This window comes from Geothrix terrae (assembly GCF_022808775.1).
In the GTDB taxonomy this organism is placed as follows: Bacteria; Acidobacteriota; Holophagae; order Holophagales; family Holophagaceae; genus Geothrix; species Geothrix terrae.
This window is the reverse complement of record NZ_JAKZLA010000006.1, coordinates 111,169-165,534: the sequence shown is the minus strand read 5'-3', so window position 1 is coordinate 165,534 and position 54,366 is coordinate 111,169. Positions and strand designations below refer to the sequence as shown.

59 protein-coding genes (2 of these 59 cut by a window edge) are annotated in these 54,366 nt (G+C 67.9%); 23 read left to right on the top strand and 36 right to left on the bottom strand.

Going from position 1 to position 54,366, the window contains the following annotated elements:
- The 4 genes in view from MLE42_RS12490 to recR are tightly spaced (at most 4 nt apart) and all read left to right on the top strand, a layout consistent with a single transcriptional unit that may run on beyond the window.
- On the top strand, positions 1-576 hold the 3' portion of the coding sequence (locus MLE42_RS12490) for a thiamine-phosphate kinase (RefSeq protein ID WP_243288220.1). 342 nt of this gene lie to the left of the window's left edge; only the last 576 of its 918 coding nucleotides appear in the window; its start codon lies beyond the left edge, outside the window; its stop codon occupies positions 574-576.
- A complete protein-coding gene (locus tag MLE42_RS12485) occupies positions 573-1,091 on the top strand; it encodes a DUF2062 domain-containing protein (RefSeq protein WP_243288219.1) in 519 nt (172 codons plus the stop codon). Before MLE42_RS12490 ends, MLE42_RS12485 begins: the two co-directional genes overlap by 4 nt.
- A 1-nt stretch (position 1,092) precedes the next feature.
- Positions 1,093-1,395, top strand: coding sequence for a YbaB/EbfC family nucleoid-associated protein (locus MLE42_RS12480; RefSeq protein ID WP_243288218.1), 303 nt, complete (start codon positions 1,093-1,095; stop codon positions 1,393-1,395).
- Positions 1,396-1,399: 4 nt separating this feature from the next.
- Complete coding sequence (recR, locus tag MLE42_RS12475; RefSeq protein WP_243288217.1) at positions 1,400-1,999, top strand: recombination mediator RecR; 600 nt, start codon at positions 1,400-1,402, stop codon at positions 1,997-1,999.
- A 326-nt stretch (positions 2,000-2,325) separates the two neighbouring features.
- On the opposite strand, the gene MLE42_RS12470 is transcribed toward recR, so the two are convergent.
- From MLE42_RS12470 to MLE42_RS12450, 5 genes are all read right to left on the bottom strand, one after another.
- Positions 2,326-2,607, bottom strand: coding sequence for a 2Fe-2S iron-sulfur cluster-binding protein (locus MLE42_RS12470; RefSeq protein ID WP_243288216.1), 282 nt, complete (start codon positions 2,605-2,607; stop codon positions 2,326-2,328).
- A gap of 59 nt (positions 2,608-2,666) precedes the next feature.
- A complete protein-coding gene (locus tag MLE42_RS12465) occupies positions 2,667-4,076 on the bottom strand; it encodes a cryptochrome/photolyase family protein (protein ID WP_243288215.1) in 1,410 nt (469 codons plus the stop codon).
- Positions 4,077-4,105: 29 nt separating this feature from the next.
- On the bottom strand, positions 4,106-4,447 hold the full coding sequence (locus MLE42_RS12460) for a P-II family nitrogen regulator (RefSeq protein ID WP_243288214.1): 342 nt from the start codon (positions 4,445-4,447) through the stop codon (positions 4,106-4,108).
- Positions 4,448-4,466: 19 nt separating this feature from the next.
- A complete protein-coding gene (locus MLE42_RS12455; protein WP_420843097.1) occupies positions 4,467-5,780 on the bottom strand; it encodes an ammonium transporter in 1,314 nt (437 codons plus the stop codon).
- 175 nt (positions 5,781-5,955) lie between these two features.
- The gene (locus MLE42_RS12450; protein ID WP_243288212.1) at positions 5,956-6,468 is read right to left on the bottom strand and encodes a YqgE/AlgH family protein; all 513 of its coding nucleotides are present in this window, start codon (positions 6,466-6,468) and stop codon (positions 5,956-5,958) included.
- 48 nt (positions 6,469-6,516) lie between these two features.
- On the opposite strand from MLE42_RS12450, the gene MLE42_RS12445 reads away from it, so the two are divergent.
- Positions 6,517-7,257, top strand: coding sequence for a hypothetical protein (locus MLE42_RS12445; RefSeq protein WP_243288211.1), 741 nt, complete (start codon positions 6,517-6,519; stop codon positions 7,255-7,257).
- Here the strand turns inward: MLE42_RS12445 and MLE42_RS12440 are convergent, their stop codons facing one another.
- The 8 genes from MLE42_RS12440 to MLE42_RS12405 all read right to left on the bottom strand — a co-directional run bounded on the left by MLE42_RS12440 (position 7,258) and on the right by MLE42_RS12405 (position 12,795).
- Entirely contained in the window at positions 7,258-7,473 is a 216-nt protein-coding gene (locus MLE42_RS12440; protein WP_243288210.1) for a hypothetical protein, read from the bottom strand.
- Positions 7,470-7,955, bottom strand: coding sequence for a MogA/MoaB family molybdenum cofactor biosynthesis protein (locus MLE42_RS12435; RefSeq protein WP_243288209.1), 486 nt, complete (start codon positions 7,953-7,955; stop codon positions 7,470-7,472). Before MLE42_RS12435 ends, MLE42_RS12440 begins: the two co-directional genes overlap by 4 nt.
- 1 nt (position 7,956) lies before the next feature.
- Positions 7,957-8,454 carry a 5-(carboxyamino)imidazole ribonucleotide mutase gene (gene purE, locus MLE42_RS12430; protein WP_243288208.1) on the bottom strand — a complete coding sequence of 166 codons (498 nt, stop codon included), beginning with the start codon at positions 8,452-8,454 and terminating at the stop codon, positions 7,957-7,959.
- Between the two features lie 75 nt (positions 8,455-8,529).
- On the bottom strand, positions 8,530-8,955 hold the full coding sequence (locus tag MLE42_RS12425) for a hypothetical protein (RefSeq protein WP_243288207.1): 426 nt from the start codon (positions 8,953-8,955) through the stop codon (positions 8,530-8,532).
- 83 nt (positions 8,956-9,038) lie between these two features.
- Positions 9,039-10,730: an N-acetylmuramoyl-L-alanine amidase family protein gene (locus MLE42_RS12420; RefSeq protein ID WP_243288206.1), complete on the bottom strand. Its 1,692-nt coding sequence runs from the start codon at positions 10,728-10,730 to the stop codon at positions 9,039-9,041.
- Entirely contained in the window at positions 10,718-11,266 is a 549-nt protein-coding gene (locus tag MLE42_RS12415) for a hypothetical protein (RefSeq protein WP_243288205.1), read from the bottom strand. Before MLE42_RS12415 ends, MLE42_RS12420 begins: the two co-directional genes overlap by 13 nt.
- Positions 11,267-11,878 carry a recombination-associated protein RdgC gene (gene rdgC, locus MLE42_RS12410; RefSeq protein WP_243288204.1) on the bottom strand — a complete coding sequence of 204 codons (612 nt, stop codon included), beginning with the start codon at positions 11,876-11,878 and terminating at the stop codon, positions 11,267-11,269. It abuts the gene before it with no gap.
- A complete protein-coding gene (locus MLE42_RS12405; protein ID WP_243288203.1) occupies positions 11,875-12,795 on the bottom strand; it encodes a PP2C family protein-serine/threonine phosphatase in 921 nt (306 codons plus the stop codon). Before MLE42_RS12405 ends, rdgC begins: the two co-directional genes overlap by 4 nt.
- An 87-nt stretch (positions 12,796-12,882) precedes the next feature.
- On the opposite strand from MLE42_RS12405, the gene MLE42_RS12400 reads away from it, so the two are divergent.
- Genes MLE42_RS12400 through MLE42_RS12385 form a run of 4 tightly spaced genes read left to right on the top strand, consistent with a single transcriptional unit; the run spans position 12,883 to position 15,147 of the window.
- Positions 12,883-13,905, top strand: a complete 1,023-nt coding sequence (locus MLE42_RS12400) for an NAD(P)-binding domain-containing protein (protein WP_243288202.1) — start codon at positions 12,883-12,885, stop codon at positions 13,903-13,905.
- Positions 13,902-14,771: a 3-hydroxyacyl-CoA dehydrogenase family protein gene (locus MLE42_RS12395; RefSeq protein ID WP_243288201.1), complete on the top strand. Its 870-nt coding sequence runs from the start codon at positions 13,902-13,904 to the stop codon at positions 14,769-14,771. Before MLE42_RS12400 ends, MLE42_RS12395 begins: the two co-directional genes overlap by 4 nt.
- Positions 14,768-14,920: a hypothetical protein gene (locus MLE42_RS12390; protein WP_243288200.1), complete on the top strand. Its 153-nt coding sequence runs from the start codon at positions 14,768-14,770 to the stop codon at positions 14,918-14,920. Before MLE42_RS12395 ends, MLE42_RS12390 begins: the two co-directional genes overlap by 4 nt.
- A gap of 26 nt (positions 14,921-14,946) precedes the next feature.
- Entirely contained in the window at positions 14,947-15,147 is a 201-nt protein-coding gene (locus tag MLE42_RS12385) for a hypothetical protein (RefSeq protein ID WP_243288199.1), read from the top strand.
- A gap of 62 nt (positions 15,148-15,209) precedes the next feature.
- Here the strand turns inward: MLE42_RS12385 and MLE42_RS12380 are convergent, their stop codons facing one another.
- The 7 genes from MLE42_RS12380 to MLE42_RS12350 form a co-directional block, all read right to left on the bottom strand.
- On the bottom strand, positions 15,210-17,252 hold the full coding sequence (locus MLE42_RS12380; RefSeq protein WP_243288198.1) for a type IV pilus secretin family protein: 2,043 nt from the start codon (positions 17,250-17,252) through the stop codon (positions 15,210-15,212).
- Positions 17,249-17,710: a pilus assembly protein PilP gene (locus MLE42_RS12375; protein ID WP_243288197.1), complete on the bottom strand. Its 462-nt coding sequence runs from the start codon at positions 17,708-17,710 to the stop codon at positions 17,249-17,251. The genes MLE42_RS12380 and MLE42_RS12375 overlap by 4 nt, the downstream gene beginning before the upstream one ends.
- 10 nt (positions 17,711-17,720) lie before the next feature.
- A complete protein-coding gene (locus MLE42_RS12370) occupies positions 17,721-18,335 on the bottom strand; it encodes a type IV pilus inner membrane component PilO (RefSeq protein ID WP_243288196.1) in 615 nt (204 codons plus the stop codon).
- An 8-nt stretch (positions 18,336-18,343) separates the two neighbouring features.
- Positions 18,344-18,943: a PilN domain-containing protein gene (locus MLE42_RS12365; RefSeq protein WP_243288195.1), complete on the bottom strand. Its 600-nt coding sequence runs from the start codon at positions 18,941-18,943 to the stop codon at positions 18,344-18,346.
- Positions 18,940-20,022, bottom strand: coding sequence for a type IV pilus assembly protein PilM (gene pilM / locus MLE42_RS12360; RefSeq protein ID WP_338029972.1), 1,083 nt, complete (start codon positions 20,020-20,022; stop codon positions 18,940-18,942). Before pilM ends, MLE42_RS12365 begins: the two co-directional genes overlap by 4 nt.
- Positions 20,023-20,101: 79 nt before the next feature.
- Positions 20,102-20,869 (bottom strand): Stp1/IreP family PP2C-type Ser/Thr phosphatase, encoded by a 768-nt coding sequence (locus MLE42_RS12355; RefSeq protein WP_243288193.1) that lies wholly within the window; start codon positions 20,867-20,869, stop codon positions 20,102-20,104.
- Between the two features lie 2 nt (positions 20,870-20,871).
- Positions 20,872-21,609, bottom strand: coding sequence for a J domain-containing protein (locus MLE42_RS12350; protein WP_243288192.1), 738 nt, complete (start codon positions 21,607-21,609; stop codon positions 20,872-20,874).
- A 212-nt stretch (positions 21,610-21,821) separates the two neighbouring features.
- On the opposite strand from MLE42_RS12350, the gene gatA reads away from it, so the two are divergent.
- Entirely contained in the window at positions 21,822-23,282 is a 1,461-nt protein-coding gene (gene gatA, locus MLE42_RS12345) for an Asp-tRNA(Asn)/Glu-tRNA(Gln) amidotransferase subunit GatA (RefSeq protein ID WP_243288191.1), read from the top strand.
- Positions 23,283-23,291: 9 nt separating this feature from the next.
- Positions 23,292-24,629, top strand: a complete 1,338-nt coding sequence (locus MLE42_RS12340; RefSeq protein ID WP_243288190.1) for a dihydrolipoamide acetyltransferase family protein — start codon at positions 23,292-23,294, stop codon at positions 24,627-24,629.
- Between the two features lie 44 nt (positions 24,630-24,673).
- Here the strand turns inward: MLE42_RS12340 and MLE42_RS12335 are convergent, their stop codons facing one another.
- Positions 24,674-26,047 (bottom strand): replicative DNA helicase, encoded by a 1,374-nt coding sequence (locus MLE42_RS12335; RefSeq protein WP_243288189.1) that lies wholly within the window; start codon positions 26,045-26,047, stop codon positions 24,674-24,676.
- Between the two features lie 17 nt (positions 26,048-26,064).
- Positions 26,065-29,220, bottom strand: coding sequence for a CehA/McbA family metallohydrolase domain-containing protein (locus tag MLE42_RS12330; RefSeq protein ID WP_243288188.1), 3,156 nt, complete (start codon positions 29,218-29,220; stop codon positions 26,065-26,067).
- Positions 29,221-29,407: 187 nt separating this feature from the next.
- Here MLE42_RS12330 and MLE42_RS12325 point away from each other — a divergent pair, with 187 nt between their 5' ends.
- Positions 29,408-29,977, top strand: coding sequence for a SanA/YdcF family protein (locus MLE42_RS12325; protein ID WP_243288187.1), 570 nt, complete (start codon positions 29,408-29,410; stop codon positions 29,975-29,977).
- Positions 29,974-31,116 (top strand): thiolase family protein, encoded by a 1,143-nt coding sequence (locus MLE42_RS12320; RefSeq protein ID WP_243288186.1) that lies wholly within the window; start codon positions 29,974-29,976, stop codon positions 31,114-31,116. Before MLE42_RS12325 ends, MLE42_RS12320 begins: the two co-directional genes overlap by 4 nt.
- Here MLE42_RS12320 and MLE42_RS12315 read toward each other — a convergent pair.
- Positions 31,113-33,743, bottom strand: coding sequence for an AMP-binding protein (locus tag MLE42_RS12315; RefSeq protein ID WP_243288185.1), 2,631 nt, complete (start codon positions 33,741-33,743; stop codon positions 31,113-31,115). The two genes, MLE42_RS12320 and MLE42_RS12315, sit on opposite strands and share 4 nt — an antisense overlap.
- A 163-nt stretch (positions 33,744-33,906) precedes the next feature.
- Between MLE42_RS12315 and MLE42_RS12310 the strand changes: the two genes are divergently transcribed.
- Both MLE42_RS12310 and MLE42_RS12305 read left to right on the top strand, forming a co-directional pair.
- Complete coding sequence (locus MLE42_RS12310) at positions 33,907-34,638, top strand: ABC transporter ATP-binding protein (protein WP_243288184.1); 732 nt, start codon at positions 33,907-33,909, stop codon at positions 34,636-34,638.
- 23 nt (positions 34,639-34,661) lie between these two features.
- Positions 34,662-35,330, top strand: a complete 669-nt coding sequence (locus MLE42_RS12305; RefSeq protein WP_243288183.1) for a carbonic anhydrase — start codon at positions 34,662-34,664, stop codon at positions 35,328-35,330.
- A gap of 16 nt (positions 35,331-35,346) precedes the next feature.
- On the opposite strand, the gene era is transcribed toward MLE42_RS12305, so the two are convergent.
- From era to MLE42_RS12285, 4 genes are read right to left on the bottom strand one after another with little or no spacing between them, the layout of a single operon-like run.
- Positions 35,347-36,279, bottom strand: a complete 933-nt coding sequence (gene era, locus MLE42_RS12300) for a GTPase Era (protein WP_243288182.1) — start codon at positions 36,277-36,279, stop codon at positions 35,347-35,349.
- Positions 36,272-37,057 (bottom strand): acyl-ACP--UDP-N-acetylglucosamine O-acyltransferase, encoded by a 786-nt coding sequence (gene lpxA / locus MLE42_RS12295; protein ID WP_243288181.1) that lies wholly within the window; start codon positions 37,055-37,057, stop codon positions 36,272-36,274. Before lpxA ends, era begins: the two co-directional genes overlap by 8 nt.
- Entirely contained in the window at positions 37,054-37,524 is a 471-nt protein-coding gene (fabZ, locus tag MLE42_RS12290) for a 3-hydroxyacyl-ACP dehydratase FabZ (protein WP_243288180.1), read from the bottom strand. Before fabZ ends, lpxA begins: the two co-directional genes overlap by 4 nt.
- Before the next feature lie 49 nt (positions 37,525-37,573).
- On the bottom strand, positions 37,574-39,277 hold the full coding sequence (locus tag MLE42_RS12285; RefSeq protein WP_243288179.1) for an HD family phosphohydrolase: 1,704 nt from the start codon (positions 39,275-39,277) through the stop codon (positions 37,574-37,576).
- 88 nt (positions 39,278-39,365) lie between these two features.
- Here MLE42_RS12285 and MLE42_RS12280 point away from each other — a divergent pair, with 88 nt between their 5' ends.
- Together MLE42_RS12280 and speD are read left to right on the top strand one after the other, a co-directional pair.
- Entirely contained in the window at positions 39,366-40,538 is a 1,173-nt protein-coding gene (locus MLE42_RS12280) for a class I SAM-dependent RNA methyltransferase (protein ID WP_243288178.1), read from the top strand.
- Complete coding sequence (gene speD / locus MLE42_RS12275; protein ID WP_243288177.1) at positions 40,535-40,906, top strand: adenosylmethionine decarboxylase; 372 nt, start codon at positions 40,535-40,537, stop codon at positions 40,904-40,906. The genes MLE42_RS12280 and speD overlap by 4 nt, the downstream gene beginning before the upstream one ends.
- Here the strand turns inward: speD and MLE42_RS12270 are convergent.
- From MLE42_RS12270 to MLE42_RS12255, 4 genes are all read right to left on the bottom strand, one after another.
- Complete coding sequence (locus MLE42_RS12270; RefSeq protein WP_243288176.1) at positions 40,842-41,399, bottom strand: methylated-DNA--[protein]-cysteine S-methyltransferase; 558 nt, start codon at positions 41,397-41,399, stop codon at positions 40,842-40,844. The two genes, speD and MLE42_RS12270, sit on opposite strands and share 65 nt — an antisense overlap.
- Positions 41,396-42,808: a DNA-3-methyladenine glycosylase 2 gene (locus tag MLE42_RS12265; protein ID WP_243288175.1), complete on the bottom strand. Its 1,413-nt coding sequence runs from the start codon at positions 42,806-42,808 to the stop codon at positions 41,396-41,398. The genes MLE42_RS12270 and MLE42_RS12265 overlap by 4 nt, the downstream gene beginning before the upstream one ends.
- 65 nt (positions 42,809-42,873) lie before the next feature.
- Positions 42,874-43,398, bottom strand: coding sequence for a methylated-DNA--[protein]-cysteine S-methyltransferase (locus tag MLE42_RS12260; RefSeq protein WP_243288174.1), 525 nt, complete (start codon positions 43,396-43,398; stop codon positions 42,874-42,876).
- Between the two features lie 30 nt (positions 43,399-43,428).
- Positions 43,429-43,893 carry a methylated-DNA--[protein]-cysteine S-methyltransferase gene (locus MLE42_RS12255; RefSeq protein ID WP_243288173.1) on the bottom strand — a complete coding sequence of 155 codons (465 nt, stop codon included), beginning with the start codon at positions 43,891-43,893 and terminating at the stop codon, positions 43,429-43,431.
- 34 nt (positions 43,894-43,927) lie between these two features.
- Between MLE42_RS12255 and MLE42_RS12250 the strand changes: the two genes are divergently transcribed.
- From MLE42_RS12250 to MLE42_RS12225, 6 genes are all read left to right on the top strand, one after another.
- Entirely contained in the window at positions 43,928-44,737 is an 810-nt protein-coding gene (locus MLE42_RS12250; protein WP_243288172.1) for a menaquinone biosynthetic enzyme MqnA/MqnD family protein, read from the top strand.
- 36 nt (positions 44,738-44,773) lie between these two features.
- Positions 44,774-46,087: a Xaa-Pro dipeptidase gene (pepQ, locus tag MLE42_RS12245; RefSeq protein WP_243288171.1), complete on the top strand. Its 1,314-nt coding sequence runs from the start codon at positions 44,774-44,776 to the stop codon at positions 46,085-46,087.
- Between the two features lie 320 nt (positions 46,088-46,407).
- Positions 46,408-46,740, top strand: coding sequence for a hypothetical protein (locus MLE42_RS12240; RefSeq protein WP_243288170.1), 333 nt, complete (start codon positions 46,408-46,410; stop codon positions 46,738-46,740).
- A 13-nt stretch (positions 46,741-46,753) separates the two neighbouring features.
- Positions 46,754-47,428, top strand: coding sequence for a hypothetical protein (locus tag MLE42_RS12235; RefSeq protein ID WP_243288169.1), 675 nt, complete (start codon positions 46,754-46,756; stop codon positions 47,426-47,428).
- Complete coding sequence (locus MLE42_RS12230; protein ID WP_243288168.1) at positions 47,404-48,243, top strand: sensor histidine kinase; 840 nt, start codon at positions 47,404-47,406, stop codon at positions 48,241-48,243. The genes MLE42_RS12235 and MLE42_RS12230 overlap by 25 nt, the downstream gene beginning before the upstream one ends.
- Positions 48,244-48,289: 46 nt before the next feature.
- Positions 48,290-50,452: a S9 family peptidase gene (locus MLE42_RS12225; RefSeq protein WP_243288167.1), complete on the top strand. Its 2,163-nt coding sequence runs from the start codon at positions 48,290-48,292 to the stop codon at positions 50,450-50,452.
- Between the two features lie 273 nt (positions 50,453-50,725).
- Here the strand turns inward: MLE42_RS12225 and MLE42_RS12220 are convergent, their stop codons facing one another.
- From MLE42_RS12220 to MLE42_RS12200, 5 genes are all read right to left on the bottom strand, one after another.
- On the bottom strand, positions 50,726-51,991 hold the full coding sequence (locus tag MLE42_RS12220) for an MFS transporter (RefSeq protein WP_243288166.1): 1,266 nt from the start codon (positions 51,989-51,991) through the stop codon (positions 50,726-50,728).
- Between the two features lie 150 nt (positions 51,992-52,141).
- Positions 52,142-52,564, bottom strand: a complete 423-nt coding sequence (locus tag MLE42_RS12215) for a CBS domain-containing protein (protein WP_243288165.1) — start codon at positions 52,562-52,564, stop codon at positions 52,142-52,144.
- A gap of 11 nt (positions 52,565-52,575) precedes the next feature.
- Complete coding sequence (locus tag MLE42_RS12210) at positions 52,576-53,280, bottom strand: ABC transporter ATP-binding protein (protein WP_243288164.1); 705 nt, start codon at positions 53,278-53,280, stop codon at positions 52,576-52,578.
- Positions 53,273-53,992, bottom strand: a complete 720-nt coding sequence (locus MLE42_RS12205) for an ABC transporter ATP-binding protein (protein WP_243288163.1) — start codon at positions 53,990-53,992, stop codon at positions 53,273-53,275. Before MLE42_RS12205 ends, MLE42_RS12210 begins: the two co-directional genes overlap by 8 nt.
- Positions 53,992-54,366, bottom strand: the end of a protein-coding gene (locus MLE42_RS12200; protein WP_243288162.1) for a branched-chain amino acid ABC transporter permease. Its footprint extends 675 nt past the window's final position; the window shows 375 of its 1,050 coding nt (coding positions 676-1,050); its start codon lies beyond the right edge, outside the window; the stop codon is at positions 53,992-53,994. Before MLE42_RS12200 ends, MLE42_RS12205 begins: the two co-directional genes overlap by 1 nt.

Below are 54,366 nucleotides of genomic sequence, written 5' to 3'. Positions count from 1 at the left end.
CAAGTCCTGGGCGGCGACACCGTGGGTCGGCCCGCCGGTCTGGGCCTGGGTCTCACGGCCTTCGGCTTCGCCACCCGCTGGCTGCGCCGGGACGGCCTGCGGCCCGGCGACCGGATCTTCGTCGACCAGTCTCCCGGCGGCAGCTTGCGGGGGCTCCGCAAGCTTCAGGCGGGTCAGCGCTGGAACCCGGCGAAGCCCGACGCGGATCTGGAGGCTCACCTGGCGCCCCGCCCGGGCCTGGGCCTGGGCCTGCGTCTGGCGGAGATCCCCGAGGTCCACGCCTGCCTGGACCTGTCGGACGGCCTGAGCCGGGATCTCCGCAACCTGGCGGAAGCCTCCGGACTCAGCATCGCCGTGGCTCCAGATCTGGAGGAGGACATGCTGCGCGGCGGAGAGGACTATGCGCGCTGCTTCGGCGCCGCCCTGCCTCAGGCAGCGTTGGAGAAGCGTCTCGGCCTGCCTCTGATTCCCGTGGGCGAGGTCCTGCCCCGCGGGGAATCCCCCCTGCTGGCCTATGATGGAGGTTCGCTCCGTCCCCTGCCCGACCTCAGCTTCGACCACTTCGGACCTTCATGACGCACCATGACAAGACGCACATCTGGGCCCGAACCAAGCGGTTCCTGGCAGATCCCGACCTGGAGCCGCACCACCTGGCCTGGAGTTTCGCCCTGGGGTTCGCCATCGCCTGGAATCCGCTGCTGGGCACGCACACCGGGCTGGTCGTCCTGTTTTGCGCCCTGGTGAAGAAACTGCACCGGCCCCTCGCCTTCCTGGGCGCCTTCACGAACAACCCCTGGACCATGGTGCCCATGGCCACCGGCTCCGCCCTGTTCGGCAACGTGCTGCTGGGGCGCGGCCTGCACCTCGACCTCACGGGCGTGGACTGGAAGAGCTTCGGCTGGCAGAGCTTCACCACCCGCGAGGGTTTCGAGGCGGCGGCCGCCATGCTGAAGCCCATCTTCCTGCCCTATCTGCTGGGTGGTTTCGTGTTGAGCGCGCTGGCCATCCCCGTGGGATATTTTCTGATGCTGCGGCTGGCGCACCGCCTGCGCCGCCCAAAACCGGCCCCCACCTCTCTTTCCGGAGACTGACATGGACATGCGGTTCCTGATGAAACAGGCCCAGCAGATGCAGGCGAAGCTCGCCGAGGCCCAGGCCAACCTGCGCATCGAGGGCACCGCCGGCGGCGAGCTGGTAAAGGTGACTTTGAATGGTTCCAAGGAGCTGGTGGGCCTCTCCATCGCCAAGGACGCCATGGATCCCGAGGATCCCTCCATGCTCGAAGACCTGCTCATGGCCGCCTTCCGCGACGCCACCGCCAAGGTGGACGAGGCCATGAAGAAGCAGATGGGCGGCATGGGCGCGGGCCTGGGCATCCCCGGCCTCGGGCTCTGATCCCATGAAGCTGCCGCCGCCCCTCGAGGCCGTGGTGGAAAGCCTCCAGAAGCTGCCGGGCGTGGGAGCGAAGTCCGCCCAGCGCATGGCCCTGCACCTGCTGAAGGAGGGCCCGGAGGCCATGGCCCATCTGGCCCACCAGCTCCAGCAGGCCGCCGAGAAGGTGGGATTCTGTCAGGTCTGCGGCGCCTTCACGGACCAGCCCACCTGTCCCATCTGCCTGGATCCGCGGCGGGACCCCTCCAGCCTCGTCGTCGTGGCGGAGGCCTCCAACGTGCTGAGCTTCGAGCGCAGCGGCCACTTCCGGGGCCGCTACCACGTGCTGGGCGGCCTCATCTCGCCCCTGCGCGGCGTGGGACCCGACCAGCTGCGCGTGCGCGAGCTGCTCAAGCGCCTGGAGGATGGCGCCATCCAGGAGATCATCCTGGCCACCAATCCCACCGTGGACGGCGAGGCCACCGCCAGCTGGCTGGCCCGCATCCTCGAGCCCATCGGCGTCCGCACCACCCGCATCGGGCTGGGCCTCCCCATCGGCAGTGACCTCGAATACGCCGACGAACTCACCCTGGATCGGGCCATGGAGGGACGCCGGCCCGTCGGGTAGCCTTCCCTTCCTGGCAGACGGATAGAACCTTCAAAGGAAGAACGCGAAGAGCGCCAAGTGGCGCTTCGCTCCTGGCGAAGAGCGCGGAGGTTACCCATCGCTCCAGCGCAGGACATCCAGGCCTTCGGCCTCAGGCCGCGTGCAGCGCGACCTGCTTCAAGGGCGGCGGATCGAGGCGGCCCTCGAAGCCGCCCACATCCGTCGCCCTCGAAGGGATGTCCGGGATGGGGCGAAGCCCCATTTGCGATCTCCGCGCGCCCGGAGGGCGTCTTGGTGTTCTTCGCGTTCCGCTTTTCAGACCCGGACCAAGTGAAGTGGCCGCTGGATCAGTACTTCACCGACACGTCGCCCCGGGCCCAGGCCTGGCAGGCGAGGCGCTGGTCGGGGCCGGCCTTGAGCACTTCGAGCACGCGGGTCTCCGCGTTGCCCTTCTCGCTCAGGTGCTCCGCGCCCTCGACGACGGTGACAACGCAGGTGCCGCAGCGGGCGTGGCCACCGCAGCGGTGGTTCAGGGGCACACCGGCCCGGGTGCTGGCCGCCAGTAGGGCCGTCTCCTGCTCGCACTCCGCGCTGCCGGGTTTCTTGCCATCGAATCGGATCGTGTGCATGCAATACCCATAAGTCAATAAAGCAGAAGGGATAGCGGCGAGCCGCTTCCTCCACTCTATCAGGGCGCCCCGGGCCCCAGATGGCCTTTCGCGGTGGTCAGGAAGCGCTCCCGCGCGAAGGCGTGATCCACGATGGGCCCGGGGTAGTCGAGGCGCAGGCGGACCGCCTGCGGCGCCTTCCAGGGCTCGTGGATGAAGGCGGTCGGGCAGTTGCCCAGCTCGGGCACCCAGCGCCTGACGTAGGCGCCCTCCGGGTCGAACTTCAGTCCCTGGGAGGTGGGGTTGAAGATGCGGAACCAGGGCTGGGCGTCGCAGCCGCAGCCGGCGCACCACTGCCAGCCGGCGTTGTTCGCGGCCCAGTCGCCGTCCGTGAGCCAGCGCAGGTAGTGGGCCTCGCCGCGCCGGTAGTCGATGAGCAGGTGCTTCGTGAGGAAGCTCGCGGCCACCATGCGGGCCCGATTGTGGACGAAGCCCTCGGCCCGCAGCTGCCGGGCGGCGGCATCCACCACGGGGTAGCCCGTGCGGCCTTCCGTCCAGGCCTCCCAGGCGGCTTCGTCCTCGCGCCAGGGGAAGCCCTCGAACGTCGGCCGGAAGGGCCGCTCCAGCAGCTCCGGCCACTCCCACAGCAGGTGGTGGCTGAACTCACGCCAGAGGAGCTCATTCAGGTAGCGGTGCCCAGACTCGCCGGCCTCAGCCGCCACCACGGCCTGCCAGAGGGCACGCACGGACAGGGTGCCGAACGTCAGGTCCGCGCTGAGGCGTGACGTGCCGGGCAGGTCCATGCGGTCCCGCTGCACCCCGTAGTCCGCCAAGGCCTCTTCCAGAAAGACCTTCAGGCGCTGGCGGGCCGCCCGCTCTCCGCCGGTCTGGATACGGGGATTGGGTGCGAGTCCCAGGTCCGACAGCGAAGGGACTGGCACCGTTTCGGCCCGGAGGTCCCCGGGAACCGGCGGGAGCGACCGCGGGGCGGGCAGCGCCGGTCCCAGGTCCAGCTTCGCCCCGCAGGCCCGGGCGAAGGGCGTGAACACCCGGAACATGCCGCCCTGCCCGTTCCGCACCGAGCCGGGCGGCAGCAGCGTCTCGCCCTCGAACAGGCGGAAGGCGATGCCTGCGCGGGTCAGGGTCTCCTCCACCCGGCGGTCGCGCTCCCGCGCGAAGGGCTCCACCCAGCGGTGGGCCAGCACCTGGTCCGCTTTCCACTGGGCGGCCAGGCGGGGCACCACCTCCACGCTGCGCCCAGGTACCACCAGCAAGCGCGACCCCAGGCGGGCCAGGTTGGCCTCCAGGGACACCAGTGACGCCAACAGGAACTGCATGCGATGGGGCAGGTCCCGGGCCCGCTCCGGCGCGAAGAAGAAGGGATCCAGCACGAAGAGCGGAATCACCTCGCCCGCGGCGGCGGCCTCCGTGAGCGGCCCGTGGTCCGCCACGCGGAGGTCCTTGCCCCGGAACCAGACGATGCTGCGCATGCAGAAAGCCTAGCCCGGAAGCCAAGGATTCAGATGGCCTGGCCGCCCCGCTCGCCGGTGCGGATGCGGATGCACTCCTTCAGATCCTGGACGAAGATCTTGCCGTCGCCCACCGCGCCAGCCCCGTGGCGGGCCGTGCGGATGATGGTGTCCACGGTGATGTCCTCGAACTCGTCGTTGCAGGCGATGGTGATCTGGACCTTGGGGATCAGGTTGGGCACGATCTTCTTGCCACGCTGGACCATGATCTCCTGCTGCCGGCCGTGGCCGCTGACCCGGGAGACGGTGATGCGTTCGATCTCGGCTTCGATGAGGGCCTCGCGGACCTCGTCGAGCTTCTCCTCGGGGATGATGGCGGTGATGAGCTTCATCAAAGCCTCCTGGTTCAGCCTAGTTGAGGTTGTTCAAGCCGTAGGCGCGCTCGCCGTGGATCTCATGGTCGAGGCCGGTCTTCTCCACGCCCTCGGCCACGCGGAAACCGACCACCTTCTCCACCAGCCAGGCGATGAGCAGCGTCATGGCCACGGAGAAGACGATGGTGGTTGCCACCGCGAAGGCCTGGACCTTGAGCTGCGAGATGAGGCCCCAGCCGGGGTGCTTGGCCGCGGCCTCGGCCCACCAGGAGCCGCGGATAAAGAAGGTGAGGCCCAGGGCCCCGACGATGCCGCCGGTGCCGTGGATGCCGAAGGCGTCCAGGGAGTCGTCGTAACCCAGGCGGTTCTTCAGCATGATCATGCCGTAGCAGGTGCAGGAGGCGATGGCGCCCATGGCGATGGCCCCGCCCACCTGGACCACCCCCGCGGCCGGCGTGATGACCACCAGGCCCGCCAGGATGCCCGAGGCCATGCCCAGGCTGGTGGGCTTGTCCTCGCGGATGATCTCGATGAGCACCCAGGTAAGGGCGCCCGCGGCCGCAGCCACCTGGGTAACGGTGAGGGCCCGGGCGGTCTCCAGGTTCGAGGCGATGGACGAGCCCGCGTTGAAGCCGAACCAGCCCACCCAGAGCAGCCCCGCGCCGATGAGCGTGAAGGTCAGGTTGTTCGGGGCCATGGCGGTCTTGGGGTAGCCGTGGCGCGCCCCCAGGAAGAGGGCCAGGGCCAGTCCGGCCACGCCCGAGGAGATGTGCACCACGGTGCCGCCCGCGAAGTCGATGGCCCCCTTGGCGCCGAGGTTGTAGAAGTAGCCGTCCGAAGCCCAGACCCAGTGGCAGAGCGGGCAGTAGACGAGGAGCACCCAGAGCGTGATGAAAGCCACCCAGCCCCGGAAGGAGATGCGCTCGGCCACGGCCCCGGCGATCAGGGCCGGCGTGATGATGGCGAACTTGCCCTGGAACATGGCGAAGGCGTACTCGGGCACGCCGGCCGGCAGGATGGTGTGGTCGATGCCGCGCAGGAGCATCAGATCCCGGCTCCAGCCCACCAGGCCGCCGAGGGCGTTGGGGCCGAAGCTCAGCGCGTAGCCCACCACCGTCCAGAGCACGCCCACCACGGCCATGGCCGAGAAGGAGTGCATCATCGTTCCCAGCACGTTCTTGGTGCGGACCAACCCGCCGTAGAACATGGCCAGACCCGGCACCATCAGCAGCACCAGGGTGGTGGAGGTCAGCATCCAGGCCGTGGTCCCCGTGTCGTTCACCGGGGCGGCCCCGGCGGCGGCCAGGGGGAGCCCCGCGCCCAGGATGGCGGCGAAACGAAGGGATCGCATCCAGGTCATCGGTTCCTCCGGGGAAGCGGGGTGGGCCTGCCGGTGAAATTGAAGATGGAAAGTCTACCTTTGAATCAATCAATTTAATGAATAGACCGCTATGTATTAAAATTATTGATGCACGTATAACCACCCCCGGGAGCCACGACCGGAAGCGCCCCTGTTCAGCCCCTGTTCAGCCGTTGGCGCCGCTGGCCAACGCCACCTGCCAGAGCCCCGTGGGATCCGGATGCATGAGCCATTCGGAGACCACGGGACGTCGCGTCCACGCGCCCACCTCCAGTTCGTGATCGAGCTGCCCCGGGCTCCATCCGGCGTAGCCCAGGAAGAGGCGGTAGTGGGCCGATGGATCTGCCAGCAGGGATTCCAGCAGGTCCTTGCGGTGGCTCACGAAATGGGTGAGATCCACCACCGTGTCCTCCTCCGCCGGCAGACCGCCCTGCACCAGGAGGATGCCCCGCTGCGGATCCACGGGCCCGCCCCGCCAGGCGGTGGCCTCGTCGGAGCCTTCATAGTCCAGACCCCCCTCCTCGCCAACCTGGGCCAGCGCGAGGGGCAGGGGCCGGTTGAGGATGATCCCCAGCGCGCCCTCCTCGTCGTGTTCCACCACCAGCACCACCGTGTGCAGGAAGTTGGGGTCCAGGAGGGAGGGGCTGGCCACCAGGAGGCAGGGGGCTTCAGGCGTCATGATGCCGAGAATGATAGCCCACGGGGCGCGCCCGGATAGCCTGGAGGGATGCGCACGCCTGCACCATCCCACCTCGGAGCCCTGGGCGAGGGCCTCGCCCTGCTCCGCCGCCACCCCCTGCTCTGCCTGGGGCTGGCGCTGCTGGCCATGGGCCTCTCCCAGTTGGGGCCGGCCCTGGAACTGGCGGCCGGTGCCGGTCCCAGCCTGCCGGTCCAGGCCCTCTTCGGCCTCGCGGGCCTGCTGCCGCTGGAGATGTATTTCATCCCCAGGCTGGTCGCGCAACTGGATGCGGAACGCTGCGACCATCCGGCCAATTCCAGCGCCGCCTGGCACGACGCCTTCGAAGGGCGCTGGCTGCGCACCTTCCTGCTCCGCCTCGGTCTGAGCGTGGCCATCGGTCTGGGCCTGCTGTGCTTCCTGCTGCCCGGCATCCTCATCCTCACCCTCTTCGGCTGGGCGCCCCTGCGGATGCTGCTGCGCGGGGATTCCGTGCCGGCCGCCCTGCGCTGGAGCCAGGCCGCCATGACGAGGCATTGGCCCCGGGTCGTCCAGACGGTGCTCGCCCTGCTGCTCGTGGCCCTGCTCTACCAGATCGTCGCGGGCTGGGCCCTGGATCGCCTGCTGCCACCCACGGACCCCGATCTGGGGCCCGGGGCCCTGCTCCGCCTGAAGCACCCGGCCTTCTGGATCTTCAACCTGCTGGGCGGCGCCATGAATCTCTGGCTCAGCTGCTCCCTGCTGGCGCTGTACCATCGGCTGGAAGCAACGGTGGCCACGCCTGCGCCCTGATCAATCCTCGTCGTCGAAGAAACCCGGATCCTCGATCTCGACCAGATCCCCGGCCTCCAGGGCCCGCCGTTGCGAGGAGGTGAGGGAGGCTTCCGCCCAGCGCGGGTCCGTCTTGCCGTGAAGGAAGTGGGCCGAGGGCTCGGCCTCCTCGAACGCCTCGCGGGTACGCCAGAGGTGCACCCAGCCCACGTGGTTGATGCGGGCCCAGACCTTCACGTGCAGGGCCCTCCAGCGGATCCTTCCTTCCGCAGCACGGAGACGGCATGCAGGAGGAGGGGCCAGGCCAGCTGGATCTGCTCCAGGGCCGCCGCGGGGCGGCCGGACAGGTTGAGGATCACGGTCCGCCCCGCGATGCCGCAGACGGCGCGGCTGGCGAAGGCCAGGGGATGGCCACCCTTGGCGCGGATCAGCTCGCAGATGCCGGGGGCCTCGCGCTCCATCACCCGGCGCGTGGCCTCGGGCGTGGTGTCCCGGGGGCCGAAGCCCGTGCCGCCGCAGGTGAGCACCAGGGGCGCCTCCGAGGCCACGGCGGCCCGCAGGTCCGCTTCCAGCGCCGCTGGGTCGTCCGGCATCAGCGAGGCCGTCACCGCCTTCACCCCCTGCCCCTTGAGCCACGACGTCAGCAGCGGCGTGGACTGGTCCTGGTACTCGCCCCGGGAGGCGCGGTCGGACAGGGTGATGAGGTGGACGCGCTCCATGTCAGGGCATCACGAGGTTGTCGTCCGCCAGCGCCTTCTCGGTCTGCGCCTGCCGGTAGGCCAGGTAGCGGTCGCGGATGCCGGCATCCGTGAGCGAGAGGATCGAGGTGGCCAGCAGGGCGGCGTTGATGGCGCCGGCCTTGCCGATGGCGAGGGTGCCGACGGGAATGCCCGAGGGCATCTGCGCTGTGGAGAGCAGGGCGTCCATGCCCTCCGTGGCCCAGCCCTTCATGGGCACGCCCAGCACCGGCAGGTGCGTCTTGCTGGCGCAGACGCCCGCCAGGTGGGCCGCCCCGCCCGCCGCCGCGATGATCACCTTCATGCCCCGGCCTTCGGCGCCCTTGCAGAACTCGACCACTTTCTCCGGCGTGCGATGCGCGCTGGCCACATGGGCCTCGAAGGGGATCCCCAGCGCCTTCAGCGTCAGCGCCGTGTGCTGCATGGTCTCCCAGTCGTTCTTGGAACCCATCAGGATGCCCACCAGGGGAGTCGTCGTCATGGTCGCCTCTCAATCACCAGGGGCCAGGAGGGCCGCCTTGGGAAGGGCCATTCTAGCGGAGCCCGAGGGCGCCTCCTACCACCGCGACCACCCCAGCGCCCACAGGATCCCCAGGAAGGCCAGGGCTTCGCGGTCGTCGTCATCCATGCGCTGGTTCCGCTCGCGGAGTTCCTCGGGGCCGGGGCCGCGCATGACGACGCGGTGGGTGTCCTGGGCGGGATCCTCCAGCAGCACCCAGTCGGGGGCGGTGCGGCCCACGACTGCGGCGCCGATGCGCGGGGCGGCGCCCTGGGCGTCCGGCTTCCAGCGGACCTCCAGGGGCTCCCACTGCCCCGCGTTCATCACCCGCCAGGGGCCTTCTCCGGGCGCCGCCGCCAGGTCCAGCACGGCGTCCCGATCCAGGAACCGCACGATGAGCCGCGCCTGCGGCGCCACTACGGTCTCAGGCTTCCGGCAGCCGAGGCCGGCCAGCAGGAGGAGCATCACGAGCAGCAGTCGCATCCGATCCTCCGCCCCCATTCTCGCGCTTTTCCGAGGCGCAAAGGGCACCTTTGCGCCACTTTGCCGCCACCGTGGCAGAGCCGTTATTTACGGTAGTACGCCCGGATCGCGTTCACCACGGCCACGGCGTAGCGCTCGCGGAAGCCCGGGTCGCGCAGGTTGGCGGCATCGTCCTCGTTGGTGAGGTTGGCCACTTCGATGAGGGCCTTGGTGGCGCCGGTGCTGTAGCGGATGACCGCGGGGATCCACTTCCCGCCGCCGCGGTGGATGACGTTGCGGATGGGGCGGTTGGCGTGGACGGGGATGCTGTCCTTCTGGAGGGCCGTCAGGAGGGCCTCCGAGAACTGGCGGGACCGGGCCTCGCCCTGGAGCTTCTCCCGGCCCGTGAAGGCCACATGGCCGGAACGCCGCGCCTCTGCCACGCGGCCGGTCTTGGCGCCTCCCAGGGCGAAGGTCGAAGGCACCAGGGCTGCCCCGGGCACGTAGATCATCGAGCCCCGCGCCGAAGGGTGCAGGCTGTCGGCGTGGAAGCTGAGGAAGAGCGTCTTCTGGGCGTCGCCCCGGGTCTTCCGGAAGTCCGCGAAGAGGTCATTGGCCAGCACCCAGCGCAGGTGGACGCTCACCGCCGAAGGGCTCTCGCCGTCCACGGCGAAGGGCGGGCTGGTGAGGATCTCCGCGGCCCGGCTGGGCGTGCGGATCGCCTCGCGGCTCTTGAATCCGAGGCCGGGATAGCGGATGGTGCTGCTCACCTGGGCCTCGGTCTCCTGCTCCAGCAGGCGGCGGACGCGCATGGCGATGTCATAGACGAAGTCCGACTCCCAGAGGCCATTGGCCCGGGCACCGGGATCCACACCGCCGTGGCCGGCGTCCAGGATGATCCGCACGCCCTTGAGCTTGGGCCCGGCTTCCACGCGGGCGGTGCGGCGCACCTCGGCGCGGACCTCGCGCTCCTCCGCCAGGCCCGAGCTGCCCTCGGACTGGAAGGGATCCGCCAGATAGGCCACCGGGATCTTGACGAGCTGGCCGGGCTGGATGCCGCGCACGTCCGAAATGCCGCTGCGCCGGGCGATGAGGTCCGCCAGCTCGTTCACGCCCTTGGGGTCCACCCGATCGGTGTAGCGGATGACCACGCTCGAATACAGCGCCTCGCCTTTCCGCATGCGGTAGGCGGCAAACTTGCCCTGGGCGTCCTCGTCGAAGGAGAGCAGCGCGCGATAGGCCGCCACGCGGGCCTCGTCGTCGAGGGTGTCCTCGGGCTGGGAGCGGTCGGGGCCTCGGCCCGCGCCCCCGAGATCCGCCGAGAGCAGGCTGCGGGGGATGCGCCAGATGTCGCCCTCCCGCAGCTTCTCCGGCAGGTCGGGGTTCTCGGCCATGAGCCGGTCGTAGTTCTGGCCGTGGCCGGTGAAGAGCGCCGCGAGGGTCCAGACCGATTCCACCTCGGGATGGCGGACGGTGTGTCGCACCTCCTCCTGCCGCCACTGATCGTCCGGGAACAGCGCCGACAGGGCCCAGCGCTTGCCCTGGGAACTGAGCCCCTCGAAGGCCACCCAGCCGGTGGGATCCGCGCCCTTGGCCAGGAAGGCCTTCGGCAGGGCCTTCCCTTCGACACTCAGGCCCTTGCGGAACTGGAGGCGGAGGAGGATGGCCCGGCCTTCGGGCGTGCGGGCCTGCGCCATCACGGGCGCGGGCTCCTGCGCCACGGCGATCACCGCGGGCAGGAGCAGGACCGCCGCGCGCCTCAGGCCTGCCAGCCTGTGGAGGCTCAGGCCTCCCACGGGGCCTCGCCCGTGGGCAGCGCCTCGCCGGAGCGCCCCGCCCGCACCCAGGTGCGGAAGGATTCCTGGAGGCCCTCGGGATCCTCCGAACGAGCGCGGAGGAAGATCGCCAGGCGGCGCTCCAGGTGGCCGGCGCCCTCCTCCAGCAGGAAGAGCCGGTCGTGGAGCCGCTCGTGGGGGGCCTTGCCGGTGCTGGGCGGCAGCTTGAGCGTGCCCATGTCCAGCGTGGCGGCGTTGAGGGTGAACACCCACTCCAGGTCGCCGGAGAGGATGCGCAGCTTCATCTTTGCGGGGCGCATGCCCCGGCCCAGCGCTTCGAAGGCTTCGCGGCTCTCGGAGGGGTTGCCTTTGCGCAGGCTGATCTCCTTCACCTCGCCGCGCTCGGAGGCCAGCTGGATGGCATCGTCCACGAAGCAGCCGGAGCCGTCGCCGTCCGCGCCGCTGGCGCCGCCTTCGGTCATGCTCTTCATCCACAGCCAGAGCAGGAACTCTTCGCCGAGAAAGCGGCCCTGCTCCATCAGTTCAAGCGGCTTCACCTAGGCCTCCTCGACTTCGAGATCCAGCGGATCCAGGGCCATCAGGCCCTCCACGGGCAGTTCCGGGCACAGCCGCCCGGCCAGCACCAGGGGTGCCAGGGGATGGACCTCGCACCCGAAGGACTTGATGAAGAGGCTCATGAGCGCGCCCTGGGCCTTGCTGGAAGAAGCGGTCGTCCAGAGGATGCCGCCCTTCAGGTCCCAGGCCACCTCCACCACCTTGGGCGTGGGGAGGACCTTGCGCAGCAGCTCGGCCTTCACCTCATCCTGGAGGGAGATGCGGGCCTCCTTGCCGATGAAGGCCAGGTCCTTCTCCTTCTGGATGGTCTGCAGGCGGAGCTCCACATGGGCCTTCAGCAGCGTGGCCGGCACCCGGCGCGTGTCGATGCGGAGGCCGAACACGGCGAAGCGCTCCTGGCTGACCCAGTTCTCGTCGGGCGGGGTGATGAGGGGGTTGCGCCAGTCGCACCAGCCGATTCGCTCCTCTTCCGAGCCATCCTGGAACGGACGAAACTGGTCCTGCTCCAGGCCTGCCTGGAGGTCCTTGGGATCGGGCACAGGGCCCAGCACCAGGAAGCGTTTGAGGGACACGGTCCCTTGAAGCATGCTCATGAGGCGCCGCCTCCGAAAAGTCCCCGCAGGCGGCCCCAGAAACCGCTGGCATGATCCCGGGCATCCGGGCGCAGCAGGTCCAGGGGCTCCCCCTTCGCGGGCAGGGGAAGGGAGGGGTCGTTGAGGACCAGGACCACGCCGGTGACGTTGTCCCGCCCACCCCGTGCGATGGCCTCGTCCACCAGCAGCTCCAGGCTGCGCCGGGGGCTGAGGCTCTGATCCAGCACCGCCCGGATATGGCCATCGCCCACCTCGCCGTGGAGCCCGTCGGAACAGCAGAGGAGCCGGTCCCCCCGGCGCAGGGTGAGCCGGGAGAGGGCCACCTTCAGCGGCTGGGGCGAGCCCAGGGCCTGGGTGATCATGTTGCGCTGGGGATGGGTGCGGGCCTGCTCCCGGGTGAGGGTGCCCTGGGCGACCATGTCGTTCACGAGGGTCTGGTCCTCCGTGATCTGGTGGAGGGCCCCCTGGCGCAGCAGATAGGCCCTGGAATCGCCGATCTGGGCCACGTAGGCGCAACCACCCCAGATCAGCGCGGCGGTGAGCGTGGAGCCCATGCCCCGGGCGGTGCGGTCGTCATCGGAGTATCGCAGGACGGCATCGCTGGCCTCCCGGACCGCAGCCTCCAGGGCCTTGATCAGGTCGGCCTCGCGGCCCTGGCCCGGCGCAAGGCGCCCCCAGTGCCCGAACAGGTAGAGGGAGATCGCCGCCAATCCCTCCCGGCTGGCCACCTCGCCCGCGGCGGCTCCACCCATGCCGTCGGCCACTGCCACCAGCAGGCCCGGCTCGCCCACCTTCAGCGAGCTGGCGGGCGCATTGATGATGGGCTCTTCGCCATCCAACGCGCTCAGCAGGTAGGCATCTTCGTTGTTCCTCCGGACTTTGCCCGGATGGGTGATCGCGGCGAAATCGATGAGCATGAGGAATGACAACCCTGGCGAGCGGCGGGTTCGGGGAGGTACGGAGGGCCCTTTCCGTTCATCATAGCGGGTGGAGGAGCGAATCTAATGGCTGAAGGCCCCGCGGGAACGGATCTTCTGGACTTGTTGATCGTCGGGGCCGGCCCCGCGGGCATCGCCACCGCCGTGGAGGCGCGCCGGGCCGGCATCCAGCGCCTCCTGCTGCTGGAAAAGGGGCCCAGCCACAGCTTTTCCATCGAGAAGCTCTACACCCCCGGCAAGCGGGTGGACAAGGTCTACCTGGGCCAGGAGGTGGATTGCGAGGGCGCAGTCTGCATCGTCGACGGCACCCGGGAGACCGTGCTGGCGACCCTGGACGACTTCGTGTGCCAGTACGGCCTGGAGATCCGCAGCCACACGGAAGTCAGCCGCATCACCCCGCTGGAGGGGGGCGGGTTCGAGGCCGTGGACGCCCAAGGGACCCTCTACCGGGCGAAGACCGTGGTCATCGCCATCGGCGTGTTCGGTCGCCCCAACAAGCCGGACTACCCCATTCCGGCCAGCCTCAAGGGCCATGTCCGCTTCGACCTCACCGAGGCGGTTCCCGAGGGGGAGCGCGTACTGGTGGTCGGTGGTGGCAACACGGCGCTGGAGTACGTGGAATACCTCTATGCAGGGCGTTCCGTGACCCTGGCCTACCGCGGGGCGGAGTTCACCAAGGCCAACGAGGTGAACCGCCGGATCCTCCAGGAACTGGAAGCCTCGCGCCAGGCGGCCGTCTGGCGGAACGCGGACATCGCCTCGCTCCTGGACACCGGGGAGGCCCCGCGGGTCGAGGTCCTCTTCAAGGACGGCCGGACGGCCCGGTTCGACCGGGTGGTCTACGCCCTGGGTGGCGCCACGCCGGAAGGATTCCTGCGCCAGGCCGGGGTGGAGCTGGACGGCAGGCACCCCCAGGTGGACCACCGGTACCATTCCACCGTCCACGGCCTCTTCCTGGCGGGCGACCTGGTGGCGGGTGGGAGAGGTTCCATCGTGAAGGCCTTCAACACGGGCCGGGCCGTGGTCTGGGAGGGACTCTGCCAGGGCCACCTGGAATGCCGGATCCCGGGATCCGAGGCCCCGCTTTGACCGACTGCCTCGCCATCCTCGGCCCGGGCGTCCTCGGCCTGTCCACGGCCCAGTGGGCGGCCGAGTGCGGGCTGGAGGTGCGGCTTCTGGGCCGGGATCTGGCGCATGCGCGCCAGGGGCTGGAAGAGATTGAGCGGCGCTGGAAAGGGGCCCTGGAGAGGGGCATCCTGTCGCCCGAGGCCCATGGACAGGTCCGGGCCAGGATCCAGGCGGTCCCCTTCGAGCCGAAGGCCCTGGAGGGCGTGGGCCTCCTCCTGGAGACCCTGCCCGAAGATCCCGCGGTGAAGGCCCCGGCCCTGACCGACGCCGCCCACTGGGGTGCCGCGGACCTGCTGCTGCTGTCAGGTACCTCGGCTCTGCCCATCGCGAGCTTGGCGGAGGCCTCCCAGATCTCCGGGCGCCTCCTGGGCTTCCACCTCTTCGTGCCCGTGCCCCGCATGGCGGTGGTGGAAGTCGCGGTGCCACCCGGGACGCCACCGGACCTGCTGGATCGCGCCCAGACCCTGGGGCAGGCCCTGCGCAAGCGGGTGGTGTTCGTGAGGGATCAGCCCGGATTCGCCGCGGCCCGCATGGCTCTGGCCCAGGGGCTGGAGGCCATGCGGTTGCTGGAGGCCGGGGTGGCCTCTGCGGAGGACCTGGATGCGCTCATGACCTTGGGCTATGGCCACCCCGCGGGGCCCCTCGAGCTGTCCGACCGCGTGGGCCTGGACTTGCGCCTGCGGATCGCGGAGAGGCTCTTCCAGAGCTCTGGAGACCCCCGGTACGAACCGCCAGCCCTGCTTCGGCAGCTGGTGGCCCGGGGGGAGACCGGGCGGAAAGCGGGGAAGGGCTTCTACAGTTGGAACCCAGACGGGAGGCGCCTGTGAGCCCCATCCTCCTCGTGGCCGGAGGCCTGGTCCTCCTGTTCGTGATCTACGTCGCATATCGGATCGGCAAGGCGCTGCTGCGGGTCTTCGTGGGCCTGGCCGCGCTGGCTCTGCTAAGCTGGGGGCTCTGGAAACTGTTCCATTCCTGAATCTCCAGCCTTCCCGAGGAGCAAGCATGGCCGCCATCTCCTGCACCCACTGCGGCGCCGATCTGACCGCCCCCCAAAGCGTGCGCATCGCCGAATATCACTTCGGCCGCCTGGAGAAGGTCTCGGAGGATCCCGGGTTCAAGTACCACTTCGAGCAGGCGGACAACTACACCATCCTCTGCAACAGCTGCAAGCGCCTCGTCCGCACCCTCCCCATCGCCAAGTAGGTCCTTCTCCCCCAAAAAGAAACGGCCCCTATCGGGGCCGTTTCTTTTTGGGGAGCGCCAGACTACTGGCGCAGCACCCGCGGTGTGATGAAGATCAGCAGCTCGCTGTTCGACTCGGATTTCGTGTCTTTCCGGAAGAGGAAGCCCAGGAGGGGGATCTTCGACAGGAAGGGGACGCCCACCCGGCCAGCGGTGTGGTTCGTGATGTAGACGCCACCCAGAACCGCCGTTCCACCATCCCGCACGAGCATCTGGGTCTCCAGGGCCTTGCGGAGGATGGTGGGAGTGCCGTTCACGGTTCGGGTGAAATCCGCCTCGGCCTTCTCCAGCTTGATGTCCATGATGATGGTGCCTTCGTTGGTGATCTGGGGCGTGACATCCAACTGCAGGTTGGCGTCCACGAAAGCCACCGTGATTGCGCCACCCTGGGCGCCGCCCTGCTGGGTGGGATAGGGGATCTTTTCGCCGCTGAGGATGGTGGCCTTCTTGTTGTTCTGGGTCACCACCTTCGGGGAGGACACGATCTTCACGGTGCCGTCGGATTCCAGCGCCTGCAGGACCGCATTGATGCTCAAACGGTTGCTGAGGAAGGAAAGCCACAGTTCACCCGCGGGGGCGGTGATAGAAGTCACTCCGGTCACGCCGGGTGCCCAGGCCACGGCGGCGTGTTGGCCTGAAGCTGTGCGGTTGAAGCCTTGGATGCCGTTCCAGAAAGGTGCCTGGGAACCCACCCAAGGCGTTCCAGAAGTGCCAGTTCCGCCAGTGATGCTGGCAGTGGTACCGTTCGCCTGGGGCCACTTGACACCGAACTGGCGCTGCCAATCCTTGTTGGCTTCCACCACGCGGGCCTCGATCTGCACCTGCTGGATCTGGACATCCAGGGTGTCCAGCAACTCGGAGATGACGGGGATCCGGGAAGGCAGGTCCGTGATGATGAGGGTATTCGTGCGGTCATCCAGGATGGCCGAGCCGCGCTTGGTCATCATCTCCTTGAGGATCTTCTGGACATCGCTCACCTTCGCGTAGGAGAGAGGACGGGTAATGGTCTGGAGTTCGCCGGCCAGTGCCTTCGTCTCCTCCAGCCGCTTGCGTTCCTCTTCTTCCTTCTGAAGCTTTTCTACCTTGGCGACGCGCAGGACGCCGTTCTGGATCTCCTTGCCGAGGCTGGCGTTCTTGAGAACCACATCCAGGACCTGGTCCCAGGGGGTCTCGTTGAACTTGAACCCGTAATTGCCCTGCACGTCCGGGTCCATCACCAGGTTCAGCTTGCCGGTATCCGCGAGGATGCGGAGGAAGTCCCGGATATCCGTGTTCTGGAGGTCGATGGTGATCTTGGCGCCGCTGTACTTGGCGGTGGTCTCACCGAGGGTGCGGCCCGCGTAGCGGTTGTGGGCAGGGGCCTGGGCCTTCTCGGCTTCGGGCAGCTGCACCGCTTCGGGGTTCGCCACCGGAAGGGCCGTGGAGGCGGCCAGCTGGGGCAGAAGCTGGAAGGAATTGCCCACGGCGGGCAGGCTGGCCAAGGGTTTGGGCGCGACAGGAGACGTTCCGGGATTGGGCGAAGCCACCGGGACGGAAGCGACGACCACGGGAGCCGGAGCCTTGACGGCCGTCGGAAGCGGCAGAGCCTCAGGGTGGTAGATGCCCTCAAGATGAGCCTGAACAGGACCCGCGCCGGGATTCAGCATCAGCTGCACTCCCTCGGGATTGCTGCCCACCACCACCTGGGTACCGGGCGCCACTTCGAGCACCAGTCGGGTCACCGGCTTGGGCGCCAAGGAGAACTGGCCGAGACGGGCCTTCTGGACCAGGGGATGGGTCAGCAGGGCCAAGTCCTTCTTGGTGACGGCGGATCCCCGCTCGACACCCGGAAGATCCAGGACCACGCGGAGAGGACTGGAGAGGACCTGGATGGTGGGTTGCCCCACCATGCCCGGGATCCGGAGCAGGACCTTGGCCCCCGCGCCGGCGGGCTCCAGGGTCGCTGCGGCCAGCACGGCCTTCGCGGTGGTGGTTTCCACGGTCGGCGAGGCGTAGAGGGACCCCGTGTGGATCCCCGCCAGGACCACGCCCCCTGCGACCAGCAAGGAACTCAGGCGAGCATTCATCGTTTACCCTCCTCACGCTTGAACGTCTTCGTGATGGTGCGGAATACAGAGCGGTTTGTGGTGTTCACATCCCATTGGTGGAACGTCACGGCCTTGTCGGTGATGCTGGCGATCTCGCCATCCTTGAACCGGTGGCCGACTGGCAGCCAGCGGACGGTTCCGCGGCTGTCGGAGACGATGGCAAAATTCTTGCCGTCTTTCCGAATCATGCCCTTGACGGAGATATCGTCGATGAGGTCGAGCGCATCGGCGGGACGGTCATCCCGGGGAGTGGAAAAGGGATCCCGCTGGATGGTGGGCTTGTACGGCGTGATCTTGATGACGGCCACGTCCTGGGCGGGTGCTTCGGGGGCCGGCGTCGCCGCGGCGGGAGCCTCGGCGGGCTTGGCCGCCGGGCCGGTCTGGGCGGCCAGCGCGAGGCCAGTGAGCAAGGGGAGGGGCAGGAGTCGATGGATCATGGCGAGTTCCTCAATCCTCCTTGGCCCGGCCCTTGGCGGCTGGCGCCGGGGCGGGTTTCTTGGCGGGCGCAGCCGGAGGTGGCTCCGGGCTGTAGATGAAAGCGCTGACGGTGCACTTCACCGTGGCCGGATAGAAGGTGCTGCCTTTCTCGACCTTGCGGCTGAACTCGATGTTCGAGACGTTGATGATCTTGTCGTAGCCGGAAACCAGCGAGGTGAACTGGCCGAAGGTGTGGTATCCCGCCCGGAACTCGAACTCCACGGGCTTTTCCGTGTAGTAGGTGTCCCTCCGTTCGGGCTTGAGGGCGAAGGAGACCTGGTCGATGCCGGCGTCATCCGCAAGCTTCTTGATGCGGTAGGGAATCTCGCCATAGTCGGCTTCGGAGGGCATGATCTTGATCAGCTCTTCGATGCGCTTGTCCTGCTTGGCGACCTCGTCTCGCAGCTTCTCGTAGCTGGCCTTGAGGAGACGGCCCTTGTCCACTTCTGCCTGGAGGGTCTTCACCTCGGTCTGGACCGTTTCCAGCTCGCCCCGCTTCCCGCCGAGCAGGAAGTAGACCAAGCCGGCCACGACGATGCCCGCCACCGCGCCGACGCCGATCTGTTTCTGAAGCTGGGGATTCATGGCCTACCTCAGACAGCGTTCTGGAGTTCGAAGGAGATCGTGAAGTCGAAGGAGCCGGTGGTCCCGCGCTTCGCGCTCGGATAATTGATCTTCTTGAACCAGCGGGTGCGGGACTGGAGGTTGCCGTAGAAGGCATTGATGGCCTCGAAGTTCCGGCCCTCGCCCTCGACGGTGATGAGGGCCCCCTTCTGGCTGATCTTCTTGAACCACACGTCGTCCGGCAGACTGTTGGCGAGCTCCTCCATGAGGTGCACCGGGAGTGACTGCTGCCGCTTGAGGGCGGTCATCACCTCTTCCTTCTTCTGAAGGGCGGCCTTCTTCTCGCGGAATGTCTTCTCCAGAGCGATGTAGGGCTCGTACTGCTTCTTGTCGCGCTCCAAGTCGGCCTTCTGCTTCTCGGCCTTGGTGAGGAGGCTGTTCAGCCAGACGTAGTAGACGCCACCGCAGGCGGCGATCGCCAGGCCCACCACCACGCCGGCGATCGGCAGGCTCGAGCGGCTGCCGCCTTCACCCGTGTAGACCTGGACGGGCTCGGCGGCCACCTTGCTGGCCCCCTTCTTTCCCCCGGCCTGAGCCAGAGCGTCCCCCAGCAGGTTGATCTTGATCATCGGTCCCCCACTTGGCGCAAGGCCAGCCCGACCACGACGGTGGCGCCGCCGCCGATCTCGCGAACCGTCATGGGATCCTCGGTCCGACCATCGATCTCAACGAGCTGGAAGGGATTGAACCGGTCCACGGAAACCCGCAGCCGATCGCCCAACACGTCCATCAGTCCATGGATCATGGAGCCGCCACCGCTGACGAGCACTCGATCGAGGCGGTCCACCTTGAAACTGCTCTTGAAGAAATCGAGGGTCCGGCTGAGTTCATCCGCGAAGGCATCCGACACGGCATTGATCGACGGCTGGACCTCGTCCGGCTGGTGCCCCTCGGCGGCCTGGTTCCGCTTCAACTGCTCGGCGCCCTCCCGGGTCACCCCCCAGTCTTCCATGAGCTTTTCGGAGTAGCGGCTGCTGCCCCAAGCCATGTCCCGCCAGAACACCGACTTGCCTCCCACCATCATGGTGAGGTTGGTGAAGGTGGCGCCCAGGTTGACCAGGGCGACGACCTCGTCGCGCCCGCCTCCCATGGTGTTGGCCTCGTAGGCGTTCTGGATGGCGAACACATCGACATCCACCACCTTGGGGCTGTACCCGGCCTGAGCCACGCAGCTGACGTAGGCTTCCAGCTTGTCCTTGCGGCAGGCCACCAACACCACATCCATGTTGCCGTCTGCGGCCCGTTCCTCGATGAGGTAGTAATCCAGGGCGTAGGAATCCAAACCTTGGCCGGCCGGGAAGAAGCTCTCAGCTTCCCAACGGACGGATTCCGCCAATTCCGCCTGGCTCATGAGCGGGAATGTCACTTTTTTGACCATCACCTGCTGACCTGACACGGAGATGGCCACATCCTTGGCTTTGATTTTCTGTTCCGCCATGACCTGGCGGATAGCGGAGGCCACGGCATTACTATCCATGATGTCGCCGTCCACGATGGCATCGGGAGGCAGGGCGACCCGGCCCAGCTTCTGGAGGCGGTAGCGCGACTGGCCACCCTTTCCAATCTGCTGGAGCTCACAGACTTTCACCGAGCTGGATCCGATATCCAAGCCAACAAGACTTTTGGGTTTGCTTCCGAAGAGACCCACCGGATGCCTCACTTGGAGAATATAGGTATTGGAGATAGTACCGCTGGAATGGATTAGGTCAAGGTTAACTATTTTTGCGTCAGGTCAATTCAGGGCCAAGACCGACCAGGATGGCGGTGATATTGTCCTCGCCGCCCTGCTCTCGGGCAGCCAGAACAAGTGATTCCACAGCCTCTTGAAGGTTCGAGGACTGCGTCACGATGTCCCAGATCTGTCTATCGCCGATCATTCCTGACAGGCCATCAGAGCAAAGCAAAAGTCGCTCCGTTTTGCCCAGCTCCAGGTTCTGGACTTCAATATCCAGGTCCCCCCCGTTGCCCAGCGCCTGCGTGATGACATTCCGGAACGGGTGAACCCGGGCTTCAGAAGGCGTCAAAATGCCGCTCGCCACTTGCTCAGCCACCCAGCTGTGGTCCCGCGTCACCTGCCGGATGCCATCGGGGCCCAACAGGTAGGCCCGGCTATCCCCCACGTGGGCCAGGGTCACCTGCGAGTCGTGGAGCAGACCCGCCACCACGGTGGAGCCCATGGTCTCCCGCTCGGGATTGCGGCGGATATCCTCGGCGATCGCGCGGTCCGACAGAAGCAGCGCCACCTTGAGCCGGTTCCCGTCGTAGGAAAGGTTGGGGTCGTACTCCATGGGCCAGGTCCGGTCCTTCTCCCGGGTATCGCCCACGAACTTGGCCACGGTATCCACGACGATCTGGCTGGCCACCTCGCCGGCAGCATGTCCGCCGAGCCCGTCCGCCACGACGAAAAGCCCCAGGTCCGCGTCGGCCAGGTAGCTGTCCTCGTTGTGTTTCCGGACACAACCGACATCGGTCTTGCCCGCGGCGTGGATCCTCATGGTCAACCCTTTCCCGTCAATCGGCCCCAGAGGTCCTTCAGTTGATCCACGAGACCCGGCTGGCCGGCCGGGGCGGTCTGGACCTTCCCCTTCTGGCCCGCGGCTCCAGCAGCCCCCTTCCCGCCCTTGAAGGCGGTCTGCCGCAGTTTCGGATGGTTGGGGGCGATCTCGCGAGCGGTCTGGAGGTGTCGCTGCGCACGGGCCACCATCCCCAGCGTCTGGAAGTGGGCGGCCAGACGGAGGTGGCTGTCCACATCCCGCGGAGCCAACCGGACCGCAGCCTCCAGCGCCTTCACCACGGTGCGGAGATCGCCGCCGCTCTGTTCCAGGATGGTGGCCAGCAGCGCGTGGTACTGCGGCTTCTTGCCGTCCATCCGGATCGCGTACTGGATGAGTGCCTGCGCCTGGTCCACCCGGCCCCCCTCGAAGGCCTCCTTGGCCAGCGCAGCCCAGTCCTCGGCGGTCCGCTCCGACGCGGCCTCGGCATCCTTTTCCTTCCCGGGTGGCGTGGGGGCTGCCACTGGGGTCTTGGGCAGCTGCTGCATCATGGCGAGGCGTTTCCCGGGGTCCTTCAGGGTGCTGAAGGCCTCCGCCAGTTCCCGGAACCTCGCTTCGGCCTCCACCTTTTCGGCGCCGGTGTACCGGTCGGGGTGCCACTGCTTGGCCAGCCGGTGGTACGCGGCCTTGATGTCCTCGGGAGAGGCATCGGACGGGATTTCCAGCACATCGAAAGGATTCATGGGGGTCCACAGGGCACCCTGCGCCAGCGCATCGCATGGGGATGGAAGAACAGGGCTTGAGCAGAGGATGGTAGCCTATTTCCATCTCGCGTGCAGGCTTTTGGACCACGAAACATGGCGGAATCTCACCAGGAGGCGGTGGTGGCCAGGCCCGTCCAGACTGGAAGAAGCTCCAGCGTGATGGCACAGTAGAAGGTTCCACGGGAGCGCGCATGGCGTTGGGCAAGGCAATGGACTGGCGCGGAGGCCTGGATGCCGGCGACCTGTCCTCCGAGAGCCTGGTGCTCGCCGCCTTCGATCGCATCCGGGACCTGGACGGCACCCTCCACGCCACCCTGGCCGTCGATGAGCCGCGCAGCCTCGCCTTGGCCCGAGATGCCGACCGGCGCCTGCGGGCCGGGGAGCGAACCCCGGTACTGGGCCTCCCGATCGTCCTCAAGGACAACCTCCACTGGTCCGGGCTCCCCATGACCTGCGGCTCCCGGGTGCTCGAAGGCTACGTCGCCCCCTACGACGCCACCGTGGTGCGCCGGTTGATCCAAGCGGGGGCGGTTCCCATCGCCAAGGCCAATCTGGATGAGTTCGCCATGGGTTCCAGCGGCGAGTACAGCGCCTTCGCTCCCGCCCGGAATCCCTGGGACACCTCCCGGGTGCCCGGCGGCAGCAGCAGCGGCTCCGTCGTGGCCGTGGCCGCCGGGTACGCGCCTCTGGCCCTGGGCAGCGACACGGGGGGCTCAGTGCGCCTGCCCGCCAGCTTCTGCAATGCGACGGCCCTGCGACCCACCTACGGCGCCCTCAGCCGCTACGGGCTCACAGCCATGGCCTCCAGCCTGGATCAGGTGGGACCCATCGCCGCCACTGCCGCGGACCTGGCGTTGGCCCTCAGCGTCATGGCCGGAGCCGATCCCCTGGACAGCACGTCGATGGACCTGCCGGGTGTGGAGCGCCTGGCCCGCCTCCGTCCCCTGGACCTGAACGGCCTCCGCGTCGGCCTCCCGAAGGAGTACTTCGCGGATGGTCTGGAACCCGGCATCCGCGCTCTCCTCGACGCCGCCCTCCGAGTGTTCGAAAGCCAGGGCGCGAAGCTGGTGGAGGTGAACCTCCCCCACACCCGCTACGCCATTGATACGTACTACCTGCTCTGCACCAGCGAAGTCTCCAGCAACCTCAGCCGTTTCGATGGCGTGCGGTACGGCCTCCGGGAGTCTTCACCCGAAGGGGGTCTGCCGGGCATGATCGCCCGGACCCGCGATGCGGGCCTGGGCGATGAGGTCAAGCGCCGGATCCTCCTGGGGACCTTCTGCCTATCGAAGGGTTATTATGACGCCTTCTACATGAAGGCCCTCAAGGCACGAACCCTCATCACCGCCGATTTCCACGCCGCCTTCGCCGATGCCGATATCCTGGCCTCCCCTGTCAGCCCGGGCGCTGCTTTCCCCTTCGGCGCCAAGACGGACGACCCCATGTCCATGTATCTGGCCGATGTCTTCACCGTGCCCACCGCCCTGGCGGGACTTCCCTGCCTGTCCATGCCGGCGGGGTTCACCGGCGGCCTGCCGGCCGGCATCCAACTCATCGGGCCGGCCCTTTCGGATGTCCGCCTGCTGGAGGCAGCCCACGCCTTCCAGTCCCTCACCCGCCACCACCTCGAAACCCCGACCCTGTCCGCATAGGAGCGAACCATGGCCTTTGATGTCGTCATGCCCCAGATGGGCGAGAGCATTGCGGAAGCCACTGTGCTGAAGTGGCACAAGAAGGCCGGCGACGTGATCGCCAAGGACGAGACCCTCTACGAGATCAGCACCGACAAGGTGGACGCGGAGATCCCCGCCCCCGCGGCTGGCACCCTGTTGGAGATCCTCGTGGACGTCAACGCCACCGTCCCCGTGGGCACCGTGGTGGCTCGCATCGGCGACGCCTCGGAGAAGCCGACCGGCGCAGCCGCGCCTGCCGTGACCGCCCCTGCCGCGGCTCAAGCCCCTGTCGCCGCGCCCCCCGCCCCGCTGGCCGAGGATGACGACAACAGCCTGGAAGGCCGCCTGCGAACCAAGAGCAGCCCCCTCGTCCGCGAAATGGCCAAGCAGCACGGCATCGACCTCGCCAAGGTCTCCGGAAGCGGTCAGGCCGGTCGCGTCACTAAGGAGGACCTGGAGGCCTACATGGCCAAGGGCCCCGCCGCCACCTCCGCCGCCCCTGCCCCCTCCATCGCCCCGGCCCTGCCCGCCGTGCATGATCCTTCGGCGCCCACCATGGGCCTGACGCCGGGCATGTCCGTGGCCCCCGCCCCGGCCATGCCCGCCTTCGCCCCCGGAGAGCGGGTGAAGGTCGAGCCCATGACCCGGATGCGCAAGATCATCGCGGACAACATGGTGGCCAGCCGACGCACCTCGGCCCACGCCTACACGATCTTCGAGATCGACATGACCCACGTGGCCCAGCTGCGCAACAAGCACAAGAAGGCCTTCGAGGCCCAGTTCGGCACCAAGCTGAGCTTCATGCCCTTCGTGATGATGGCGGCCTGCAAGGCCCTGCGCGCCTACCCGATCGCCAACGCCTCCGTGGACGGCGACAACGTCATCTACAAGCAGGACATCAACCTCGGCATCGCCGTGAGCCTGGACTGGGGTCTCATCGTGCCCGTGGTGAAGAACGCCGACATGATGAACCTCGGCGGCCTGGCCCGCAGCCTCAATGACCTGGCCGAGCGCGCCCGTTCCAAGCAGCTGAAGCCCGACGAGATCAGCGGCGGCACCTTCACCATCACCAACCCCGGAGTCTATGGCGACACTTTCGGCCTGCCCATCATCAACCAGCCCCAGGCGGCCATCCAGGGCGTGGGCGCCATCGTGAAGCGTCCTGTCGTCATCACCGGCCCCGATGGTACCGACTTCATCGCCATCCGCCAGGTGATGTTCAGCAGCCTCGGCTTCGACCACCGGATCGTCGACGGCGCCGCCGCTGATCTCTTCATGGCCTTCGTGAAGAAGGAACTCGAGAACTCAACCTTCGGGCTCGAATAGCGGTCCATCCGCGCATGAAAACGGCGGCCGTCCGGCCGCCGTTTTCATGCGTAGGAAGAAGTCTCTCTGACCATCTCCCGGTACATCGCGTACTCCCCCTGGAAGTGCAGCTGGATGATGGCGGTGGGGCCGTTCCGGTGCTTGGCCACGATGAGCTCGGCGGAGTTGTCAGGTTCTTCGTTGGCCGAGGGCAGCAACTTGCGGTGGATGAAGGCCACCATGTCCGCATCCTGCTCGATGGCGCCGGAATCACGGAGATCGCTGAGCTGGGGCCGGCCGCCCTGGCGGTGTTCCACTTCTCGGTTGAGCTGGGAGAGCACCACCACGGGAATGCCGAAGTCCTTGGCCATGAGCTTGAGGCCGCGGCTGATCTCGCCGATGCGGATGGCCTCGTTCTGCTTGGCGCCGCGGCTGTTCTCGGGGCTGCTGAGCAGCTGGAGGTAGTCGATGATGACGAATTCCACCCGCCGGTTGCTCTGGCTACCCTGCTTCACGATCATGTTCTGGATCTGAGGGACGGTGATGGAGGCCTGGTCGCAGATGAACAGCGGCATCTGCACCAGCTCGTCCCGGGACCGCATCACGTGATCCAGCCGCCCGGTGGCGCGGCCGGACTGGAGGTCCTTCATGTTGGTCTGGCTCTGGGCGGCGAGCAGGCGGAGGAAGACCTCCTCATGACTCATCTCGAGGCTGAAGAAGGCCCCGCATTGGCCCGGACGGCCATCCCGCTCCTGGGCGGCCCGCAGGATCCAGTTGAGGGCCAGGGCCGTCTTGCCGACACCGGGCCGGGCGGCCAGGACGATGAGGTTGCCGGGCTGGAAACCCTGCGTGAGTTCGTCGAAGCGCTGGAAACCGACCCGCACGCCAGGCGACAGGCGCCCCTCCAGGCGATCGTGGAGGCGCTCCATGGCATCGTCCGCCACCGATTGGATGGGGAGCAGACCTTTGGCTTTGGCATCTCCCTGGGCCAGGTGGAAGAGGCTCTGGGCGGTCTGATCCACCAGCACTTCCGGGGGCTCATCTTCTTCAGCGGCCTGGCGCACCAGCTGGGCTCCCAGGTGGACGAGGCGGCGCAGCTTGGCCTTGCGCCGGATGAGGTCCGCCAGCACCTGGGGGCGCTCCACATCCTCGCCGGCCAGCAGCTCCACCAGGCCCGGGTAGCCGCCCACCTTGTTCAGGCTGTCGTCCTGGTCCAGGGCGTCTTTCAGGGTGAGGGAGTTGACCTCCACCTGGGCCTCGATGAGGGTGCGCAGGGCCCGGAACACGGCCCGGTGGGCCGGGTGGACAAAGTCCTCCTCCGCCAGGGCGAAGACGGCCTCGCTGGCCACGAAGCCCGCGCCGGGGGCGCAGCAGGTGGCCAGAAAGGACCGTTCCGCATCGATATCCTCCGGAAGGCGTTCCGGAAGCCAATCCGCCATCACATCACCCCTGCCGACTAGAGTCCCGGAGGAGTGTACCCCCCGCCGTCCACATCCACAAAGATCGGGTTGGTGACGGCGATGGGGTAGATGCCCTTCATGATCTTGTTCCAAGGCGTTCCGGCCTGATAGGCCCCAGTCGTGGCCAGGGGCACACCAGCTTCGACCACCACCCAGGCGTCCTTGCCCGTGGGCATGGCCACGCCATCCAGAGTCGCCGTGCGGAGACGGAAGTCCGTGGGGGAGGCGGTGAAGCTGCTCATGGGCACCGTCTGGGCCACACCGTTCACGACCACACGCACCTCATCGACCGGCACCCAGTCCGCCGCGTAGAGCGAGATGGTGATGGATACGGTGGCGGCGGGCCCAGTCACCAGCCCCCCGGGGCCCACGCCATTGACCGCCACGTCGAGCAGGGGCCCGGTGGAGGCCACGGCCGCACCACCGCGAAGGGCGGTCAACAGAGGATCGAGGGTGTCCTGGGTCAAGGTTCCGGAACCGAGCTTCAGGTAGGTGCGGGCCAGGCCCACAGGCGTGTCGTAGCTGAACTTCGAGGCGGAAAGCCCCAGCGCCTTGGTGAAGGCCGTCGGGGTCTGCTGGCTGAGCAGGGAGAACCAGTCGCTCCGGACGACCTTGAACTCGGCGAACCAGGCGGTGGGATCCGCGGGATCGCACCCTTCGGCCCGGATCAGCTCCAGGGCATCGAAATCCCCCTGGTGCGCGCCGAGGGAAACGGGGCCGGTCTGAGTCCACCAGGCGTTCACTCCCGATCCGAGGGGAACGGTGGGATCGAACCCGCGGACGGTGAACAACCCCTGCGGCCCTCGGGGCCGGTGGACGATGTTGTAGCGCCCTTCCGCCTGAGTGATGAAGTCCGCCAGGGTCCAACCCTTGGAGGGCCTGGCCCCGCCGTTGCGATCCCCATTGGGCGCGGGCGTGAACAGGGCCGTCACGAACCCGTCCGCCAGCGTGGAGCTGCGGGCGCCGACCACCAGCGGATCGATGCCGATGGGAACGCGCTGGGCGTCCGTGATCGCCGCATTCTCGATCTCCGTCCGGAACTCGGTCCTGAGGGCCGTCGGATCCGTCAGATGATCCTCTTCCGTGCGGGCCACCGCATCCACCCCCTCCGCGAGGGCGGAGCTGAGCATCTCGCCCGGGTTCAGGCCGCCGGTGGTTGCCTGGGTGGGGCTCGGGACATCGAAGGCCTTCCAGCTAGCCGGCAAGGTCGGAGAAAGGGTCACAAAGGTATGGCTCAAATCTGTCTGGCCGTCATAGGACTTCACCGGCAGGGCGTCCAGATGGGACAGCGGGCCGCGGGTGCCGTAGGCCATGTAGTCTCCCGGAGGCAGGAAGACCGAAGCTCCTCCACCGGAAAACCGGAAGGAGGTTCCGAAAACCTGATTCCCAGCGGTGTACTGGTAGTCCGCCACGCTCGTGCTCGAGATCACCTTGGCCTTGTAGACCCGGTCGTAGTAGCCAGCCAGACGGCGGAGCCGCTTCATGGAGGGATCGGGAACTCCTCCCTGGCCCGCCAGGGTGATGCGGAGGGGATTCAGGCCATCCACCTCCAGGGTTCCCGCCTGCCGGACCAGGAAGGAGTGTCGTTGCTGCTTGTCGCGGACCACGTTCCCTGACGTGTCCGTGACCTCGGCCCGCTCGGGGCTCAGGTTCTCCGCCAAGGTCCAGATCTGGCTTTTGGACGGGGTGATGGGGGTGGGCAGGTAGGGCCGGTCGGCGTTGGAGGTATTGGTGCCGAGGTATAGGGTGTTGCTCTGGAAAGCGTTGCGCGCGGTCACCCGGTAAGGCTGGCTGAGGCCCGTGCCGCGGGCATCCGCGACGGCCGGCAGGAGCACGCCGATGGGTAGACTGGACGAAGGGATGTCGCTGGGTTCCCGCCACTCCACGCGCTCGGTGACCCAATGGGAGGGATCGGCGTCGGTGGACGGATCCGCGCTCAGGCCGGTGTAGCGATCGAACCGGAACTCGGTCTGGAGAGGACCCGTGCGGGCGGCCGTGCCGAAAGTGTTGAACGTGAGGATGCCATATTCGCCGCTGTGGAATCCCAGCCGGGCCTGGACCATCTCATTGAAAACCGCGGTCGCCTGGGCCGGCTGGGTGCTTGAGATGCTGGCATTCCCGAACTCTCCGCCCAGGACGTACAGCCGGCGCCGGTAGGTCATGGGTTGTCCCGCCGGCAGGCTGGCCGCCGCGGGGCTGCCCACGACCAGGCGACCGGGAAAGCGGGGGCGCAGCTCGGTGAGCGCTGGCTGCGGGTCCGAGGCCACCAGCACCTGATCCACATCCAGCGGCAGAATGCCCAGAGTGGAGTGCGCGTCCAGTGTGTCCCCGGACGATTCCGCGCCCATGAGTGCCACCATGGGCGTCACCACGCTCGTGGCCAGGGGCGCCGTGAAGTCCGATCCCGGAATCTCCACGCCCCAGCTGCTGATCGGGGTCCCGTCGAAGGTGGCCACGGCGGGCACCACGAACCGGAATCCACCGCCATGCTGCGAAAGGAAGTCCCCGAGGTTCCGGATGGGGAGAGCCGACGTCCCCCCGTTCGTGATCGTGGTCTCCAAGGTGAAGTAGGTATTGGCCTTGTTCAGGGCGATCCGGTGGGTGACGCTGACTCCCAGCACTCTCCCTTGGGCATCCGTGGCCACTCCGAGCTTCCCCTTGGGGTCCAGGAGGTAGCCCTGCATGTCCAGGTACACCTCGTTCACGCCCGTCCCGGGCGAGTAGCGGTCGAAGACCAGCGGCAGGTCCGGGTCCTGGTTCACCACGGGCCCCAGGCGCTCAACCATGTCCGTGGGCAGGGACACGCGCTTGTAGTTCTGGTCGAGGGCGACGTTGCCCACGTCGAGGATGGCGCCGCCGGAGGGCGCGCCGAACTGGCCTTCCCGGTTCCCGAAGGCCGCGCCGTCCACCGCGAGTTGGACCGCATCGTTGCCGAGGTAGAAATCCCCGGGTCCCGAGGTCGCCTTCAGCCCGTGTAGGCGATCGCCTCCCGAAGCGGGGATCTCCTCCACCGCCACTGTGGGCCGGCCCACGCCCGTGGCCCGGAAGCAGCCCGTGACGCCCCCGGCCAGGATCAAAGCCAGCGGGGCCAGGGCCAACGGGAGGCGGGACGGGGACAGACGAGTGGAACGGACTGCGGGATCAAGGCTCATGTTCATCAAGGCGTCTCGTTCAGGCGGGAGGTCCATGGGGCTGGGGCGTACGGAAGGTCTATGCTAACTCACGATGCCGATCTCCGCCTTTCTTCATCGCTTCAGGCCGCACCGGCGGACCCTGCTTCTGGCCCTGGCGCTTCTCCTCCTGGGAGACTTGCTCTGGACCCTGGGAAGGTTCCCGGCCATGCACCACCAGCAAATCTACCAGGCTGAGGAGCTTCCGGTGGTGGGCGGCCCGGTGCTCGTGCTGGGCGCCGGCGTCTATGGCGATGGAGAGCCGACCGAACTCCTCCAGGGCCGCCTCCGCACGGCCCTGAGCCTCTACCAGAGCGGGAAGGTCCGCTGGTTCCTGGTGTCCGGCGACAACCGCCATCCCTCCTACAACGAACCCCAGGCCATGCGACGCTGGCTCGTCAAGCAGGGCGTCTCCCCCACCCGCATCATCAGCGACTACGCGGGCTTCCGCACCTGGGACAGCCTCAAGCGCGCGCAGACCGTCTTCGGCCAGCAGAGAGTGGTCATCGTCACCTCGGACTTCCACCTGCCCCGGGCCCTCTACCTGGCTGATCACCTTGGGCTGCAGGCATGGGGCGTCCCCGCCTCCACCGAGAGCCGCCCACCCGTGAATCGAATCCGCTACTGGATCCGCGAGTACGTCGCCAGGCACCTGGCCCTCTGGGATGCCTGGTTCCCGCCGGATGCGCGGCTGGGTCCCCGGGAGCCCACCCCGGACGACTGGGATCCGGCCTCATGAACGAAGCCCGGGATCTGCTGATCCTCGCCGCGGGGAGGCTTCCTCAGGGCCGCTATGGCGGCAGTCTGGCGGGCCTGGGCGCCGTGTCCCTCGGACGCGCCGCCGTGGAGGGCCTCCTGGCCCGGCCGAACCTGCCCAGGCCCGGCAGCCTGATTTGGGGCATGGCGCGGAGTCACACCCAGGGCATGAACCCTGCCCGCACCCTGGCCCTGCAGGCGGGCCTGCCCTTCGACACCCCGGCTTTCACCGTGAACATGGCCTGCGGCTCCAGCCTCCAGGCCCTCCTCCTCGCCGCCCAGCGCCTGAAGGATGGCGCCGAGGCCCCGGTGCTCATCGGCGGCAGCGAAGCCATGTCGGATACGCCGCATCTGGTCCCGGGCCTGCGCTGGGGGTTCCGAATGGGCCACCGCCAGCTGCCGGACGTCATGCACCACGACGGCCTGCGCTGTCCGGTGACCGGGTTGCTCATGGGGGAGACCATCGAGCGGTTGGCGGCCAAACGCGGCGTTACTCGGATCGACGCGGACACCTGGGCGGCCGGGAGTCATCGGCGGGCCTCCCGGGCCGACTTCCGGGCGGAGCTCCTGCCCCATCCGGCGCTGGATCACGACGAATGCGTGCGTCAGGAGGTCACGGTGGAGGATCTGGGACGCCTGGCCCCGGTGTTCGATCCCCACGGCCAGGTCACGGCGGGGAACGCCTCGGCCCTGTCGGATGGCGCCGCAGGGATTCTCCTGGCCCGGCGGGAGCAGGCCGGCGGTGCCGTTCCCCTGGCCCGGGTCCTGGGGTGGAGCGAGGCGGGGGTGGACCCGCTGGACATGGGCGAGGCGCCCGTCCCTTCCGTGCGACGCCTGCTGGCGGCTCACGGGCTGACCGTGGCGGACATCGACCTGTGGGAGCTGAACGAGGCCTTTTCGGCCCAGCTCCTGGTCTGCCAGCGGCAGCTGGACCTGCCGGAGGATCGCCTCAACATCGCGGGTGGGGGCGTGGCCCTGGGCCACCCCATCGGTGCTTCCGGAGCGCGCATCGTCGTGACCCTGATCCATCAGCTCCGCCAGCGGGGCGGAGGCCTGGGGGTGGCCACCCTCGGCATCGGCGGGGGCCTGGGGTTGGCCCTGCTCCTGGAGGTGTCCGCCTAGACCCCGGCCTCTTCCAGCATGGCCTTCAGGGCCCGGTAATCGGTCTTCCCTGTTCCCAGGGTGGGGATCTGGTCGATCTGACGGACCACGCGGATGTTGTGCAGAGAGGAAAGTCCCGCGGCCCGGATGGCTGCGTTGGCGTCATCCCGGCCGATGCCCGCCACGGAGAAGAGGATCAGGTCGGGGTTGAGGTCCTCCGTGGTGGCTTCCACCGCCAGCAGGGGCTCGACCTCATCCTCCCCCTGGAAGCGTTTGGCCAGGGCCTCCTCAATGGCCGGCAGGGAGACCATCTCGCCCCCCAGCTTCACGAACCGTTTGAGGCGCCCCGCGAACACCAGCACGCCCCGCTCCTGGCGCACCAGATCCCCCGTGCGATACCAGTCCCGACCCTCGAAGGACTCGAAGGGCGATTCCACATCGGGGTTGAGGTAGCCGGAAAAGATGCTAGGTCCGCGAACCAGGAGCATGCCGGCCTGGCCCGGCTCCACCCGGCGTCTCGCTTCCAGGTCCACGATGGCCCATTCCACGGACACCAGCGGCTTCCCGATGGTCCCGGTCCGGGGATCCTCCTCCCGGTTCACGGACACCACCGGCGAACACTCGGTGATGCCGTAGCCTTCCAGCACGGTGGTCCTGGGCCAGCGCCGGGCCAGGGTCGAATACACCTGATCCGGACATTTCTCGGCACCAGACACCACGATCCGCAGGGATTCCAGGTGGCGGTCCTCGGCCGTGCGCAGAATCCCGCCCAGGAAGGTGGGCGTCCCCACCAGCAGGGTGGCGTGGTAGGCCTCGATGAGGCGGGCCAGCATCCGACCCTCGGTGGGATTGGGGTGGTACACCACCCGCAGACCCAACAGCAGAGGCAGGATGGTGGTCGTGGTGAGGCCGAAGGCGTGGAAGGGCGGCAGGCAACCCAGCACCCGCTCATCCTCATGGAAATGGATGGCCTGGGTGATGTCCCGGATGTTGGCCAGGATGTTCCCATGGCTCAGGGGAACGGCCTTGGGGTGGCTTTCGCTGCCGCTGGTGAAGAGCAGGGCCGCCGTGGAGGGGGCCTTCGCCGGATCGAGGGAGAACCGGCCGAGGCGCGCACGGAGCGCGGCAGACACCTTGGTTCGCAGCGTGATGCCTTTCCCGACCTCATCCAGCAGCAGCAGGCGATCCTTCACGGCCGAGAGGTCCACGCCCTGGGCCTGGAGCCGATTGACCAGGGTGGACACGGTGACCACGTGCTTCACGCCCACCAGGTCCAGACCATAGGCCGTGCTGCGGGCCCCGGCGGTCCAGTTCACCAGCACGGGGGTCTTTCCGGCGAAGAGCAGGGCCAGGTAGAGGATGCTGGCGCCGCCCGAGGCGGGCAGCATCAGGCCTACATGGGTTCCTTCCAGGCGCTCGAAGATGGGCTTCAGGACCAGCACCGCCGTGATGACATCCCGGTAGGTCTTCACACCGCCGAGCTGGTCCGCCAGGACCACGCGTCCCGGGTCGCGCCGCGCCTGCTTGAGGAAGACTTCGGGAATGGTGTCTCCTTCGGGCATCTCGATGGGCAGGTCCGTGCGCGAATGGAACCAGGGATGGGGCACCGCCTTCAGCTCCCCTTGGCGCAGGGAGACCGCCGCACCGGTGGCCGCCAGCAGCAGATCGCCCACCGTCTGAAGCGAGGCCGGGTCACTGCAGGGATAACCGAAGGCCTGCTCGAGCCAGATCTCCAGTTCCCGATGGCCCAGGACATCCAGGCCCAGGTCCTTCACGAGGTGGTGGTGCTCCTGGATGTCCGGATGGCCCGTCACGGCCTGCAAGTGGCGCCTCACCGCATCCCTGACCTGGGGCGGCACGCTGCGGGGATTGCCTTCCACCCTGGGCCGGGGCGGCTCGGGGAGGGTGCGGGGGGCGTGATCCCTCCAGACCAGGTAGGGCACGAAGATGCGTGGCGTGGCGCCTTCGTTCAGGCGGGATTCCAGCACGCGGTTGATGGCGTCGCGCCCGGCCGCCACCGGCAGGTCACGGAGCTCCTCGAAGGCGACCCGGACCTCCCGCCGCGGCATGAAGAACAGGGCGTTGGCCAGCAGATAGCCCAACCCCTTCAACAATTCAGGTCCGACGGAGGGACGCCGCCCCGACGCAGCGCTGAACCGGCTGCCCCAGAGCCCGTGCAGGCGCACCACCACCACCCGGATGCCCGGGGCCTGGCGGAGGATCTCCGCGACGGCGCTGTTGTCGGCGAGGTCCTGGGTCTTCTGCCGGGCCAATCGGGCGCCCGGGAACATCAGGATGTTGCGTCCGGAGGCGAGACGGCCCGCCAGCGCCGCCAGTTCCCTGTCCAGCGCTTCCCGGGTGCGGTCTCCATGGTCCACAGGGTCGGGAAGGGGCCGGGCCCCCAACGCCAGGGCCAGCCAGCGCATGGGCGCGGAGGCAGCATGGTCGCGGCCCATCACCAGGATGGGCGCGAACCGTCCGTGCAATCCCGCCCCCAGGATGAAGGGATCCACCAGGCTCGGGTGGGAGGCCAGGAAGAGGATCCCCGGCTTGGCGGGTGAGGGGACGGCCTCCAGGCCCTCGGTGTGGATTCGGTAGCGCAGCCGCAACAGCGGCTGACCCAGGGCTCGGATCAGGGAATCGATCATCGTGGCGGAACCTAACGGCAGGATGTAGGCGGATCAAGGATTGTAGCGGGAATCCAGGAAGGGCCCCCGGCGAGGCCTCCTGGGGTTTTGCCAGGTGCCCTAAACCTGACCCGGGGCTTCTGCGAAGATGGACCAGGGCCTTCGGAGGCCCCTCGAGGATCCCATGACCGACGCGCCCCTGATCCGGCTCACCGACATCACCAAGGTCTATCAGATGGGCGACATGGAAGTGCGGGCCCTGGATGGCGTGTCCATGGAGATCCGCCGAGGCGAATACGTGGCCATCATGGGCCCCTCCGGATCCGGCAAGTCCACCATGATGAACGTCATCGGCTGCCTGGACACCCCCACCAGCGGCACCTACGAACTGAACGGCAAGCTGGCCTCGGCCATGACGGATGACGACCTGGCCCAGATCCGCAACGAGGAGATCGGCTTCGTCTTCCAGACCTTCAACCTGCTCGCCCGCACCACCTCCCTCCAGAACGTCGAGCTCCCCCTGATCTACGCGGGGAAGACACCCGCCGAGCGGCACCAGATGGCCATCAAGGCCCTGGAGAACGTCGGCCTGGGCACCCGCAGCGACCACATGCCCAACCAGCTCTCCGGCGGCCAGCGCCAGCGCGTGGCCATCGCCCGGGCCCTGGTGAACGATCCGTCCATCCTGCTGGCGGACGAGCCCACCGGCGCCCTGGATTCCAAGACCAGCGTGGAGATCATGGCCCTCTTCGAGGACCTCTATCAGAAGGGCAACACCATCATCCTCGTCACCCACGAGGAGGACATCGCCCGCCACGCCCACCGCATCATCAAGCTGCGCGACGGCAAGATCATCCATGACGAGCCGAACACGCCCATCAGCTCCGAAGAGCACCTGGCTCACCTGAATCTCTAGCCTACCTCCGGTAGACTGGAGGCATGCAGAAGCTCGTCCACGGCATCCACCAGTTCCAGACCCAGATCTTCAAGTCGCACAGGGACCTCTTCGAGCGCCTGGGCAGGGACCAGGCGCCGGAGACCCTGTTCATCACCTGCTCGGATTCGCGCATCAGCCCGAACCTGATCACCCAGACCCAGCCCGGCGAGCTGTTCATCCTGCGCAACGTCGGGAACCTGGTGCCCCCCTATGAGAGCCTGGGCAGCACGGCCGCAGGCATCGAGTTCGCGGTCACCGTCCTCCAGGTCAAGGACATCATCGTCTGCGGCCACTCCAACTGCGGCGCCATGAAGGCCCTGCTCGAGCCCGAGCAGCTGGGGCAGCTTCCCGCCACCAAGTCCTGGCTGGCCCATGCCCGCAAGACCGAGCGGATCATGTGGGAGAGCTATGGCCACCTCCAGGGCCATGAGCTGCTGCACGCCACCGTCGAGGAGAATGTGCTCGTGCAGGTGGAGAACCTCCGCAGCCACCCGGCCGTGGCCAAGGCCGTGGCCAGTGGCATGCTGCACCTGCATGCCTGGGTCTACAAGATCGAGACCGGCGAGGTATTCGCGTTCGATCCGGACCGGGGGCAGTACACCTCGGTCACGGGCACGGCGGGCCTGGCGCCGCTGGACACGGAGCACCGGGCCACGGACCTGTCGATCTAGCCGGCCGCGCCGGAGATCAGATCTCGAGTCGGTCCAGACGATCGGGCCGGTCCCGCCAACCCTCGTCCACCTTCACGAACAGCTCCAGGCGCACCGGGCGCTGGAGGAGCTTCTTCAGCTCACGCTGGGCGCTCTGGCGGATGTCCTTGATCATGTCCCCCTGGCTGCCCAGCAGTATCTTCCGGTGGCCGTCGCGGTCCACCAGGATGCGCGCCGCGATGAAGACGCCCTCGGGGCCCAGGTCCTCCGGATAGTCCGCGTGGCCGGGCTCGATCCACTGCTCGATGAGCACCGCCACGCCGTGGGGGACCTCTTCACGGGTCTTGCGGAGCACCTTCTCGCGGATGAACTCCGCGGCCAAGGAGCGCTCGGTCTGATCCGTGAAGGTCTCCTCGTCGTGCAGCCAGCCGGGCTGGGCGGCGTCGCGCTCCAGCAGGGTCCACAGGGGATCCAGGTTCAGGCCCATCTTGGCGCCGATGGGCACGATCTCCTTGAAGGGGAGCAGGTCCTTGTAGGTGGCCACCTTCTCCAGGAGCCGGCCCTTGGAGAGCAGGTCGATCTTGTTCAGCAGCAGGTAGGTTGGCCGCCCCATCTTGCGCAGGCGCTTGGCCAGGGCATGCTCGCCGGTGCCCAGATAGTCGTCCGCATCCACCACCCAGAGCAGCAGGTCGGCCGCTTCCAGCGCCTGCTCCACGTGGGCCATCATGCGCTCGTTGAGCGCGTGCTTGGGCAGGTGGATGCCCGGCGTGTCCAGGAAGGCCAGCTGCACGTCGCCACGGTTCACCACGCCCAACACCCGGGTGCGGGTGGTCTGCGGAACTTGGCTGGTGGCGGCGAGCTTCTGGCCCAGCAGGGCGTTCAGCAGGGTGGACTTGCCAGCGTTGGGCAGACCGATGATGGCGATGGTCGCGTGACGCCGCTGCGGGTCCGTGCCGGGCTGGTCAGCCACGATGCACGCCCCGCTTGGCTTCCCGGATGAACTGCAGCAGGTAGGCCACCTCGGCCACATGCCCCACTTCCTTCTCGGTCTGGGCCATGGCCTCCTCGCGGAGCAGCCCGGCATGGAAGAGCAGGCGGTGGGCCTTCTTCAGGGCCTCGATGACCTCCACGGGGAAACCCTTGCGCTGGAGGCCGATGGTGTTCACGCCGTAGCTCTTGGTGTCACGGGCGCCGGCGGTCTTCATGAAGGGCAGCACGTCCTGGGTGGCCACGGTGAACCCGCCCATGAAGGCATGGTGGCCCACGCGGCAGAACTGGTGGACGGCGGAGAAGGCGCCGATGTTGCAGCCGTCGCCCACTTCCACGTGACCGGCCAGCGTGGCGCAGTTGGCGAAGATGTTCTTGTTCCCGACATGGCAGTCGTGGGCCACATGGGAGCCCGTCATCAGGAAGTTGTCGTCGCCCAGGGTGGTCAGGCCACCGCCGCCCTCGGTGCCGCGGTGGAGGGTGCAGCCCTCCCGGATCACGTTGCGGTTCCCCACCTTCAGGCGGGTGGGCGCGCCCTTGAACTTGAGGTCCTGGGGCCCCATGCCCAGGGTGGCGTGGGGATAGATGTCGTTGTCCTCGCCGATCTCGGTGTGGGGGCCGATGACCACGTGGCTGCGCAGAAGCGTGCGGGCCCCGATGACCGCATTGCCCTCGATGACGCAGAAGGGCCCCACGACCACGCCCTCGCCCAGCCGGGCCTCCGGGCTCACCACGCTGCTCGGATGGATCTGCGTGCTCATCGTCCTTCTCCCTCGGCCAGGTCCATCAGCATGGACATGAATTCGGCTTCCGCGACCTTCTGTCCATCCACGAAGGCCTCGCCACGCATCTTGCAGATCCGGCCCTTCAGCTGGACCACCTTGACTTCCATCACCAGCTGGTCGCCCGGGAGCACCGGCTTCCGGAACTTCGCCCCATCGATGCCCATGAAGTAGATCACCTTGCGGGCCCGGTCCTCAATGTCCTGGAGGAGCAGGCAGCCGCCGGTCTGCGCCATGGCCTCGAGGATGTAGACGCCGGGGAACACGGGGCGGCTGGGGAAGTGGCCCTGGAAGACCTGCTCGCTGAAGCTGATGTTCTTGAGCCCCCGAATCCACTGCCCGGGCTCGAAATCCAGGATGCGATCCACTAGGAGGATCGGATACCGGTGGGGCAGCAGGTCCAGGATTCCTTGCAGGTCGATCGTTCGGGGTTCGCGTTCCGACATGGGCACTCCAATCCTATAGGTTACCGGCTCCGCCCTCCGGCCTCCAGCCTCAGGATCGCCGGGCCGTCCGCTCGTAGATCCGGGCTTCGATGAACAGGTCCAGCAACCCCCTGTCCAGGGCCCCCGCCCGGGCCTCGTCCTCCAGGATGGCCAGGCTCCGTTCCACGGGCACCGCGCCCTTGTAAGGCCGATCCTGGGCCGTGAGGGCGTCGTAGACATCCGCGATGGCCATGGCCCGGCTCTGGACGGGAATATCCGGCTCCGTGAGCTTCCGGGGGTAGCCCCGGCCTGTCAGCCGCTCGTGATGGGCGTAGGCGATGTCGGGGATGCCGGCCAGGTCCCGGGTCCAGGGAATCTGCTCCAGGAATCGGAAGGTATGGGTCACATGGCTTTCGATCTCGAGGCGTTCCATCTCGGAGAGGCTGCCCTTGCGGATGCGCAGGCTGGCCAGGTCACCGGCTTCCACCAGGGTCCGGCGCTCGCCGCTCCAATGGGTGAAGGTGAGGTCATCCAGGAGCCCCAGCCCCTCCGCCAGCTCCTGGGCCATCACCGTGGGTTCGTTGCTCTGGCGGACCAGGTGGATGAGCCGCTCCGATTCCTCCCGTCGACCCCGGATGGCGCTTTCCCACTGGTCGATCCCCCCCCCGCCCTTCCAGACCTGGGCCAGGGCCTCGAGGGCCTGCTCCAGTTCCCGCTGGCGCAGGCGCTGGAGGATGATCTCCAGCTGGCCTGGATCGAGCTTCTTGGCCTTCACCAGCACCTGCTCGCGAACGCCCACCTTGCCGAAATCGTGCAGCAGGCTGGCATAGCGCAGCTCCCGCAGCTGGCGGTCGCTGAAGGAGAGGCCTCCGTAGGTTCCGTTGGGCGTCGCGTTCACGGCCTCCGCGAGGCCGACGGTGAGCTCGGCGACACGCCCGGAGTGGCCGCTGGTGACCGGGTCCCGGGCCTCGATGGCCGTCACGGAGGCCGCCACGAAGCCTTCGAAGAGCCGCTCGATCTCCTCCCGGAGCTGGGCGTTCTTCACGGCCACCGCTGCCTGGCCGGCGAGGCTCTGGGCCAGCCGCTGGTCCGAGGCGGAGAAGGCGATCGCGCGCCCGTCCTCATCCAGGCGGTTGAGGAGCTGCAGGACCCCGAGGATCTCGCCTTCCGTGTCCAGCATGGGGACCACGAGCATCGAGGTGGTGCGGTACCCCGCCAGGCGGTCGAAGCTGTCGTTGAACCGGTAGGGGGCCCCGGCCGGAAGGTCGTAGACATCCGGCAGGTTCAGGCATTCCTTGCAGAGGGCGACGAAGCCCGCCAGGTTCTCCCGCGAGATGGGCAGGGCCTCCCGGTGGAAGGGGAATCTCACGCGGGCGTTCTGCGTGTGGGCGAAGAGCAGCTCGGGGCGATCCTCCCCGCCGGTGAGCAGGTAGATGGACCCCGCTTCGGCGTTCAGCAGTTCCCTCGCCTTGGTGAGGATCAGATCCAGCAGCCGGTCCAGGTTCTGTTCCGAAGCCAGGGCCCGGCCCACCTCATGGAGCCGTTCCATGTCCCGGCGATCCTGCAGCCGCGCCCAGGCCGCCCGCACCAGGGCTTCGGCCGCCTCCAGGCCCGGCCAGACCTCGCAATCGGCGAAGGTGCCGTCGCCGGGCACCCCCAGCACCACGTCGGCCCGCCCGCCCTCCACGAAGGCCAGAGCCTTCCTCAACTCCCCGGCCACGCGGTCCAGGAGGATGCTACGGTGCTCTGGGGGGACGGCGACAGTGAAGCGCAAGGCGGATGCAGGCTCCAGGAAGGCGAAGACGAAAGTCCCGTCAGCATATCGGAATTCCCCCGCCCCCACCGCGACCTGGCAGGGACCCGTGGACCGCCTGGCCTGGGGCGGCCGGGGTGTGGCCCACGAGGCCGATGGCCGCCTGCTGCTGCTGGAGGCGCCGCTCGCCCTCTTCCCCGGCGAGCAGGTGGAGGCCACCGTCATCTGGAAGGCCCGCCATGGCGAAGGCCGCGTCACCCGCTGGATCAGCCGGGACCCCCGCCGCTCCCCGGCCGAATGCCCCGTGGCCGGAACCTGCGGTGGCTGCGAGCTGTGGGAGGCCGGCCGCCACGCGCCCGAGCTGAAGCGCCAGATGGTGGCCGACCTCCTTCGCCGCCAGCTGGGTGACGAGGTGGTCTGGGACTGGCGCCCCGCCCCGGAGGAGGCCCGCCGCCACCGCATCCAGCTCCACTGGGATGGCTCGGCCCTGGGCTATTTCCGTCGCCACAGCCATGCGCTGGTACCTGTCTCCGCCTGTCCTGCCGCCGCGGAACCCCTGTCCCAGGCCATTCCGCGCCTGCAGGAAGCCCTGGAGGCGCACATCCTCACCTCCCGCCCGGGCCGCTGGGAGCTGTCCACCGGCACGCCCGCGAGCGAAGTGCTCGCCACCGATGAGCGGGGCCGCACCTGGCGCCTGGAGCCCGATGGCTGGCATCGCAGCGAGGAGCCCCTCGCGCAGCGCCTCGGCGGCATCACGCTCCGGCACGAACCCGGCGCCTTCTTCCAGGTGAGCCCGCCCTGGGCCGCCGAGGCCTTCCGCAGCCTGCTCGAAGGCTGGAACGTGAGGGGCCGCACCCTCTACGACCTCTACGGCGGCGTGGGTCTTTTCTCCGCGCTGCTCGGCAAGCGCTTCGACCACCGTGTGCTGGTCGAGTCCGGCGAGGCGGCCGTGGCCTGGGCCCGCCGCAACCTGGCGGCCCTGGGCCTGCCGTCGGAATGCCAGGTGGGCGATGTGGCCGCCTGGGTGCCCGAGGGGCTGGGGCACCCCGGGGACGTGATCCTGCTGGATCCGCCGAGGGCGGGGCTGGAGCCGGCCCTCACGGAGCGCCTCTGCACCGCCGGAGCCGGAAAGCTCGTGCTGGTGGGCTGCGACGGCGCCGCCTTCTGCCGGGACCTGAAGCGCCTGGCGCCCGCGTGGAACCTCGAGCAGCTGGCCGTGCTGGACCTCTTCCCCCTCACCAGCCACGTGGAGTGCGTGGCCTTGCTGGCCAAACGGCCGTGAGCGCCCCCGGGAGCGCCCTCGGCCGTCACCTGCTCGTGGAATACACGGGCTGCGACGCCGCCGTCCTCGCGGACCTGGAGCGGATCACCACCGCCATGCTGGATGCCGCCCGGGCCTCCGGCGCCACCATTGTCACCCACAGCTTCCACCACTTCAGCCCCCATGGCGTCAGCGGGGCGGTGATCATTGCCGAGAGCCACCTGGCCATCCACACCTGGCCCGAGCACCGCTTCGCCGCCGTGGACTTCTTCAGCTGCGGGCCCGTGGACATGGGCCGGGGCCTGGCGGTCCTTCATGCCGCCTTCAAGGCCACGGGGGAAACCCGGATGGCGCTGGAGCGCGGGCCCCTGCGGGCGGTCCATCCCTGATCGCCCCTTCGAGCCGCAACAGCCGCTCCTTCATCCCGAGGCCGCCCGCATAGCCTGTGAGGGTGCCGTCGGCACCAATGACGCGATGGCAGGGCACGAGGATGGACACCGGGTTGGCGCCGTTGGCGCGGCCCACCGCCCGGCTGAGGCTCGCGCCGCCCAGGGCCTCCGCCAGCTGGCCGTAGCTGCGGGTCTCGCCGAAGGGGATGCGCTGGAGCTCAGCCCAGACGCGCTGTTCGAAGGGGCTTCCGTGAAGGTGGACGGGGAGCTCGAAGGTGGTTCTCCGACCGGCGGCGTAGGCCTCCAACTGGTCGCGGAGGCAGGCTAGGACGCCAGGATCCGGCAACGCCACCGGGCCCAACCGGGCGATCTTGGTCAGCAGGGCCCCGCGGAATTCATGGTCCGCAAAGCCCAGGTAGATGACGGCCCCCTCGGCATCGAAGGCGACCTGGACGGGACCGAGAGAGGTCTCGAGGCGATGGATTCCCGTCATGCGGGCACTCCCTTCAGGCTGGCCCAGAGGTGGAAGGTGGCGAGGCTGCGGTGAGGCGCGAAGGGTGCCATGAGCCGCTGGGTTTCTGCGGGACCCGGCCGCGACTCGAGCTGGAACCAGCGCTGGAGGGCCAGGGTGAGCGCCGAGTCCCCCACGGGCACACAGTCCCGGAAGCCCAGGCCGCGCATCAGCACGTACTGGGCCGTCCAGGGACCGCAGCCGCGCAGGGCCAGGAGCGCCTTCTCGGCCCGGGTGGCGGTCAGCAGGCGCTCCAGGTCCAGCTCGCCCCTCGCCACCAGGGCCGCGGCGTTCAGGACGTACTCGGCCTTGCGCCGCGAGAAGCGCCGGGCCGTCAGGTCTGCGGGACTCAGGGCCGCGATGGAGGCGGCATCCGGATGCGCGATGAGGCCGCCCACGGGGGTTCCCGCCAGGCGGATCAGGTCGCGCCGGAGGGCGTAGGCGAAGGCCAGATTCACCTGCTGGCCCAGGATGGCCCAGACCAGCGCCTCGAAGGAATCCAGGGTGAGGGGCACCCGCAGGCCCTCGCGGCCCCGGGCCAGACGGGGATGCGCTTCTTCGAAAGGGGCGGCATCCCCGTACCAGGCCAGCAGCCGCAGGGCCGCCCGATGGGCTTCCGCCATGGCCTCGGGGCCGCGGGCGCCCGCCAGGGTCACCACCACGTCCCCGGAACCGAAGGCCAGGCTCAGCACCCCGGGCTGGCCGGCGAAGTGGGCGGCCTTGCGCAGGGTGTCGCCCTGCACCTGCTCGGACACGCTTTCGGGATCCCGGCCATGGAACCGGAGCAGATCGCCGAGTCGGGTGCGCTCCGGCAGCGGCAGCGTGAAGCGGTCGGAGCCCAGCAGGTCCCGGTAGGCTCCGGGCGCCAGGCCCGTCTGGCGCCGGAAGGCCTCGTGGAAGCCGGAGGGGCTCTCGAAGCCCACGGCGGCCCCGAGGTCCAACAGAGGCACGGCGCTCGCCCTCAGCCGGGCACAGGCGACCTGGATGCGGGCGCGCTGGAGGAAGGCCGCGGGCTGGGTGTGGGCATGCTCGCGGAACAGGGCCTTCAGCTTCGTGAGACCCACCCCGGCCACCTCCGCCAGGACCTCGACCTCAGGAAAAGCGGCCGGATCCGCCCGGGCCTGGGCCATGGCCTCCTCCAGCCGGACCAGGTCCGCGTCCTCGCCCCGGTAGAAGGCATCGGGCCGGCAGCGCTTGCAGGGCCTCAACCCCGCCGCCCGGGCAGCGGCTTCATCCAGGAAGAACCGCACGTTGCGGGCCAGGGGCTTCCGCGCCGGGCAGGAGGGGAGGCAATAGATCCCGGTGGTCAGGACGCCCGTGAGCACCCGCCCGTCGAAGGAGGCATCCTTCGCCAGGATCCGTTCGTAGAGGTGTTCATCCGACCAGCGCATGGCTCCATGCTAGAAGCCCGCCGTGGGGAAGTCCTCCGATGGGCGGCGCCGGAATTCTTTCCGCGTCAATCCCACTCCAGCGGCAGTCTGGGCTGGGGCGGGGCCTTGGGCAGCACGCCTTCGAGGCGCAGCAGGAATTCCTTCATGTCCAGGCCCCCGGCGTAGCCCACCAGGGATCCGTCCGAGCCGATGACCCGGTGGCACGGGATCAGGATGGAGATGGGGTTGGCGCCGCTGGCGCGGGCTGCCGCGCGGATGCATTTCTCATCCCCCAGGCGCCGGGCCAACTCCAGGTACGAGATCGCCTGCCCGTAGGGGATCTTCTGCAGCTCCTTCCAGACCCGGGCCTGGAAGTCGGTGCCTTCGGCGTGCATGGGAATGTTGAAATTCCGGAGATTTCCCGAGAAGTAGGCCTCCAGCTGGCGCTTCAGGAAGGGGAGGCTCTTCGGCTCAGGGCCGGCCGGAACCGGGGGAGGTTGGCCGTGCAGCCGCACCAGATGAGAGAGGCGCCCTTCCCCGTCGAAGGCCGCGCCCAGGTCCCCGAGGGGGGTGCGCAGCAGATGCAGGGGCCCGTTCATAGGCACCAGCATGCCAGAATCACGGTTTTTTGTTGCAACGGATCAGGGATTTCGCCAACCCAGACCCGATTCCAGTTCTCGCAGCGCCTTCGGAATGGGCCCCTCACCGGGCAGGACCACCCGGTGGCAGGGGACGAGCAGGACGATGGGATTCGCTGCGCAGGTCATGACGATGAGGTCCTCGTCCACCCCCAGCCAGGCGGCGAGGTCGGCGGGACGGCGGAATTGGCCGTAGGGGATCGTTCTCACCGTGTCCCAGATGCGCAATTGCATGGGCGAGCCCTGGGGATCCACGGGCACCGTGAACGTCCGGAGGGTTCCCGCCAGGTATGCGTCCAGCTGGCGGTCGAGGTAGCGCTTGGCCTCCCGCTGCTCTTTGGGCGGCAACGGGCTGGTCTTGCGGGGATCGAGGCCCTCCACGGCCAGCTCGCGTAAACGCCCACGCCCATCGAAGGCCGCACGCATCGGCCCCAGCAGGGTGTTCATCTCGTAGTGCCAGAGGACCATCAGGGAATCATCGCAGGGTCGGTAGACTGTTTCCATGGCCACTGAACCATTCCGCCTGTCCATCATCGACTATCTGAACGCCGCTCCCCTGAACCACGGATTCAAGCATGGCCTCGGCTGGGAGCACTTCCACCTCAAGTTCCACTATCCCTCGGCCTGCGCGGACCGCCTGCGCTCCGGCGAGGTGGACGCCGGGATCGTCAGCTCCATCGAGTACCTGCGGATCCCGGATCTCCTGATCGTGCCTGGCCTCTGCATCGCATCGCCGAAACGCGTGCGCAGTGTGGTGATCCTCTCCAAGGTGCCGCCGGAGCAGATCCGGACCCTCGCCCTGGACACCTCCAGCCGCACCAGCGTGGTGCTGGGCCAGCTCATCCTCCGGGAGCGGTACGGGGTGAGCCCCGAGATCACGGACATGGGGCCGGACCTGCCGGCCATGCTCGAAGCCCACGACGCCGCCATCATGATCGGCGACTCGGCCATGAGGGCCCCCCGGCAGGGGCTCTTCGTGCTGGACCTGGCGGAGGAGTGGCACGCCTGGACCGGCCTCCCCTTCGTCTTCGCCCTGTGGCTGGTCCGGAAGAACGCCCCGCAGCTTCCCGTGCCCGGCGGCGTGGCCTCTTTCTTCCACAAGAGCTATGAGATCGGCATGGCCCAGCTCCCGGCCATCATCGAGGAGGCCCGGCGCACCATCGGCTGGACCAAGATCGAGCTCCACGAATACCTGACGGAGAACATCAGCTACACCCTGGGCGAGGCCGAGCGCGAAAGCCTCGCTCTCTTCTTCGAGAAGGCCGTGCGGCACGGCTTCGCGCCTGAAGAAAAGCCGCTGCGGTTCCTCTGAGCACGCCCTCCACCGACACCCCCACCAGGACGCCCCATGACCGACCTCTCCTCCCTCTTCCACGCCCACATCGCCGAGCGCCAGCGGACCGCCGCCGAGGCCCTGGCCGAGACGGGCTTCGACGCCCTGGTGATCTCCAGCGGCCAGGTCTACACGCACTTCGCGGACGACCAGGACGCCCCCTTCCATCCGACTCCCCACTTCGCCCACTGGTGCCCCATGGCGGGCCCCCATCACGTCCTCGTGGTCCGGCCCGGCCAGCGCCCCCGGCTCATCCGGTACGCCCCCGAGGATTTCTGGTACGAGCAGCTGCCCCTGGGGAACCCGTTCTGGGCCCAGGAATTCGACATCGAGGAGGCGGGCACCGTCGAGGACGTGTGGAAGCGCGTGGGAACCCCCGCCGGGGGCGCCTACATCGGCAACGAGACTGAGCGGGCCGAGGCCGCCAACCTGGAGCTGAATCCGGCGGGTCTCACCGCCCGCCTGGATTGGAACCGCACGAACAAGTCCGCCTACGAGGTGCAGAGCATCGAGGAGGCGACGGTGCTGGCCGCCCGGGGCCACCTGGCCGCCCGGGCCGCCTTCCTGGCCGGCGCCAGTGAGCTGGAAATCCACTACGCCTACATCCAGGCCGTCGGCATCGTGGATCACGAGATGCCCTACGGCAGCATCGTGGCCCTCAACGAGAAGGGCGCCATCCTCCACTACGAGCACAAACGCGCCAACATCAGGAGCGGCGATGTCCTCCTCATCGACGCGGGCGCCCAGGTCCGGGGCTACGCCGCCGACATCACCCGCACCGTGGCCGCGCCCCACTGCGACAGCCGCTTCGCCGACCTGGTGGACGGCATGGTGAAGCTTGAACTCGGCCTCTGCGACGCTGTGAAGCCCGGCATGCCCTATGGGGACTTCCACCACCTGGGCCACCTGGCCATCGCGGCCCTCCTGAAGGAGCACGGCATCCTCAAGGCCGATCCCGAGGAGGCCGTGGAAAAAGGCCTGAGCCGCCCCTTCTTCCCCCATGGCCTGGGCCACCACCTGGGCATCCAGGTGCACGACGTGGCCGGGCGCCAGGGCGCGCCCGATGGCACCCTCGCGCCTCCGCCGCCCCAGCACCCCACCCTGCGCACCACCCGCACCATCGAGGCGGGCCAGGTGTTCACCGTGGAGCCAGGCCTCTACTTCATCCCCATGCTGCTGCGCCCCTTCCGGGAGAACGAGCACAAGGCAAGGTTCGACTGGAAGCTCATCGACGAGCTCACCCCCTGCGGCGGGATCCGCATCGAGGACAACCTGCTGGTGACTCCCATCGGCCATCGCAACCTCACCCGGCCTCACCTCCCCAACTAGCCTGCGGATCTGGACTACCCCCCGATCGCACAGCGCCCCGCGCTGTGCTCCCACTCAGCCTTCGGCTTCGCGGAGGGGGCCCCGTTGCATCGAGGACAACCTGCTGGTGACTCCCACCTGGCATCGCAACCTCACCGGATCCCACCTGCCGAACTGAGGCTTTGGGCAAAAAACGTTTCGACGCCCGATCCGGACCGGTCATCCGAGCGTTTTGCTCCGGTCCCATCTTGTGAGTCGACAGATCTTCGGGTCTGATGGGGGGGTCATCCTTTTGATCTACCTCCCAACCAGGCCCTCGGCCGCCTTTCAGGAGTCTCCCTGTGTCCGCCCAGCCCTTCGACCCCGCCCGCGACCACCGCATCACCCACAAGGAGGCCGTCAGCCTGGTCCGGAACTTCCATGCCCGGGCCGAGGCCGGCGCCCACCGGGCCTCCGCCTTCAACCGCAGCGCCTTCGAACAGCTCCTCGCCCAGCCTGGTGCCGCGGGCATCCGCATCTACCGGGCCCAGCATGAGGACGGGTCGCCCACCATGGTGATGGTGGCCGTGGATGCGAATGGTGTGGATCTGAATTCCCCCGAGGCCACCTACATCCAGAACTCACACGACTGCCCCCCCTTCTGCGCCGGATCCAGCCTCTCGGCCGGCCTCTGAACGGCAGGGGGCCGTGGCATCCAAGTCGGTCTACTACTGGATCCTGATCTGCCTGATCGACCCGTGGATCCTGGCACCCATGCTGGGATACGCCTGGAGCCGATTCAGGACCGGGTACCAGGAACCGCCCTGGATCCGCCCTTTCCTCTGGACCCAAGTCTTCGACCTTGCCCAGGGTTCGGTGTTCATCACACTGGCCCTTCTCCACCAGAACAACCAGTGGCTGCGGCACCTGACCCAGCCACTGGTATTCCTGGGGTTCCTCTGGACTCTGTTCCGCCTTGGCCCCGGGTCGCGCAGGCGCCGGACCCTCTACGGCGTGTGCCTGGCGGCTGGCCTGGCGGCTGCCGTCATAGGCTTCGAGTTGAACGGAGTGAAATGGCGCAACTCGGTCTTCACTTCCACGATGAGCCTGGTGTACCTCGGCCTGGTCACCTGGGAGCTGAAGACCCTCACTCAATCCGAAGAGGAGAACCACCTGGCTGGTCTCCCGGCATTCTGGCTGCTTGCCGCCCTGCTGGTGTACAGTTCAGGCACCCTGATCTTCAACGCCAGCTCGAATTATTTTCTCCGCACCCTCCCTCCGCACCTGCTTCCCATTCCCTGGGTGGTCGCGGGCTTCATCCACGTCATCCATGAAGTCATGCTCGCCAAAGTCTTCCTGTGTCCGAAGCCCACCTCGTCCTGATCTTCGTGCTCGCCACGTTTGCCGTGGTGCTGCTGAGTTGGCTCACGCTCTTCAGCGTGGTGTCGGCGAAATCCCGCATCATCCATGAGCAGCGCCGGACCCTGGAGGCGGAGCAGCGGCTGCGGCGCGCCCAGGAAGCATTCACAGACAACGCGCACCACGAGCTGCGCACGCCCGTGCAGGTGCTGGCGGGGCACCTGCAGATGGTGCGGGACCTGGGGCTCGGGCCGGAGCAGACCGCGCTCCTCGAACGGGCCCAGGAAACGACCACCCGCCTGGGCCACTTGGTGCAGGGGCTCCTCGACTTCGCCAGTCTCGCCCAGGGGACCCTCACGCTGCGGCCCGGCCCCACGGACCTGGGCTCCCATCTCGCACAGCTCGGGAAGGAACTCGAAAGCCAAGCCAGGAGCAAGGGCCTGGAGGCGAGGGTCGAGCTGGACCCGCTTCCGGTCCCCCTGGCCTGCGACGCGGCCCGCCTCTCGCAAGCCCTGGAGGCCCTGCTGGACAACGCCGTGGGGTTCACCGAGCGCGGCACGGTGTCCTTCCGCATGGTCGCCCGACCTGAGGGCCGCGCCTGGCACCTGCGCCTCGAGATCGAGGATCAGGGCCCCGGCCTGCCGCCGGACTGGGAGCGGCTGCTGAAACCCTTCGAACAAGAGGAGCGCAGCCTCCGCCGGCGGCGCGGCGGGCTCGGAATCGGCCTGCCCCTGGCCGCCGGCATCGTCCACCTGATGGGGGGGCAGATGGGCCTGATCCCACTCGCCACAGGAACCCTGGCCTGGGTGGAGATCCGGTTGGATGAAGCAGTGGGCTGACGAAGCCTCGTTTTCCGATATACATGGATGATCCCCTGGAGCCTCCATGCCCGTCCGCGCCCTCCTGGCCTGCCTGATCCTCGTCCCCGCCCTGTTGGGGCAGGGCTCCGGCCAGCTCACCCTCGAAGCCGTCGCGCATCCCACGAAGCGGGTGGCCTATGCGGGCCGGCCCGCCACGCACCTGGACTGGCTGCCGGACGGCGCCCTGGTGGAAACCCGCCGGGAGGGCGATCAGGTGGCCCTCTACCGGATCGACCCCGCCACCTGGGAACGGAAGCCCCTGCTGGAGTCCGCCCGCCTCCAATCGGCTCTCGTGACGGCGGGGGCCGGAGACGCCGCTGCCAAGGAAGCCCTCGGGCGCGGCGCCTTCATCTGGAAGGAGGACCACAGCGCCTTCCTGCTGACCGTGGCGGACGACCTCTTCCTGGTGGACGTGAAGGCGGCCACGGCCAAGCGGCTCGCAGGGGGGAATCCGGAAGAAGCCTCCTTCAGCCCCGACGGCCGGCAGGTCGCCTATCTCAAGGGCAACGACCTCTATGGGGTGGAGGTGGCCACAGCCAGGGAGACGCGCCTCACCACCGGTGGCGGGGAGACCGTGTTCAATGGGCGCCTGGACTGGGTGTACCAGGAGGAGGTCTATGGCCGGGGCAGCTTCCGCGCCTTCTGGTGGGCCCCGGATTCGAAGCGCCTGGCCTACCTCAGCCTCGACGAGACCAAAGTGCCGGTCTACACCCTCATGGATGACCGATTCCAGCCCCAGAAGGCCCTGAGGGCCCGCTATCCCAAGGCCGGTGATCCCAATCCCACCGTCCGCCTGGGCGTGGTGGACCTCACGGGGGCCACCACCTGGATGGACGAGCCCTATCCCGGCCAGGAGACCCTCATCGTGCAAGTGGGCTGGGATCCGGCCGGTCGCTTGCTGGCCACGCATCAGGACCGGATCCAGAGCTGGCTGGACCTGCGCCGCTACGATGGGGCCACATCCCGGCTGCTCATCCATGAGAACGGCCGCGCCTGGCAGGAGCGGCTGCCCCTGCCCCACTTCCTCTCCGATGGGGGCTTCCTGTGGGAGTCCGGGCGCACGGGGCGCCACCACGTCTATCGCTACGGGAAGGATGGGCAGTTGATCGGCGCCGTCACGGCCGGGGACTGGGATGTCCGGCAGGTGCATGGCGTGGACTCCGGAACTGGGCAGCTCTATTTCGACGCAACCGAACGCAGCCCCATCGGCCTGGACACCTACCGTGTGGGACTCGACGGGAAGGGCCTCGTGAGGCTGACAGACCGACCCGGCACCCACCGGGTGAAGCTCAACGCCGCGTTCACCGCCTTCCTCGACACCTGGAGCGACATCCACACCCCGTTCCAGCAGGCGCTCCATGACGGCCAGGGCAAGCTGGTCCGTCTCGTCGACGCCAACCCCGCCGAAGCCTGGAAGGCCCTGAAGCTCGGCAAGGTGACCTTCCAGCAGGTGAGAACCCGCGATGGCTTCCCCATGGAAACGATGCTGGTCCTGCCCGTGGACTTCGATCCCGCGAAGAAGTACCCCGTGTTCCAGACGCTCTACGGCGGGCCGATGGCCCCCGAAGTGCGGAACCTCTGGCGACGGGACATGCCCTGGTTCCAGTTCCTGGCCCAGCAGGGCATCGCCACCTGGATCTGCGACAACCGCAGCGCCTCGGGGAAGGGCCTGGCCAGCGCCCATGGCATCTACCGCAACCTGGGAGCCCAGGAGCTCCAGGACCAGCTCGACGGCCTGGCCTGGCTGAAGGCCCAGGGCTGGGTGGACATGGACCGGATCTGCCTGGACGGCTGGAGCTACGGCGGCTTCATGACCACCTACGGCCTCACGCACAGCAGGGCCTGGAAGCTGGGCATCGCCGGAGCGCCTGTGACGGACTGGCACCTCTACGACAGCATCTACACCGAGCGCTACATGGGCCTGCCCAGCGACAACAAGGCGGGCTACGACTCCAGCTCCGTGCTCAAGGCCGCGGCCAACCTGACCGGCAGGCTCCTGCTGCTCCACGGCACCCTGGATGACAACGTCCATCCCCAGAACACCGTCATGCTCATCGACGCCCTCCAGAAGGCCGGGCTCTCCACACAGATCGTGCTGCTGCCCGGTTCCGACCACAGCCCCCGCGCGCCCCAGCACAACTGGGCGCGCTTCCAGGCCATGTGGGAGTTCCTGTCGAAGTACCTATAGAGTGCCTAACAAAACCCCCACGGGGTCGCGCGAGGGTCGTCGGGCGAGCGAGGCGAGGAACGCGAGTAAAGCGTAGCGGGTACTACGCGCGACGAGCGTGACGCGGCATCGCGACGCCCGCCGGCCCTCGCCCGGAGGGAGAAGGCCAGGTGGGCGCCTCGCGGCGTCAGGTCCCTTGAACGATGTCCCGCATCGCCCTGCGGGACCTTCCTTGCGGAGCATCCCACCTGGCTTTCTCGCGGCCCCGTCGGGGTTGTGTTAGGCACTCTTAGATCAGGCTTCCCGTGTTGCGGGCAGCATACGGTCGTACACCCAGAGCAGCGCGGCCGTGAGCACGCCCACGCCGATGATCGTCCAGAGCATGCCCGCCGGCTTGTGCGTCACCTCGCCGAAGTGGTGCATCAGTTTCCCGCCGAACCAGCCCCCGATGAGGGAGCCAAGGCCGATGGGCAGGAAGGCGAAGCCCATGTAGGTCCCCTGCTGACCCGGGGGGGCGAGGCGTGAGATGTACTCGTAGTAGCGCGGCGACTGCACGATCTCCCCCAGCGCCACGCAGACGAGCGTGATGATCACGCCCGTCACGGTCGGCCTGAAGATCAGCACGATCCAGGCGAGGGACGACATCAAGGTGCCGAGGGTGACCGCCTTCACCGAGGCGATCTTCTGGGTGGCCAAATTGATCAGGACCGTCAGGGAGATCACGACCAGCGGGCCCGTCATCAGCAGCAGTTCCGTGTCCGCCTTCGGATCGATGTATTTGGCGACATACAGGGGCAGCGTGATGAATTCCTGCCAGTACACCACCCAGTACCCCGTGAAGATCAGCAGGAACAGCATGAACTTCGGGTTCGAAAGGACCGTGAGGAAGTTCCTGCCCGTCTCCGCCAGAGAGGGAGGCGGCACATCGCCCTCTTTGCGCGGTTCCTTGAACAGCAGCAACACCGCGAAGAACATCAGGAACACGCTGATGGCCGCTACGCGGAATACATTCTCCACGCTCATGTGCCGGTGGACGTACGATGCCACAAAGGGACCGGCGGCGCCGCCGATGTTCACCAGCGTGTAATAGATCGAATAACCGATGGAGCGGACATTCTCCTTCGAGGCGCGCGCGGTGGTTCCGACCACGGCCGGCTTCACCAGCGCGATGCCGAGGGCCGGCAGCATCAGCAGGAACGCCACGAGCGCCCCGAGCGGCACCAGGCCCCTCACCGGAGCCATCCAGGAGGAGCCGAGCGATCCCAGAAGGAAATAGGAGCAGCTAAGGATCAGATAGGCGAGGGAGAGGGCGCGACGGAAGCCGAGGCGATCGGCAACCGCGCCCCCGAAGGCCGCCAGGAACCAGACCAGCCCTCCGAACAACCCGGCCAGGCTGCTGGCATCCTGGGTCGGAAACCCCAGCGATTCGTTCAGGTATCTGGCCAGGGAGGCGAAGGCCGCGTAGTAGGAGAGCCGCTCGAACAGCTCGCTGACGTTCGCGACCCAGAAGGGGCGTTCGAATCCGTCGCGGATCTCACGCAAGCGTCGAGCTGGGCTCAAGGGACCTCCTGGGGAAGGATGATGACCTTCGATCTTCCCGGGGAACCGGAGGCAGGGTCAACCCATGCCCTCCAGGAGCCTGCCTGGGAAGCGCCTGGGAGGCCGCCGCCATCGCGCCGCGAGGCCCCGGTGGCGTGTCGGATGGAGGACTTACTCCCTGGCTTTCGCGAACTCCACCACCGCCTTGAGCATGTCACCCACGGACATGATGCCCACCAGCTGCCCCTTGGCATCCACGACGCACAGGCCGTAGAGCTTGTGATCGAGGATGGACTGGGCGGCCGTGGCCAGGTCCGTGTCCGGCGTGACCGTGTGGGGATTCGGATTCATGACCTCCTTCACGGCGGTCTTGGAAAGCAGGTAGTGCACTTCCCAGGTGTCCAGCGACGTGGCCTTACCGGGTGTGTAGTCCTTGATCATGCGCTCGGTGATCAGGCCGACGAACGCGCCCCTGGCCATGACGGGGAGCCGCCGGATGCCCTTCTCCTTCATGAGGTGGATGGCCTCGATGATCGAGGCATCCTCCTCGATGGTGATGGGGTTCTTGGTCATCCACTTTTCGACGGTATTCATGAAGGGTCTCCTCACATGCCCAGGAAGGCTTTCTTGATGTGTTCGTTGGCGAGCAGTTCCTCCCCGCGGCCCGTCATGACCACGCGGCCCGTCTCCATGACGTAGGCGCGATGCGCGATGCGAAGGGACTGGTAGACGTTCTGCTCCACGAGAAGGATGGTAACGCCCTGCTTGTTGATGCCGGTGATGATGTCGAAGATGTTCTTCACCAGCAGGGGCGACAGGCCCAGCGAGGGCTCATCCAGGAGGAGCACCTTGGGGTTGGCCATGAGGCCCCGGGCGATGGCCAGCATCTGCTGCTCGCCTCCGGACATGGTCCCGCCCAGCTGTTGTTCGCGCTCCTTGAGACGCGGAAACAGCTCGAAGACCCAGTCGACGTTCTTCTGGCGATCCGCCCGGGTGGCCTTGACGTAGGACCCCATGCGGAGGTTCTCCATCACGGTCATCTCCGGGAAGATCCGGCGCCCCTCGGGCACCTGGACGAGCCCAGCCTCGACCACATGATGCGGGAGCATCTTGCCGAGATCCTTGCCCTGGAAGGTGATGCTCCCGGAGGCGGGTTTGACGAGCCGCGAGATGTTCTTGAGGGTGGTGGATTTCCCGGCACCGTTGGCACCGACCACGGTGACGATCTCGCCTTCGTGGACTTCCAGATCCACATCCCACAGGACTTTCAAATCGCCATAGGCGAAATTCAGCTTCTCGACCTTAAGCATGGCTCTCACCCAGATAGGCATCGATCACGTCCTGGTTGCTCACCACCTCCTGGGGGGTGCCCTCGGTCAGCTTCTCACCGGAGGTGAGGACGACGATCCGGTCGGAAATGCGCATGATGGCCTTCATGTCGTGCTCGATGACCATCTGCGTCAGCCCTTGCGCCTTGATGTCCAGGATGAGCTGGATGATCTCCTCGCTCTCGGCGGGGTTGAGGCCACCCATGACTTCGTCCAGCAGCAGGAGCTTCGGCTGCGTGGCCAGGGCCCTGGCCACCTCGAGCTTCTTCCGTTCGCCGATGGGCAGGCCCCCGGCCAGGAAGTCCGCCCGGTGCTCCATGCGGACCACCTTGAGCTGCTCCATGGCCATGTCCCGGGCGGTCTTGAGCGAGATGGTGCGGACCAGGGCCCCCACCATGACGTTGTCCACCACGGACAGCTTGGCCAGGGGGCGGACTTTCTGCCACGTCCGGACCATGCCGAGCTTGCAGACCTTGTCGGGCTGGAGCCCGTTCATGCGCCGGCCATTGAAGATGACCTCGCCCTTGGATGGGGGGTAGTAGCCGGTGATGCAGTTGAAGAGGGTCGTCTTGCCCGCGCCGTTGGGTCCGATGAGGCCCATGATCATGCCCTGCTCCATGGAGAAGGACACATCGGAGTTGGCCGCCAGGCCTCCGAAGAACTTGCTGACGTTCTTGATCTCCAGGATGGGCATCAGGCCGCCTCCCGCTTCCGGCGCGAAGCCAGTTTCTTGACGAAGCCCATCAGGCCGTCCGGCATGAAGAGGATCACCAGCACCACGAGGATGCCGTAGAGGAGGACGTGGGCGTGGGCGAGGTTCTCCTTGAGGAAGAGCCCCACCTTCGAGTCCGCGCTCACGAGGCCGATCTTCACGAGCCCCTCGGTGATCATGTTGCTGCGGAGGGCCTCGGAGAGGGGAACGAGCAACAGGGAGCCGAGCACCGGGCCCCAGATGGTGCCCATGCCGCCGATGATGCAGATCAGCATGATCTGGACGGACACATCCAGCCCGAGCACCGTGGGGGGATCGACGAATCCGACGTAGATGCCGTAGAAGCTCCCGGCCAG

Bases quoted from the DNA above. Each gene is read 5' to 3' on its own strand.
- MLE42_RS12455 (WP_420843097.1), bottom strand. From the start codon at position 5,780: ATGCGATCCCTTCGTTTCGCCGCCATCCTGGGCGCGGGGCTCCCCCTG.
- MLE42_RS12350 (WP_243288192.1), bottom strand. From the start codon at position 21,609: ATGAATCCTTTCGATGTGCTGGAAATCCCGTCCGATGCCTCTCCCGAG.
- MLE42_RS12255 (WP_243288173.1), bottom strand. From the start codon at position 43,893: ATGGTCCTCTGGCACTACGAGATGAACACCCTGCTGGGGCCGATGCGT.
- MLE42_RS12305 (WP_243288183.1), top strand. From the start codon at position 34,662: ATGCAGAAGCTCGTCCACGGCATCCACCAGTTCCAGACCCAGATCTTC.
- MLE42_RS12225 (WP_243288167.1), top strand. From the start codon at position 48,290: ATGCCCGTCCGCGCCCTCCTGGCCTGCCTGATCCTCGTCCCCGCCCTG.
- MLE42_RS12260 (WP_243288174.1), bottom strand. From the start codon at position 43,398: ATGCTGGTGCCTATGAACGGGCCCCTGCATCTGCTGCGCACCCCCCTC.
- MLE42_RS12370 (WP_243288196.1), bottom strand. From the start codon at position 18,335: ATGAATCCCCAGCTTCAGAAACAGATCGGCGTCGGCGCGGTGGCGGGC.
- pepQ (WP_243288171.1), top strand. From the start codon at position 44,774: ATGACCGACCTCTCCTCCCTCTTCCACGCCCACATCGCCGAGCGCCAG.
- MLE42_RS12470 (WP_243288216.1), bottom strand. From the start codon at position 2,607: ATGCACACGATCCGATTCGATGGCAAGAAACCCGGCAGCGCGGAGTGC.
- MLE42_RS12460 (WP_243288214.1), bottom strand. From the start codon at position 4,447: ATGAAGCTCATCACCGCCATCATCCCCGAGGAGAAGCTCGACGAGGTC.
- lpxA (WP_243288181.1), bottom strand. From the start codon at position 37,057: ATGAGCACGCAGATCCATCCGAGCAGCGTGGTGAGCCCGGAGGCCCGG.
- purE (WP_243288208.1), bottom strand. From the start codon at position 8,454: ATGACGACGACTCCCCTGGTGGGCATCCTGATGGGTTCCAAGAACGAC.
- MLE42_RS12480 (WP_243288218.1), top strand. From the start codon at position 1,093: ATGGACATGCGGTTCCTGATGAAACAGGCCCAGCAGATGCAGGCGAAG.
- MLE42_RS12330 (WP_243288188.1), bottom strand. From the start codon at position 29,220: ATGAGCCTTGATCCCGCAGTCCGTTCCACTCGTCTGTCCCCGTCCCGC.
- MLE42_RS12365 (WP_243288195.1), bottom strand. From the start codon at position 18,943: ATGATCAAGATCAACCTGCTGGGGGACGCTCTGGCTCAGGCCGGGGGA.
- MLE42_RS12425 (WP_243288207.1), bottom strand. From the start codon at position 8,955: ATGCGACTGCTGCTCGTGATGCTCCTCCTGCTGGCCGGCCTCGGCTGC.
- rdgC (WP_243288204.1), bottom strand. From the start codon at position 11,878: ATGAGCATGCTTCAAGGGACCGTGTCCCTCAAACGCTTCCTGGTGCTG.
- MLE42_RS12435 (WP_243288209.1), bottom strand. From the start codon at position 7,955: ATGGAGCGCGTCCACCTCATCACCCTGTCCGACCGCGCCTCCCGGGGC.
- MLE42_RS12210 (WP_243288164.1), bottom strand. From the start codon at position 53,280: ATGCTTAAGGTCGAGAAGCTGAATTTCGCCTATGGCGATTTGAAAGTC.
- MLE42_RS12320 (WP_243288186.1), top strand. From the start codon at position 29,974: ATGAACGAAGCCCGGGATCTGCTGATCCTCGCCGCGGGGAGGCTTCCT.
- MLE42_RS12310 (WP_243288184.1), top strand. From the start codon at position 33,907: ATGACCGACGCGCCCCTGATCCGGCTCACCGACATCACCAAGGTCTAT.
- MLE42_RS12400 (WP_243288202.1), top strand. From the start codon at position 12,883: ATGGCTGAAGGCCCCGCGGGAACGGATCTTCTGGACTTGTTGATCGTC.
- MLE42_RS12265 (WP_243288175.1), bottom strand. From the start codon at position 42,808: ATGCGCTGGTCGGATGAACACCTCTACGAACGGATCCTGGCGAAGGAT.
- MLE42_RS12380 (WP_243288198.1), bottom strand. From the start codon at position 17,252: ATGAATGCTCGCCTGAGTTCCTTGCTGGTCGCAGGGGGCGTGGTCCTG.
- MLE42_RS12315 (WP_243288185.1), bottom strand. From the start codon at position 33,743: ATGATCGATTCCCTGATCCGAGCCCTGGGTCAGCCGCTGTTGCGGCTG.
- MLE42_RS12215 (WP_243288165.1), bottom strand. From the start codon at position 52,564: ATGAATACCGTCGAAAAGTGGATGACCAAGAACCCCATCACCATCGAG.
- MLE42_RS12270 (WP_243288176.1), bottom strand. From the start codon at position 41,399: ATGACGGGAATCCATCGCCTCGAGACCTCTCTCGGTCCCGTCCAGGTC.
- MLE42_RS12205 (WP_243288163.1), bottom strand. From the start codon at position 53,992: ATGCCCATCCTGGAGATCAAGAACGTCAGCAAGTTCTTCGGAGGCCTG.
- MLE42_RS12385 (WP_243288199.1), top strand. From the start codon at position 14,947: ATGGCCGCCATCTCCTGCACCCACTGCGGCGCCGATCTGACCGCCCCC.
- recR (WP_243288217.1), top strand. From the start codon at position 1,400: ATGAAGCTGCCGCCGCCCCTCGAGGCCGTGGTGGAAAGCCTCCAGAAG.
- gatA (WP_243288191.1), top strand. From the start codon at position 21,822: ATGGCGTTGGGCAAGGCAATGGACTGGCGCGGAGGCCTGGATGCCGGC.
- MLE42_RS12445 (WP_243288211.1), top strand. From the start codon at position 6,517: ATGCGCACGCCTGCACCATCCCACCTCGGAGCCCTGGGCGAGGGCCTC.
- MLE42_RS12450 (WP_243288212.1), bottom strand. From the start codon at position 6,468: ATGACGCCTGAAGCCCCCTGCCTCCTGGTGGCCAGCCCCTCCCTCCTG.
- MLE42_RS12335 (WP_243288189.1), bottom strand. From the start codon at position 26,047: ATGGCGGATTGGCTTCCGGAACGCCTTCCGGAGGATATCGATGCGGAA.
- MLE42_RS12405 (WP_243288203.1), bottom strand. From the start codon at position 12,795: ATGCTCATCGATTTCGCCGCGATCACCCATCCGGGCAAAGTCCGGAGG.
- fabZ (WP_243288180.1), bottom strand. From the start codon at position 37,524: ATGTCGGAACGCGAACCCCGAACGATCGACCTGCAAGGAATCCTGGAC.
- MLE42_RS12250 (WP_243288172.1), top strand. From the start codon at position 43,928: ATGGCCACTGAACCATTCCGCCTGTCCATCATCGACTATCTGAACGCC.
- MLE42_RS12325 (WP_243288187.1), top strand. From the start codon at position 29,408: ATGCACCACCAGCAAATCTACCAGGCTGAGGAGCTTCCGGTGGTGGGC.
- MLE42_RS12485 (WP_243288219.1), top strand. From the start codon at position 573: ATGACGCACCATGACAAGACGCACATCTGGGCCCGAACCAAGCGGTTC.
- MLE42_RS12340 (WP_243288190.1), top strand. From the start codon at position 23,292: ATGGCCTTTGATGTCGTCATGCCCCAGATGGGCGAGAGCATTGCGGAA.
- MLE42_RS12355 (WP_243288193.1), bottom strand. From the start codon at position 20,869: ATGAGGATCCACGCCGCGGGCAAGACCGATGTCGGTTGTGTCCGGAAA.
- MLE42_RS12375 (WP_243288197.1), bottom strand. From the start codon at position 17,710: ATGATCCATCGACTCCTGCCCCTCCCCTTGCTCACTGGCCTCGCGCTG.
- MLE42_RS12465 (WP_243288215.1), bottom strand. From the start codon at position 4,076: ATGCGCAGCATCGTCTGGTTCCGGGGCAAGGACCTCCGCGTGGCGGAC.